The 55,879-nt window shown below is 61.9% G+C and carries 56 protein-coding genes, 3 tRNA genes and 1 pseudogene (1 of these 60 cut by a window edge); 40 read left to right on the top strand and 20 right to left on the bottom strand.

What is annotated here, in order from left to right; genetic code table 11:
• From EII26_RS09060 to rpsI, 12 genes are all read left to right on the top strand, one after another.
• Positions 1-931, top strand: partial view of an MATE family efflux transporter gene (locus EII26_RS09060; protein ID WP_158612233.1) — the 3' portion only. Its footprint begins 437 nt before the window's first position; the window shows 931 of its 1,368 coding nt (coding positions 438-1,368); the start codon falls outside the window, past its left edge; its stop codon occupies positions 929-931.
• Positions 932-1,010: 79 nt separating this feature from the next.
• Entirely contained in the window at positions 1,011-1,553 is a 543-nt protein-coding gene (locus EII26_RS09055) for a chemotaxis protein CheW (protein ID WP_233572686.1), read from the top strand.
• Positions 1,554-1,556: 3 nt separating this feature from the next.
• A complete protein-coding gene (locus EII26_RS09050; RefSeq protein ID WP_124888833.1) occupies positions 1,557-2,390 on the top strand; it encodes a PHP domain-containing protein in 834 nt (277 codons plus the stop codon).
• Between the two features lie 155 nt (positions 2,391-2,545).
• Positions 2,546-3,586 carry a low-specificity L-threonine aldolase gene (ltaE, locus tag EII26_RS09045; RefSeq protein WP_342447309.1) on the top strand — a complete coding sequence of 347 codons (1,041 nt, stop codon included), beginning with the start codon at positions 2,546-2,548 and terminating at the stop codon, positions 3,584-3,586.
• A gap of 30 nt (positions 3,587-3,616) precedes the next feature.
• Positions 3,617-5,278, top strand: coding sequence for an N-acetylmuramoyl-L-alanine amidase family protein (locus tag EII26_RS09040; RefSeq protein WP_158612232.1), 1,662 nt, complete (start codon positions 3,617-3,619; stop codon positions 5,276-5,278).
• A gap of 39 nt (positions 5,279-5,317) precedes the next feature.
• Positions 5,318-6,031 carry a GerMN domain-containing protein gene (locus tag EII26_RS09035; RefSeq protein WP_158612231.1) on the top strand — a complete coding sequence of 238 codons (714 nt, stop codon included), beginning with the start codon at positions 5,318-5,320 and terminating at the stop codon, positions 6,029-6,031.
• 1 nt (position 6,032) lies between these two features.
• Entirely contained in the window at positions 6,033-6,791 is a 759-nt protein-coding gene (gene rph, locus EII26_RS09030; RefSeq protein WP_124888829.1) for a ribonuclease PH, read from the top strand.
• A complete protein-coding gene (locus EII26_RS09025; protein WP_124888828.1) occupies positions 6,781-7,401 on the top strand; it encodes a non-canonical purine NTP pyrophosphatase in 621 nt (206 codons plus the stop codon). The genes rph and EII26_RS09025 overlap by 11 nt, the downstream gene beginning before the upstream one ends.
• A gap of 79 nt (positions 7,402-7,480) precedes the next feature.
• Positions 7,481-7,702 (top strand): preprotein translocase subunit SecG, encoded by a 222-nt coding sequence (gene secG / locus EII26_RS09020; protein WP_124888827.1) that lies wholly within the window; start codon positions 7,481-7,483, stop codon positions 7,700-7,702.
• Positions 7,703-7,725: 23 nt separating this feature from the next.
• On the top strand, positions 7,726-8,754 hold the full coding sequence (locus EII26_RS09015) for a nicotinate phosphoribosyltransferase (protein ID WP_124888826.1): 1,029 nt from the start codon (positions 7,726-7,728) through the stop codon (positions 8,752-8,754).
• A 210-nt stretch (positions 8,755-8,964) separates the two neighbouring features.
• On the top strand, positions 8,965-9,396 hold the full coding sequence (gene rplM, locus EII26_RS09010; protein ID WP_124888825.1) for a 50S ribosomal protein L13: 432 nt from the start codon (positions 8,965-8,967) through the stop codon (positions 9,394-9,396).
• A gap of 24 nt (positions 9,397-9,420) precedes the next feature.
• A complete protein-coding gene (gene rpsI / locus EII26_RS09005) occupies positions 9,421-9,816 on the top strand; it encodes a 30S ribosomal protein S9 (protein ID WP_124888824.1) in 396 nt (131 codons plus the stop codon).
• A 171-nt stretch (positions 9,817-9,987) separates the two neighbouring features.
• Here the strand turns inward: rpsI and EII26_RS09000 are convergent, their stop codons facing one another.
• The 6 genes from EII26_RS09000 to EII26_RS08975 form a co-directional block, all read right to left on the bottom strand.
• Positions 9,988-11,334: a GntP family permease gene (locus EII26_RS09000; protein WP_199735157.1), complete on the bottom strand. Its 1,347-nt coding sequence runs from the start codon at positions 11,332-11,334 to the stop codon at positions 9,988-9,990.
• Positions 11,335-11,726: 392 nt separating this feature from the next.
• A complete protein-coding gene (locus tag EII26_RS08995; RefSeq protein ID WP_124888822.1) occupies positions 11,727-12,476 on the bottom strand; it encodes an IclR family transcriptional regulator in 750 nt (249 codons plus the stop codon).
• Between the two features lie 102 nt (positions 12,477-12,578).
• Entirely contained in the window at positions 12,579-13,502 is a 924-nt protein-coding gene (locus EII26_RS08990) for a hydroxymethylglutaryl-CoA lyase (protein WP_124888821.1), read from the bottom strand.
• Positions 13,499-14,392, bottom strand: a complete 894-nt coding sequence (gene aroE, locus EII26_RS08985) for a shikimate dehydrogenase (protein ID WP_158612230.1) — start codon at positions 14,390-14,392, stop codon at positions 13,499-13,501. Before aroE ends, EII26_RS08990 begins: the two co-directional genes overlap by 4 nt.
• 71 nt (positions 14,393-14,463) lie before the next feature.
• Entirely contained in the window at positions 14,464-15,975 is a 1,512-nt protein-coding gene (locus EII26_RS08980) for a tripartite tricarboxylate transporter permease (RefSeq protein WP_124888819.1), read from the bottom strand.
• Positions 15,976-16,021: 46 nt separating this feature from the next.
• Entirely contained in the window at positions 16,022-16,486 is a 465-nt protein-coding gene (locus tag EII26_RS08975; RefSeq protein WP_124888818.1) for a tripartite tricarboxylate transporter TctB family protein, read from the bottom strand.
• Between EII26_RS08975 and EII26_RS13560 the strand changes: the two genes are divergently transcribed.
• The gene (locus EII26_RS13560; protein ID WP_255415955.1) at positions 16,475-16,606 is read left to right on the top strand and encodes a hypothetical protein; all 132 of its coding nucleotides are present in this window, start codon (positions 16,475-16,477) and stop codon (positions 16,604-16,606) included. The genes EII26_RS08975 and EII26_RS13560 overlap by 12 nt on opposite strands.
• Here the strand turns inward: EII26_RS13560 and EII26_RS08970 are convergent.
• The 6 genes from EII26_RS08970 to EII26_RS08945 form a co-directional block, all read right to left on the bottom strand.
• A complete protein-coding gene (locus tag EII26_RS08970; protein ID WP_124888817.1) occupies positions 16,603-17,604 on the bottom strand; it encodes a tripartite tricarboxylate transporter substrate binding protein in 1,002 nt (333 codons plus the stop codon). The genes EII26_RS13560 and EII26_RS08970 overlap by 4 nt on opposite strands.
• A 60-nt stretch (positions 17,605-17,664) precedes the next feature.
• Entirely contained in the window at positions 17,665-18,672 is a 1,008-nt protein-coding gene (locus EII26_RS08965) for a Bug family tripartite tricarboxylate transporter substrate binding protein (protein ID WP_124888816.1), read from the bottom strand.
• A gap of 74 nt (positions 18,673-18,746) precedes the next feature.
• Entirely contained in the window at positions 18,747-20,168 is a 1,422-nt protein-coding gene (locus EII26_RS08960; RefSeq protein ID WP_124888815.1) for an aldehyde dehydrogenase family protein, read from the bottom strand.
• Between the two features lie 146 nt (positions 20,169-20,314).
• The gene (locus EII26_RS08955; protein WP_124888814.1) at positions 20,315-21,136 is read right to left on the bottom strand and encodes a sugar phosphate isomerase/epimerase family protein; all 822 of its coding nucleotides are present in this window, start codon (positions 21,134-21,136) and stop codon (positions 20,315-20,317) included.
• Between the two features lie 31 nt (positions 21,137-21,167).
• Complete coding sequence (aroD, locus tag EII26_RS08950; RefSeq protein WP_124888813.1) at positions 21,168-21,941, bottom strand: type I 3-dehydroquinate dehydratase; 774 nt, start codon at positions 21,939-21,941, stop codon at positions 21,168-21,170.
• Complete coding sequence (locus EII26_RS08945; RefSeq protein WP_124888812.1) at positions 21,938-23,713, bottom strand: thiamine pyrophosphate-binding protein; 1,776 nt, start codon at positions 23,711-23,713, stop codon at positions 21,938-21,940. The genes aroD and EII26_RS08945 overlap by 4 nt, the downstream gene beginning before the upstream one ends.
• A 429-nt stretch (positions 23,714-24,142) precedes the next feature.
• Between EII26_RS08945 and EII26_RS08940 the strand changes: the two genes are divergently transcribed.
• The 6 genes and pseudogenes from EII26_RS08940 (at position 24,143) to EII26_RS08915 (ending at position 27,300) form a co-directional block, all read left to right on the top strand.
• Positions 24,143-24,784, top strand: coding sequence for a nucleoside recognition domain-containing protein (locus EII26_RS08940; protein WP_124888811.1), 642 nt, complete (start codon positions 24,143-24,145; stop codon positions 24,782-24,784).
• 15 nt (positions 24,785-24,799) lie between these two features.
• Positions 24,800-25,333, top strand: coding sequence for a spore maturation protein (locus EII26_RS08935; protein ID WP_124888810.1), 534 nt, complete (start codon positions 24,800-24,802; stop codon positions 25,331-25,333).
• 9 nt (positions 25,334-25,342) lie between these two features.
• Positions 25,343-26,266, top strand: a complete 924-nt coding sequence (locus EII26_RS08930; protein WP_124888809.1) for a S66 peptidase family protein — start codon at positions 25,343-25,345, stop codon at positions 26,264-26,266.
• Positions 26,267-26,293: 27 nt separating this feature from the next.
• Positions 26,294-26,601 (top strand): annotated as a pseudogene (locus tag EII26_RS08925) (IS607 family transposase); the annotation flags it as partial.
• Positions 26,602-26,651: 50 nt separating this feature from the next.
• Positions 26,652-27,113: a hypothetical protein gene (locus tag EII26_RS08920; RefSeq protein WP_124888808.1), complete on the top strand. Its 462-nt coding sequence runs from the start codon at positions 26,652-26,654 to the stop codon at positions 27,111-27,113.
• Complete coding sequence (locus tag EII26_RS08915; protein ID WP_124888807.1) at positions 27,094-27,300, top strand: hypothetical protein; 207 nt, start codon at positions 27,094-27,096, stop codon at positions 27,298-27,300. The genes EII26_RS08920 and EII26_RS08915 overlap by 20 nt, the downstream gene beginning before the upstream one ends.
• Before the next feature lie 291 nt (positions 27,301-27,591).
• Here EII26_RS08915 and EII26_RS08905 read toward each other — a convergent pair whose 3' ends face one another.
• From EII26_RS08905 to EII26_RS08885, 5 genes are all read right to left on the bottom strand, one after another.
• Complete coding sequence (locus EII26_RS08905; protein ID WP_124888840.1) at positions 27,592-27,882, bottom strand: YerC/YecD family TrpR-related protein; 291 nt, start codon at positions 27,880-27,882, stop codon at positions 27,592-27,594.
• A 177-nt stretch (positions 27,883-28,059) separates the two neighbouring features.
• Entirely contained in the window at positions 28,060-28,869 is an 810-nt protein-coding gene (locus EII26_RS08900) for an ABC transporter permease (RefSeq protein ID WP_199735156.1), read from the bottom strand.
• Positions 28,866-29,882, bottom strand: a complete 1,017-nt coding sequence (locus tag EII26_RS08895) for an ABC transporter ATP-binding protein (protein WP_124888806.1) — start codon at positions 29,880-29,882, stop codon at positions 28,866-28,868. Before EII26_RS08895 ends, EII26_RS08900 begins: the two co-directional genes overlap by 4 nt.
• Positions 29,863-30,651, bottom strand: coding sequence for an ABC transporter permease (locus tag EII26_RS08890; protein ID WP_124888805.1), 789 nt, complete (start codon positions 30,649-30,651; stop codon positions 29,863-29,865). Before EII26_RS08890 ends, EII26_RS08895 begins: the two co-directional genes overlap by 20 nt.
• A 76-nt stretch (positions 30,652-30,727) precedes the next feature.
• Positions 30,728-31,648: a helix-turn-helix transcriptional regulator gene (locus tag EII26_RS08885; RefSeq protein WP_124888804.1), complete on the bottom strand. Its 921-nt coding sequence runs from the start codon at positions 31,646-31,648 to the stop codon at positions 30,728-30,730.
• Positions 31,649-31,823: 175 nt separating this feature from the next.
• Here EII26_RS08885 and EII26_RS08880 point away from each other — a divergent pair, with 175 nt between their 5' ends.
• The 8 genes from EII26_RS08880 to EII26_RS08845 all read left to right on the top strand — a co-directional run bounded on the left by EII26_RS08880 (position 31,824) and on the right by EII26_RS08845 (position 38,532).
• Positions 31,824-32,588 carry an IPT/TIG domain-containing protein gene (locus EII26_RS08880; RefSeq protein ID WP_158612229.1) on the top strand — a complete coding sequence of 255 codons (765 nt, stop codon included), beginning with the start codon at positions 31,824-31,826 and terminating at the stop codon, positions 32,586-32,588.
• Positions 32,589-32,708: 120 nt separating this feature from the next.
• Positions 32,709-33,617: a hypothetical protein gene (locus tag EII26_RS08875; protein WP_124888802.1), complete on the top strand. Its 909-nt coding sequence runs from the start codon at positions 32,709-32,711 to the stop codon at positions 33,615-33,617.
• A gap of 437 nt (positions 33,618-34,054) precedes the next feature.
• On the top strand, positions 34,055-34,627 hold the full coding sequence (locus EII26_RS08870; protein ID WP_124888801.1) for a hypothetical protein: 573 nt from the start codon (positions 34,055-34,057) through the stop codon (positions 34,625-34,627).
• A 65-nt stretch (positions 34,628-34,692) separates the two neighbouring features.
• Entirely contained in the window at positions 34,693-35,304 is a 612-nt protein-coding gene (locus tag EII26_RS08865; RefSeq protein WP_124888800.1) for a hypothetical protein, read from the top strand.
• Positions 35,305-35,447: 143 nt separating this feature from the next.
• Positions 35,448-36,221 carry a hypothetical protein gene (locus EII26_RS08860; protein WP_124888799.1) on the top strand — a complete coding sequence of 258 codons (774 nt, stop codon included), beginning with the start codon at positions 35,448-35,450 and terminating at the stop codon, positions 36,219-36,221.
• 440 nt (positions 36,222-36,661) lie between these two features.
• Positions 36,662-37,552 carry a hypothetical protein gene (locus tag EII26_RS08855; RefSeq protein ID WP_124888798.1) on the top strand — a complete coding sequence of 297 codons (891 nt, stop codon included), beginning with the start codon at positions 36,662-36,664 and terminating at the stop codon, positions 37,550-37,552.
• On the top strand, positions 37,549-37,884 hold the full coding sequence (locus tag EII26_RS08850) for a hypothetical protein (RefSeq protein WP_124888797.1): 336 nt from the start codon (positions 37,549-37,551) through the stop codon (positions 37,882-37,884). The genes EII26_RS08855 and EII26_RS08850 overlap by 4 nt, the downstream gene beginning before the upstream one ends.
• 9 nt (positions 37,885-37,893) lie before the next feature.
• Positions 37,894-38,532 (top strand): hypothetical protein, encoded by a 639-nt coding sequence (locus EII26_RS08845; protein ID WP_158612228.1) that lies wholly within the window; start codon positions 37,894-37,896, stop codon positions 38,530-38,532.
• Between the two features lie 202 nt (positions 38,533-38,734).
• Here EII26_RS08845 and EII26_RS08840 read toward each other — a convergent pair whose 3' ends face one another.
• Positions 38,735-39,160 (bottom strand): nuclear transport factor 2 family protein, encoded by a 426-nt coding sequence (locus EII26_RS08840; protein ID WP_124888795.1) that lies wholly within the window; start codon positions 39,158-39,160, stop codon positions 38,735-38,737.
• Entirely contained in the window at positions 39,157-41,640 is a 2,484-nt protein-coding gene (locus EII26_RS08835; protein ID WP_158612227.1) for a mechanosensitive ion channel domain-containing protein, read from the bottom strand. Before EII26_RS08835 ends, EII26_RS08840 begins: the two co-directional genes overlap by 4 nt.
• A 287-nt stretch (positions 41,641-41,927) precedes the next feature.
• On the opposite strand from EII26_RS08835, the gene uvrA reads away from it, so the two are divergent.
• From uvrA to EII26_RS08805, 6 genes are all read left to right on the top strand, one after another.
• Positions 41,928-44,780, top strand: coding sequence for an excinuclease ABC subunit UvrA (gene uvrA / locus EII26_RS08830; protein ID WP_124888793.1), 2,853 nt, complete (start codon positions 41,928-41,930; stop codon positions 44,778-44,780).
• Entirely contained in the window at positions 44,770-45,660 is an 891-nt protein-coding gene (rlmB, locus tag EII26_RS08825) for a 23S rRNA (guanosine(2251)-2'-O)-methyltransferase RlmB (protein ID WP_124888792.1), read from the top strand. Before uvrA ends, rlmB begins: the two co-directional genes overlap by 11 nt.
• A gap of 34 nt (positions 45,661-45,694) precedes the next feature.
• Entirely contained in the window at positions 45,695-46,537 is an 843-nt protein-coding gene (locus EII26_RS08820) for a pyrroline-5-carboxylate reductase family protein (protein WP_255415954.1), read from the top strand.
• Positions 46,538-46,552: 15 nt separating this feature from the next.
• A complete protein-coding gene (gene mnmA, locus EII26_RS08815) occupies positions 46,553-47,599 on the top strand; it encodes a tRNA 2-thiouridine(34) synthase MnmA (RefSeq protein ID WP_124888790.1) in 1,047 nt (348 codons plus the stop codon).
• A gap of 198 nt (positions 47,600-47,797) precedes the next feature.
• Positions 47,798-48,613, top strand: coding sequence for an XdhC family protein (locus EII26_RS08810; RefSeq protein ID WP_124888789.1), 816 nt, complete (start codon positions 47,798-47,800; stop codon positions 48,611-48,613).
• Positions 48,614-48,916: 303 nt separating this feature from the next.
• On the top strand, positions 48,917-49,681 hold the full coding sequence (locus EII26_RS08805; protein ID WP_124888788.1) for a hypothetical protein: 765 nt from the start codon (positions 48,917-48,919) through the stop codon (positions 49,679-49,681).
• 303 nt (positions 49,682-49,984) lie between these two features.
• Here the strand turns inward: EII26_RS08805 and EII26_RS08800 are convergent, their stop codons facing one another.
• Positions 49,985-50,215, bottom strand: coding sequence for a hypothetical protein (locus EII26_RS08800; protein WP_124888787.1), 231 nt, complete (start codon positions 50,213-50,215; stop codon positions 49,985-49,987).
• 398 nt (positions 50,216-50,613) lie between these two features.
• On the opposite strand from EII26_RS08800, the gene EII26_RS08795 reads away from it, so the two are divergent.
• From EII26_RS08795 to EII26_RS08765, 7 genes are all read left to right on the top strand, one after another.
• Positions 50,614-51,930, top strand: a complete 1,317-nt coding sequence (locus EII26_RS08795; protein ID WP_199735155.1) for a CitMHS family transporter — start codon at positions 50,614-50,616, stop codon at positions 51,928-51,930.
• Between the two features lie 27 nt (positions 51,931-51,957).
• Positions 51,958-54,279: a hydratase gene (locus tag EII26_RS08790; protein WP_124888786.1), complete on the top strand. Its 2,322-nt coding sequence runs from the start codon at positions 51,958-51,960 to the stop codon at positions 54,277-54,279.
• A 73-nt stretch (positions 54,280-54,352) separates the two neighbouring features.
• Positions 54,353-55,027 (top strand): GntR family transcriptional regulator, encoded by a 675-nt coding sequence (locus EII26_RS08785; RefSeq protein WP_124888785.1) that lies wholly within the window; start codon positions 54,353-54,355, stop codon positions 55,025-55,027.
• 217 nt (positions 55,028-55,244) lie between these two features.
• Positions 55,245-55,320: transfer RNA gene (locus EII26_RS08780), tRNA-Thr, on the top strand.
• 20 nt (positions 55,321-55,340) lie between these two features.
• A tRNA-Tyr gene (locus EII26_RS08775) sits at positions 55,341-55,426 on the top strand.
• A gap of 7 nt (positions 55,427-55,433) precedes the next feature.
• Positions 55,434-55,509: transfer RNA gene (locus EII26_RS08770), tRNA-Thr, on the top strand.
• A 194-nt stretch (positions 55,510-55,703) separates the two neighbouring features.
• Positions 55,704-55,879, top strand: a 176-nt coding sequence (locus EII26_RS08765) for a GTP-binding protein (RefSeq protein ID WP_233572688.1), incomplete at its 3' end; no start/stop codon positions are given.

The raw sequence follows: 55,879 nt of genomic DNA, 5'->3' as shown, positions 1-55,879 counted from the left end.
CTTCTCCTATTCCATCGTATGCCACAATGCCGCGAGGGGGGAGGGGAACGCCCGGGTCGCCATGGTCACGATGCTGCTCTCAGGCCTGTTGAACGTCTTTCTGGACGCCCTCTTCATCTTTGGCCTGGGGATGGGAGTGGCGGGAGCCGCCTGGGCCACTGCGGCCAGCCAGATCATGGGGGCGCTGTGGCTCACCCGCTATTACGCGGGAGGGAGAAGCGCCCTCACCCCCGGCATGCCCTCGCTGAGGCCGGACCGGCATGTCCTGGCGGAGGTCGTCCGGGTCGGGTTGTCCGCCTTCATGAACCAGATCGGGGTGGCCCTGACGATCGGCTTTTTGAACAACACCTTCGCCCGATACGGGGGGGATGCGGGAATGGCCGCATACGGCATCATTCAACGCACGAACTCCCTGATCGTGATGCCGATCTTCGGGCTGAATCAGGGGATGGTCCCGGTCGTCGGATACAATTGGGGGGCCGGCGAGCTGGGAAGGGTCTGGCAGGCCCTCAAGCTGTCGGCCCTGACCGCCACAGGGGTCTGCTGCCTTGGTGCCGGCATCCTGTTCTTCTTCCCGGACCGCGTATTCGAAATATTCTCGGACGATCCGGAGCTGATTTTCCGAGGGGTGACGGGAGCGCGCTTCATCGCCTTCGGAATCGTTTTTGCGGGCTTTCAAATCCTCTGCTCCGGATTTTACCAGGGGATAGGGCGGGGCATCCCCTCGCTCTGCTTCTCGGTCCTGCGCCAGTTTGTCCTGATCATTCCCCTGGTCTGGGGGCTGTCCCGCCTCTTCGGCCTGAAGGGGGCCTGGTGCGCTTTTCCCATCACGGACACGATCTCGTTCTCCCTGGCCTTTTCGTATTTCTGGTGGAACGGCCGGCACCTCTTGGCCCTTCGTTCGCGACGTGCCCCGGGGAATAGGCTATAATGGAGCCGACAGGGGTCTCCCCCGAGGAGGCCGGGAGAAGACGGATCGCTGAGGCGGCCCGTAAGGAGGCGATCGGAACTTGGCTGGACAGGTGAAGGATGCGGGTGCCGTGGGCGCGCTGCAGAAGGATATCGGGAAGGACATCAACGTCGAATCCCTGGGACAGGAGCATATCAACCTCGTCTTTGCGCTTGGAAACGAGGATTTTGGGGTCGACGTCAACATCGTCCGCGAGATCGTGCGGGTGCCGCCGTTCATCACCCGCGTTCCCAACGCGCCGGGCTACATTCGCGGCGTCATCAACCTGCGGGGTACGATCGTCCCGGTCTTCGACATGCAGCTCAAGATCGGAATGCCCACCACGCCTCTGACCGAAGAGGCCCGTATTGTCGTGCTGTCCGTCAGCGACGTCATGTTCGGGATCGTCGTCAATTCGGTCCGCGAGGTTCGCACGATTTATGACTCCCAATTGGAGACGGCCTCCAAGCTCTCGTCCGCAATGGATAAGCGCTATGTCCTGTGGGTGGCCAAGCCCGCCGATGGACGATTGATCCTGTTGCTGGACGTGTCGTCCCTTTTCGAGCTCGACCTGATGCTCCAGGAGGAGTCCGAGAAGGAATAGCCGTTGATTCGGATCAATCTGCACATCCACAGCACCTGTTCCGATGGAGCGTTCGGCCCGTTGGAATTGGTGCGTTTATTGCGTAGGCACAAGGTCGCCGTCGCCTCCCTGACCGATCACGACACCGCGGAGGGGGTCGTTCCGTTCCTGGCGGGGTGCCGTCGCCAGGGCATACGGGGGGTGGCGGGGGTCGAGCTCTCGTCCGACTCCCCGGAGGGAGAGCTGCATATCCTGGGGTACCGTTTCGACCTTTCGTCCCCCGAATTGAGCGCCCTCATGGAGCGCTCGCGTGTCGCGAGGCGAGAGCGGAATCTGGCGATCTGCGAGCTCCTGAACGGTCTCGGTATTCCCATTGTGATGGAGGAGATCGAGGCCGTGGCGGGGGGCAGGGTTGTGGGGCGTCCTCACATTGCCCAGGTCCTCCGGGAGAGGGGGCATGTCGCCTCCGTCCGCGAGGCTTTCGTGCGTTACCTCGGGCGCGGTGCCGCAGCCTATGTCCCGCGGTCCCTTTCGCCCGTGGAGGAGTGCATCCGGGTCGTTCGGGCCGCGGGGGGGCTTCCCGTCTGGGCGCATCCCTTGGTCTCCCTGCCGGATCCCGACCGTTTCGAGCCCGTGCTGGATCGCTTGAAGGGGATGGGGCTCTGGGGGGTGGAGTGCTGGTTCCAGGGCGCCGACACCGCCCAGGTTTTGCGTTGTCTGACCCAGTCCGGAAGACGCGGTCTTTACGCGACCGGGGGGAGCGACTTTCATGGGCGACCGGGGCATCCGGCCAGGATAGCGGGCTGTCTGGTCGAGGACGATCTCCTGCCGTGGGCGCGCTTTTGCGGCGGGCTCTGAGCGGACGGAAGGAAAACCCTCCGTGGTGGTTCGCTTGATGAACCGGATTCGATGATGAAGCGGCGTTTTTTGATCGGAAGGCCGTCCGGGATGCCCTTTCGTTACGGCTGGGCGCCTTCGTGGCGGGGATGAGGTCTCGTGATTCGGAGCTGGAGGTGCGTTTGTTGTTTCCCATAGATCTGCGAAGCGATACGGTGACGAAGCCCTGCGCGGCGATGAGAAGGGCGATGGCGGAGGCGGAGGTCGGGGACGACGTCTACGGCGACGACCCCACGGTTCTGCGCCTCGAGGAGGAGGCCGCCGGCCTTTTGGGCAAGGAGGCCGCCCTCTACGTCACTTCGGGCACCCAGGGCAATTTGACGGCCATCCTGACGCACTGCGGCCGCGGGGAGGGGGTTGTCCTGGGCCGGGAGACCCACATCCTGAACTTCGAGGGGGGAGGAATGGCCTGTCTTGGCGGGGTCGTGCCCCTTGCGGCCGACGATCCCTCGGGGCTGCCCGGCATCCCCGAGATGGAGGCGGTACTGAGGCCCGCGGATAACGTCCACTTTGTCCGGGCCCGGCTCGTCTGTTTCGAGAACACGAACAACCGGCGCGGGGGGCACGCCTCCACGCCTCAGGAGATCTCGGAGCGCGCGTCCTGGGCCCACAGCCGGGGTTTGAGCGTCCATATCGACGGGGCCCGGCTCTTCAACGCGGCGGTGGCGCTCGGGGTCCGGGCCGCCGACCTGGTTCGCGACGCCGACAGCGTCCAGATCTGTCTTTCCAAGGGCTTGGGGGCCCCGATGGGCAGCCTGCTCTGTGCGTCGCGCGATTTCGTCGCACGCGCGCGCTTCTGGCGCAAGCGGCTGGGCGGCGGGCTGCGTCAGGTTGGGGTCGTGGCCGCTGCGGGGCTGTACGCCCTGAGGAACAATATCGACCGCCTGGCGGAGGATCACGAGAACGCCCGCCGGATCGGGGAGATTCTGGCCGAGGGGGGCCTGGAGGTCTCGGCGGCGAAACGCCCCACCAATATGGTCTATTTCAAGGCCAAGGATGTTTCCTCCGCCGACAGGATTCTGGAGGCATGCCGGTCGAAGGGGGTCCTTTTCAACAAATCCGCGCCGGACACCTTCCGTCTGGTCACCCACCTGGACGTGAGCGCCGAGGCGGCCCGAGAGGCGGCTTCGCTCATCGTGGGGGTGTCCCGAAGCTAGATGCGTCCCCTGAACTGTCCCAGATGTCCCGTGCTGATTTTCGGCCTCTTCCTGCTGCTTTCCGTGCTGGCCGCGGGCCCGGCGTGGGGGAGTGCCACCCTTTATCGGGGCGGAAACGCCCTGGGGTCCGTCCCGACGACGAGCGGGTCGGGGTCGGAACCCTGGGTCTCCCTGGCGGATACGGGAGCGCTTTTGGGGTTTCAGGCCTCGGCGGCGGGGGAGGAGCTTCACCTCGTGCGGGACGACGTGCGGATCCGAGTCGTCCTGAACGCCGTGGCTGCATGGAAGGATCTTAACCTCGTTCCGCTTTATGCGGCGGCCTTCGAGCGCGACGGTCGATGGTGGCTGGACATTCCGTCCGCCCTGACCCTGTTTCAGAGGGTATCCGGCTCGGGCGCGGGGAATCGGCTGCGCTTCGAGGTTGACCTGGATGCGCCCTCCGCGAACACGCCTCCCTCCCCTCAGGAGCCGCCTGCGGCCGCAGAGGCCCCGCCCGCCCGATCCGGGGAGGAGGAGGCAGCGCCGGAGCCCGTAAGGGAAAGGCCCCGGGAGCAGCCTCGGGTTGCGGAAGCGGCTCGTCCTCTGCCGAAGGCGGGGACGCCGCAGCCGGAGAAAAACAAGGGAGAGATTCGGGCCCTGCGGTGGAGCACCTCGCGGGAGCGCGTTCGGGCCGTGATCGACTGCAACGATGGGGCGGAACCGGAGATGAGGATCGAGGGCGGCAGGGTTCGGGTGCTGTTCTCGGGCGCCGTGGAGGCCCCCGAGGGGTTGCCGTCCCCTTATGGCAACGTCACGGCCGAGCTGGTGAGGGGGCCTTCGGGGGTCTCGCTGGTTTTCGATTCCAAGAGCGTTCGGGTGGAACGTTTGGCCCTGGATGCGCCCCGCCGCATCGTCCTGGACTTTTTCTTCGAATCGCCGGCCGATATTCGCGTCCTGCCGGCCCCGGTCCCCGAGCCCTCTCCGGTGCCGCCGCCGGTTCCCGAAAGGAAGGTAACGCGCGCTCCGGCGGGGAGGAAGGGGAAGCGCCTGGCCGTCCTGGATCCCGGGCATGGAGGAAAGGACCCGGGGGCTGTGGCCAACGGCGTGCGCGAGAAGGACATCAACCTGGGGATCGGGCTGGCCCTGGAGGGCGTCCTGAGGGCCAAGGGGTTCGAGGTGGTCATGACCCGCAGGACCGACGTCTACCTGAAGCTCCAGGAGCGGACGGAGATCGCCAATCGGGCCGACGCGGATGTCTTCGTCAGCATCCATGCCAATTCCCTGCCGTCCTTGCGGAACACCGCAGGTTTCGAGATCTATATCATGGCTCTGCCGACGGACAAGGACGCGCTTGCGCTGGCGAAGATCGAGAACCGCGAGTACGTTGAGGAGAAGTCCGGCGGTGCTGCGGCGGTGGACCGCAAGACGGAGCTCCTGCTCCGTATCCTGGGCGACATGCAGCAGAACAACAAGATCAGCGAGAGCACGGAGCTGGCGGAGTCCCTGTTCGGGGCCGGAAAACGGCAGGGGATTCCCATGAGGCGGGTCGCCCAGGCGCCCTTCTTCGTGCTGAGGGGAGCCGCGATGCCGGCGGTGCTTTTGGAGACCGGTTTCGTGACGAACGCCAAGGAGGCGAAGCTGTTGGCTCATCCGGGGTACCAAAGGAGGATCGCCGAGGCCATGGCTGCGGGGATCGTCGACTACCTGAAATGATATTGCCGCGCAAGTGCGCAGGGTGTAGGGGGAATGACCATGGTGCGTCGAGAGGATAATCCTGCCGGCCGTTACAGGGATGAAGAGGACTTCGACTGGAGGTCGCGCCGTCGCGGGCGGGAGGCCCGCAAAGCGGAAAAAAAACGCGCTCCTCTGATGTTGCGCCTCTTGTCCTGGCTTGGGGTGATCCTGTTCTGCTTCGTCGCCGGATATCTAGGGACATCCTGGATGATGGGTTTTCTGAACACGCGTTTCCTGCAGAAGGACAACAGGGTCGAGAACAGGCAGGAGCTCGAGGCTTTCACGGAAAAGGAAAGGTCCAGGCCGGTGCCGGTTTCCTCCGGGCAGAAGCTGGATGTCCAGCAGCTCTCCCTGAAGCTCTATCACCTGAAGAATGGGGGGCTGGCCGAGGAGACCCGCCGATTCGTCTCGCACGCCCAGGAGGACAACATCAGGGACGCCGTCCATGCCGTCCTGGTTCTGAGCGGCATCGAGACGGCCGAGACCGGCGTGCGCGTGCTGCACGTGTTCCGAGGGGCGGACACGGTTTTTCTGGACCTGTCCGGGGCCTTCGCACAGGCTCTGGCCAAGCTCGGGCAGCGGAACAGCCAGTTTTTGATCACGGGCATCGTACGGACGATGCAGGACAATTTTCCGCCCATCGTGAAAGTTCGCTTTTTGATCGATGGCGCGGTCGCCTCGGCCGGGGCGCCTGTCGACCTGACCGTGCCCTGGCAGCTGCCGCGCTCGTAGGATGGACGGCACGGTTCCGGAGCGGAGAACACGGCCGTACGATGCGTTGCGCCCCGTGTCCTTCGAGCGGCATTACACGCGTTATGCGGAGGGCTCCGTGCTGGCCGTACTCGGCGAGACCCGGGTCCTCTGCACTGCCACCGTCGAGGACAGGGTGCCCCTCTTCCTGCGCGGCACGGATCAGGGCTGGATTACCGCGGAGTACGCGATGTTGCCCCGTTCCACGGATCGCCGGACTCAGCGCGCCTCCCGGTCCGGGATCAGCGGGCGCAGCGCGGAGATCCAGCGCCTGATCGGCCGGGCTCTTCGGATCTCCGTGGATCTGCATCGTCTGGGGCCGCGTACCGTCACCATAGACTGCGATGTCCTCCAGGCCGACGGAGGGACGCGCGTGGCGTCCGTGAACGGCGGGTACGTCGCCCTGGTGGACGCCCTGAGGACCCTTCGGGACGGGGGGGCATTCGGCGCGCTGCCGCTTGTGTCGTGCGTCTCCGCCATCAGTGCGGGGATCGTCGGGGGCGTTGCCTGCCTCGACCTCGACAGCGCGGAGGATCGGGCGGCGAGCGCCGACGTCAACGTCGTTGCCGATCACGCCGATCGTTTCGTCGAAATCCAGGGGACCGGGGAGGAGGCCCCTTTTTCTCGGTCCGAGGCCGACCGCATCTTCGACCTCTGTCTGAAAGGGTGCCGCGAGATCCGAGAGCGCCAGCTCTCGGCCCTGGCGCTCTCGGAGGAGGAGCGGGCCCCCCTTGTTTTTTGAAACGCTGCTCCTGGCCACGGGGAACCGGGGCAAGTACGAGGAGTTCCGGGCGATGCTGCCGGATTCCTTCGTCGGGCGTCTTTTGTTCGCTCCGGAGGTCGGTGCCCTCGTCGTGGACGAGACGGGGGACACCTACGCGGTCAATGCCATGCTGAAGGCTCGGGCCTGGGCTCGGGCGTCGGGTCTGCCGAGCCTGGCGGACGACAGCGGCCTCGAGGTTGCGGCACTGGAATGGGGGCCGGGCGTCCGCTCCGCCCGCATCGTGGAGGGGACGGACGAGGATCGAAATCGCTGGCTTTTGGGCGGGATGGCGGGGCGGAAGGATCGCAGGGCCCGCTTCGTCGCAGCCCTGGCCCTGTCGATCCCCGGGGCATGGACCCTGGTCTGCGAGGGGGACTGCCCGGGCCGGCTCGCGGAGCATCCGTCGGGAGAGGGGGGCTTCGGCTACGATCCGCTCTTTTTGCCGGACGGTTTCGACGTCTCGTTCGCCGCTCTGCCGGCTGCCGTGAAGAACGCCATATCGCACCGTGCCGCCGCCCTCCGGGTTTTGCAGGAGCTTCTGTCCTGTGAAGGAAGTTCGGGGGATTCCCCGCATGCGGTGGATGTATGATAAAATGAATGCTTGACAAATGATCGGGCGTTCGATCCTTCGAGAGCGCTCCGATTTTTTCCGGAGGAGGAGTTTTCAGGTGCGGACTTTGCTTTCTTTGGTGCATATTGTGATTGCCGTGCTGCTGATGATTGTGGTGCTGGCGCAGCATCGCAAACAGGGGGGCTTCTCGGGCGTCTTCGGGGGCGGAACTCAGGCGGATACGGGGCAGTGGCAGCGTTTCACGGGGCTGACGAAGGTTACGGTCGTCCTCGCCTCCGTGTTCATGCTGACCTCCCTCGTCCTTGCCCTGTTGCCCTGACGGAGGCCGGACGCGTTGATGCGATGCTGAATTCCCTGAGGGATGTAACGGATTTCAAGACCGAGAAACGTCGTCTTTTGAGCGCCACGCACGAGGAAATACGCTCGGGGGCGACGACGGATGTCTACTTCGTCAACACCCGGGACGTGCTGGCCTCCACGGGCCGGTTGGATGTTCCCGTCACGGCGGAGATCTTTACGCGTTCCTCCGGTTTGTTTGCGGGGCTCGCCGAGCTGATGGAGCTCCTGAAGGGGCTTCCGGTGGAGGTCGAGGCGCTGCCGGAGGGGGAGCGTTTTGCCCCGAAGGAGACGTTGGTCCGCATTCGAGGTCCCTATGGAGCGTTTGGCGTCTACGAGACGACCCTTCTGGGTTTTCTCTCGAGCTCCACGGCCTGGGCGACGGCGGCGCGCGAGTGCGTCGACGCGGCGGGAGGCAAGCCCGTGCTCTCCTTTGGCGCGCGTCACGTTCATCCCGCCGTGGCCTCCGTCATGGATGCGGTCGCGGTTCAGGTCGGGGGCTGTGCGGGGGCGAGCTCGGTTCTGGGCGCGAAGCTCTGCGGCCTCGAGCCCTCGGGGACCGTACCCCATGCGGCGGTTCTGATCGTGGGGGATACCCTGCAGCTGGCCCGCGCTTACGATGCGGCCCTTCCGGCCGGACTGGGGCGGGTTTTCCTGGTGGACACCTTCAAGGACGAGTGCGAGGAGTCCCTGAGGCTTGCCGAGGCGTTGGGCGACAGATTGGATGCCATACGTCTGGACACGCCCGGAGAGCGGGGCGGCGTTACCCTGGATCTGGTGCGCGAAGTGCGTTTTCGTCTGGATCAGGCGGGATTCGGCCGTGTGAAGATCGTGGTCTCCGGGGGACTCAACCCGAAGCGCATCGCCGACCTCGCGGAGGTCGGCGCGGATGTGTTCGGGGTCGGGAGCTACATCGCCCATGCGGTTCCCATGGACATGACGATGGATCTGAAGGAGATCGACGGCCGGTCCGTGGCGAAACGCGGAAGGTTGCCCGGGGTACTTGCGAACGATCGTCTGGTTCGTATACAATAAAGGTCTGTAAGGCGCAACGCTTGAATCGAGCGGCCGGCTGGAAGGCCGGATCTTCCCGGATGGCCCCCTGCCACAAATCCGAGGTGGATAAAGGGCTTTGTTTTGTCGGCCTGACGATAGAAAGGCGTTGTTCTGCTGTAAATATAGATGAAAAAACGACGGACGCCGTCCTGGAAGGCGGGGCCGGTTCGAGTTTGAGGAGGAAACAAGATGGCAGGCAGCAGTTCCTATCTGGCCAAGCCCGGCCAGGTGGAGAGAAAGTGGTTCATCGTCGATGCGACGGACAGGCCCATCGGTCGTCTGGCGGCGCGTATCGCGCGGGTTCTGACGGGCAAGCATAAGCCGACCTTCACGCCCCACGTGGATACGGGGGATTACGTCATCGTCGTGAACGCGGACAAGGTCAGGCTGACGGGCCGCAAGGGCGCTCAGTCCCACTATCATTACCATACGGGCCATCCCGGCGGGTACCGTTCCATCCCTTGGGAGAGGATGCTCGAGAAGCGTCCGGAGTTTCTGTTCGAGCACGTCGTGAAGGGTATGCTTCCCAAGACCCGTCTGAAGTATGCGAGCAAGCTCAAGGTGTACACGGGCCCCAACCATCCCCACGTCGCTCAGGCGCCGGAAGCGCTTGACATATAAGTTTCGAGGCAGGAGGACAGGCAGATGCAGGAAAATAGCTATTGCTGGGGAACGGGCCGCCGCAAGAACGCCCTGGCCCGCGTGAGGCTTTGCCCGGGCAACGGAGAGCTCAAGATCAACGACCGGACGGTCGAGGAGTACTTCCCGCGCCTGGTTTGGCAGGCGCAGGTTTTGCAGTCCCTGAAGGTGGCGAACCTGGAGGGGAAGGTCGACGTCTTCGTCAATGCCTCGGGAGGCGGGTTGACGGGACAGGCGGGCGCAATCAAGATGGGGATCGCCCGCGCGCTTATTCGGATGAACCCCGATCTGCGCCCCGCTTTGAAGAAGGAGGGGCTTCTGACTCGGGACCCCCGCATGGTCGAGCGCAAGAAGTTCGGTCAGAAGGGCGCCCGGGGCAAGAGGCAGTTCTCCAAGCGCTGATCGGATCGGCGGAAAAGAGCGGTATTCGTACCACACGGCAAGCGGCAAACAAGGGACGAGCCTTCGGGCCCGTCCCTTTTGTCTTGTGCTTCCAATCCTCATTCCATTCCCGACGATGATTTTCGTGCCCGTTTCGCCGGAGGGCCTCCGTTCGCAGGTCCGTGTCTGCGGTCAGAGCAGGAACAGCGAGACGATCCAAACACCGATCACCCCTACGACCCCCTCGATGAACGTGGCGACGGTCTGGGCCTTGTAGGCGTCGCCGACCTCCATATCCGAGAACTGAGTCACGACCCAGAAGTAGGAGTCGTTTGCGTGCGAGACCACCATGGCGCCGCATCCGATGGAAAGGGTCGCGAGCACCGCGCCCATGGGCGCTCCCAGGCCAAGAGAGGAAAGAAGCGGCGCGACGATGCCGGAGGTCGTGATGAGCGCTACGGTGGAGGAGCCCTGAGCGGTCTTCAGGGCTGCGGAGATGATGAAGGGAAGGAAGACCCCGAGCCGGAACTGCGCCAGCTGCTCGCCGATGTACGCACCGACCTTCGTCGCGGCGATGATGGCTCCCAGGCTGCCCCCTGCGGCCGTGATCATGATGATCGAGGCTCCGTCCTTGACGCCCTTGGTGAGCCAGTTGCTCCAGTCCTCGTCTCCTCTGTCTCTGTGGGAGGGGACGAGCGGGATGCAGAGAAGCAGACCGACGAAGAGGGCGATCATGGGGCTGCCTATGAAGGAGGCCGCCGAGTGAAGCGCCGAGCCCTTGCCGACCAGGGCGAGGATGGTGGGATAGTTCACTGCCGAACTCAGGGCGATCAGGAGCAGCGGGACGACGATGGGGGCGAACGCCTGTGTGGGGGAGGGAAGTTTGAGGTGACGGTGGAGCAGCGCTTCCCAGTCGTCGTCGTCCGACGCCCTCACCTCGATACGGCTCCCCACGGTGACGGCGTAGAGATAGCCGGCCAACATGGCGGGGATCGATACGGCGGCGCCCCAGAGGATGACGAGCCCGAGATCCGCTCCCAGATTTCCTGCGGCGGCGATGGGGCCGGGGGTCGGAGGAACCAGGGTGTGCGTGGCGTAAAGCCCTGTGGAGAGCGCGATGGCCATGGTCGCCATCCTGGTTCCACTGCGCTTGGCCAGGGAGCGGTTGAGGGAGGAGAGGATGACGAAGCCCGAGTCGCAGAAGACCGGGATGGAGACGATCCACCCGATGATGCTCATGGCCAGGGCGGGGCGTTTTTCTCCCACGCGTTTCAGGACGGTGTCCGCCATCGTGATCGCGGCCCCGCTCCCCTCCAGCATCGCCCCGATGATCGTGCCGAACAGAATGACGATGCCGATGGAGCGGCACGTGTTTCCAAAACCGGTGGATATGGTGTTGGTCACCTCCAGAAGGGGCATGCCGGAGGCCAGACCCATGAGCAGCGCTACGGTGAAGAGCGATACGAACGGATGAATCCGAAACTTGGAGATCATGAAGACCATGATGACGATCGATACGACAAGAATGACAAGAAGCATAGAGCCCGATACCATGATGCGATCACCTCTGTCTCGATTGTTGTTCCAATTTCAGGTCGCTCGCATACCTCGTCCTTTTCTTCGCTCGCCCGCCTGTTTCTCGAACTTTCGATCTGGGGCGGTTCCTTTGTGTGCTCACTGAAGCGATGAGAGCGGGCTTGGGCGACGATCTCCGTACTGGTTCGTTGTTCGGCGTTGGCGAATGGCTCGGAAAGAGGTTGGGGTTCGGTCGACTCTCATCTCCAAAATTTTAGCACGCATACCTCTCTTCTGCAAAAAGCCGTTTCTGCGGGGACCGTTCCGAGGGGGAAGAACGGCTAAAATGCGGCCCCGGTCCGATAGTGCGGACTGGGGCGGCGGGCGTCGGTTTTTGTTTGAAACGAGGGGGCCGATCAGGCGAAAAGTTTCCGGGAGATCTCGACGCAGAGCTGCTGAATCTCCGGGACGAGGCCGACCGCCTTTTTTTCGGTGAATCTCAGGGCCGGGCCGGCAAGAGAAAAGGCGTAGACGGCATTTCCCTGCCAGTCGAAGATGGGGACGGCGATGGAGAGGATGCCGTCCTCCCGTTCTCCGCGACTGATCGCGTATTCCCGGTTGCGTATGAGCTCGAGGTCCCTGCGGAAGGCGCCCTCGTCGGTAATCGTCCCCCGGGTGATGGGGGTCAGTTTCGCCAATTCTCTTCGGACGACGTCCTCGGAGGCGTAGGCCAACAGCACCTTGCCCGACGCTCCGGCCCACAGCGGAAAACGGTCGCCCACCCGGACGACGCACCGCATGGTCAGAAGGCTCGGAACGTGCTCGTAGCAGATCCGGCATTCCTCCTCGATGCCGTAGAGGGAGACGGCCTCCTTGGTCTTGTCCCGCATCCGCTCCATGTAGGGATGGATCACCTGGTACGGCTTGTAGTGCCCCCGAGCCACGGCGCCCAGAAGATAGATTCTGCTGCCGAGGGAGTAGGTCCGTTGGCCGGTACGGCTCAGGGCCCCCACCCCGACCAGGGTGTTCAGAAAGCGGAGGGTCGTGCTCATGGGCAAACCGATCTTCTCGGCGATCCGGTTCAGCGTCAATTGCGGCTCGTCCAGGGTAAAGACGTTCAGCACTGCGAAGGCGCGTTCGACCGAGCGCACCGTCTCCTCTTTCACCTGCGATCATTGCCTTTCGTCGAGAGAGTCATGTCCGGAAGGTCGGCCCTCCGGCATCAGAGCGAAGTATAGCACACGCGGCCGGATTGCCAGAGGAAGGGGTCAGCGGCAAAACTCCGTCCCGGACAAGCGCAACATGCTGCTGTCCCCGGGGTGCCCCACGTACGACTCCACCCTGCGGGCCAGGGCGACGCTTCCGGCCAGGTCGTAGCCCGTCTCGATCCCCATCGCATGGGCCATGTGCACCACGTCCTCCGTGGCGATGTTGCCGGAGGCCCCCGGGGCGAACGGACACCCCCCAAGGCCGGCGAAGGAGGCGTCGAAATGCGACACTCCAGCCGTCAACGCGGCATAGATGTTGGCCAGGGCCATGCCTCGGGTATTGTGGGTGTGGAGCGTCCATGTGACCTCGCCGTAACGCTCCCGGAGACGGGTCATGTTTTCGTACACCTGGGCGGGGTTGGCCACGCCCGTGGTGTCGGACATGGAGATCTCGCGCACGCCGAGGGCCAGATACGCCTCGACGATGGGGAATATCCTCTCCAGGGGCATGACGCCGATGTCGGAGTATCCGAATGCGGTGGAGATGGCCCCGCTCAGCGCCATGCCGCGTTCCGCACAGAAGGCCGCGCATGAGGCGAAGCTTTGGATGACCTCCTCCGGAGAGGCGTTGCTGTTTTTCCGGGAGTGCTCGTCGCTCGCGGAAACCGTGACCTTCACCTTGCTCAGTCCGGCCGCATGGGCGCGTTCGACGCCTTTCAGGTTCATGGCGAGGGCTCGGTATTCCACCCCTTCCTTTCGAGCGAGCCGCCGCGCGACCTCGTCGGTCTCCGCCATTGCCGGAACGGCCTTGGGATGGACGAAGGATCCGATCTCCACGCTTCGTGCCCCCGCCTCCACGGCGGCCTCGATCAATTCCACCTTCCGTTCGATCGAAAGCAGCGTTTTTTCGTTTTGCAGCCCGTCCCGGGGACCGACCTCGCAGATCGCGATGCGGGAGGGGAGGGCGCCGGAAGCGAAGTTCATCGGGATGTTCCCTCCCGACGCGTCAGGTGCTCCAGGATGGTCCTGGTCATGACCTCGACGTTGGGCTCCCGGTTCGTCCAGCGTCGGAATGCCTCCACGCCCTGCCAGATCGTCATCCAGTAGCCCGCCAGGGTTCGGCTGCCCCGCGCCTCGGCCTCTCGCAGCATCTTGGTGTCGTGGGGCACGTAGACGAGATCGCAGACCATGTGGCGGGGCTCCAGAAGTGCGGTGTCGAAAGGCGTGGCATCCGTTTCGGGGGTCATGCCCACCGACGTCGAATTGATGACGAGCTCGGACTCCCCGAACAATTTGGGCAGGTCGCCCGGCTCCGTGGACTGGATCCTGCACACTCCGGAGCGGTAGGCGTTGAGGTCGCTGGCCAGCTTTCCGATCCTTTCGTGTCCTGAAGCCCTTCCCCAAAGGGTGATGGTGCTGATTCCCGAGGCGCATAGGGCGAAGGCGACGCCGCGGGCGGCTCCGCCGGCTCCGAAGATCAGGCAGTGCTTTCCGGTCGGGTCGTAGCGCCCCTGTTCCTTCAATCCGTGTACGAAGCCGATCCCGTCCGTGTTCGAACCGCAGAGCCTGCCGTTCTTCCAGTAAACGGTATTGACGGCATTGCACAGCTCGGCGAGTTCGTCGAGTTCGTCGAGGTAGGGGATGATTTTTTGCTTCAGGGGCATGGTTATGTTGAGCCCCTTGAATCGCAGGGCTCCCAGCGAGGGGAGCACTTTCGGCAGGCTCTCCTCGTCGACTTCGTAGGGGCTGTACAGAGCGTTCATGCCCAGCGCCCGGAAGTTGGCGTTGTGCATGGCGGGAGAAAGGGATTTCCTAACAGGGGTCCCCAAAAGACCAAAAAATTCCGTGTCCGCCCAGAAAGTCTTTTCCTTCAACACGACGGAGTCCTCCTTTGAGTTTGCGCCCGCATTCATTGCGGGGCCGGAAGTGGGGCGAACGGCCGGGATCAGGATATCTCGACCGTCGCGGATGTCCTTTTGCGCTTGCCCCGCCACCAGGGGGTTTGCGATACGATGAGATAGGCGATGCAGCACGTCAGGAAGAGCGTCAGGGGGTGGGCGACGAAGCTCGTCAGGAAGGGGAGGATTTCGTCCCCCGCACTCTGCATGGCGCGACGATAATTGGAGTCCAGGAGGGGGCCGAGAATGATTCCCAGGACCATGGGCGCCGTGCTGTATCCGTAGGCCCGCATGAAGTAGCCGAGCACTCCGAAGCCGATCATCCAGAATACGTCGGTCAAACTGTTCTGGATGGAGTAGGTCCCGATGATGGAGAGGATGATCACCACCGGCATGACGATGAGTTTCGGGACCTCGATGATCTTGCTGAACATTTTCACGCTCAGCAGTCCGATGACCAGGAGGGCGATGTTGCCGATGAGGAGCAGGGATATGATCGTCCAGAAGATGTCCGGGTTCTCCACCATGAGCATGGGGCCGGGCTTGAGCCCGTGGATGAACAGCGCTCCGATGATGATGGCCGTCACGGCGTCGCCCGGTATGCCCAGGGTCAGCATCGGAATGAAGGCTCCCCCTACGGCTCCCTTGTTCGCGGATTCCGGAGCGATCACTCCCTCGATGGCCCCCTCGCCGAAGGGGTACTCCGGATTTTTGACCGATCGCTTCGCCTGATCGTAGGCCAGGAGGGCGGCGACGTCCCCCCCGGTTCCCGGCAGAGCGCCGATCCAGACGCCCAGAAGCCCCGATCTCAGGGCCAGGGGAAGATGGCTGAAAAAGGTCTTGAGGTCCGGAACGATCTTGTCCAGTTTTTGTTTGGCTGCGGCCTGCGTGCTGTCCCTGAGCTGAAAGAGCACCTCGGAAACGCCGAAAAGGCCGATCATGGCGGTGACGAAACTGATCCCCGCCATGAGGTAGATGTTGCCGAACGTGTAGCGGAGCTCTCCCGTGGAGGGATCCATCCCCACCATGCTGAGAAGCACGCCGACGGCCCCGGCCAGTATGCCCTTGATCGGGTCCCCGCCCCCGATGCTGCCGATCAGGAGCAGTCCCATCAGGGCCAGCAGGAAGTAGTCCCGCGGGGCGAACTTGAGCGCAAAATTAGCGACTACGGGGGCCGCGACCGCCAGGATGGCGATTCCCAGCAGGCCGCCGAAGATGGAGACCGTCGTCACCAGGCCGATGGTGCGTCCGGCCTCGCCTCTCCTGGCCAGGGGATAGCCGTCGAACCCCGTGGCGATGGCTGCGGGCGCTCCCGGGATGTTGAGCAGGATTGCCGTGATCGCGCCTCCGTAGACGCCGCCGACGAAAACCCCGCAGATCAGGGCGAGGGCGTTGTCGAGGCTCCAGGAGAACGTGAAGGAGATCAGCAGGGAAGCGGCCATGGTGACGGATAGGCCCGGAATGGCCCCGACCCAGACGCCGGCCAGGACGCCCAGCCAGACGAGGGCCACCATCTGAATGTTGAAAAACGGTGCGAGGAAGCCGTGCATTTGTTCCATGTGTTTGTCTCCTTACTCTGTCGAGGGGACCTGCCGCCTTGTCGAATCAGGGCAGCATAACCTTGAAGATGTATTTGAATATCCCCACCAAAACGGCGATGGACGATACCGATACGGCGAGGCACAGGAAGAAGCGCTTGCCCCTTTGCAAGTAGAAGAGGGAGCAGAGCAGAAACAAAAACGAGGCCAGAGGAAAGTGGAGGATGGGAAGAAGGATCGAATAGGCCCCCAGCATCGCAAGGATGAACACGACGTCCCAGGTGAAGAGATAGCGCAACAGGGGGCCGGGGCCCGGGAGCGGCTTTCCCTTCTTCAGGCAGCGCCGCAGCTCGGCCAGACCCATGAGGACGATGACGGCCGATGCGAGTTTGGGAGCCACGGAGGGGGAGGAGAGCTCTCCGCTCGTGATGTCCATGGCGAAGTAGTAGCCCAACGCGCCGAATAGGACGCACAGAAGGGCAAAGGCGAGTTCTCCGGGTTTTCTGGAGTTCGTTTCCGAATGATCCTGCATGGTCGGATCTCCTTTCGCGGGATGGCGGCTTTCTCCGTTTCGGGGAGGGGGGTGAAGGCTTCGGCCGTCGAAAAACAGGCCCCCGCCCAGGGCGCGGCGGGGGCCGTACTTGCGGCCTAGGGTTCGGGAATTCCGAACTCGGCGGGGGACCTTTTGGCGGCCCCGGCCCGCTGCATCAGCCACGCGGCGACCGAGCGATTCTTGTCGACGTATGCACGGGCGTCCTGCCCGGTCAATGCGAGCTTGGTGCCCCCGAGGTTTTCGGCGAACTTGTCGAAAACCGGATTCCGGGAGGCCTCGATGAAGGCGTCCTTGAGCTTGTTCACGATATCGTCCGGGGTTCCCTTTTTGATGAAGACGCCGTAGAAGGCCTCCCACGGGAGATAGCGCTCATATTCGGGAAAGAACTCCGTGATGGCGGGGAGGTCGGGAAACTGAGGAAGGCGTTTGTCCGCCAAAACGGCCAATGCGCGGATTTTGTTCCCTTTTATGAGCTCCGCGGCCGACAGAAGCCCTACCGGGACCGCATCGATATGGCCGCCCATCAGGGCCGTCAGCGCTCCGGCCTCCCCGTCGAACTGGACGAAGTTGAAGCGGACGCCTTTATGGATGTCGGTCATCATGCAGCTTGCGACGTAGGGGAACCCTCCGGGCCCCGTGCTGCCCATGGAGAACTTCTTCTCGCCCTGGGCAGCGTCGATGAAATCCTTGTAGGTGGCGTGGGGGGAGGAGGGGGATACGCAGACCACGCCGGTGTTGCCCATGGCGATCAGCAGGGGGATGAACTCGTCGTAGTCGATCTGCGAGAGGTTCATCACCTTGTAAAGTCCCTGATTCTCGGCTCCGAACAAAAGGCTGTATCCGTCGGCGGGTGCGTTGTGGACGTAGGTCGTGGCGATCGCCCCCGAGGCGCCGGTCTTGTTCTGCATGACGATGGAAGCGCCCAGCTCCTTTTCCGCCAGCGAGGCCAGGGCGCGGGAGACGTTGTCCGTGACGCCCCCGGCGCCCCAGACGATGTAGCCGTTGATGTTTCTCTCCGGATACTCCCCGGCGAACGAGGCGGAAGCGGCAGCGAGCGTCAGGGAAACGAGCAGCAGAGAGGTGAGTTTTTTCAGCATTGGAGAATCCCGTCCTTTTTTGTGGAGTGTATTCTCGAACCTTCTTAGAAGATGCGGAAGCTAGGGCTTGGGGATTCCGAACTCCTCGGGGGATGCCTTTGTCACCCCGGCATCCTGAAGGAGCCAGGCGACGTTCGACTGGTTCTTGCGAAGGAACTCCCCGGCCTCCTCCCCCGAGAGGGCGAGGGGGATGCCGTTCAGGCGCTGGATGAAGTCCATGAAGCTGGGGTCCTTTACGGCCGTCATGTAGGCGTCCCGCAGTTTCGTCACGATGTCCTCCGGCGTCCCCTTCTTGACGAACGCGCCGTAGAAGTGCCCGATGGGCAGGTATTGGGCGAACTCGGGATAGATCTCGGTGATCGCCGGGACGTCGGGCAGCTGTTCTACCCTTTTGTCGTAGATGACGGCCAGGGCGCGCAGCTTGCCCGTCTTGATCAGATCCACGGTGCCCGCTCCCATCATGCTGATGGGCATGCCGTCGACGTGTCCGCCCAAAAGGGCGGCGATTCCGGAGCCGTCCCCGTCGAACCCGACCAGGTTGAACTCGACGTTGTGCATGGCCTTCAGGATCGAGGCGATGACGAAGGGGATTCCTCCGGTACCGGTGGAGGCCAGCTTGATCGTCCTGGGACTGGCCTGCGCGGCCTTGACCAGCTCATCCAGGGTCTTGTAGGGGGTGTCGGGATGGACGCAGATGACGTCGACTCCGAAGACCATCAGGCAGAGCGTCTCGAAATCGTTGTAGTCGAACTTGCCGAGCCCCAGGATTTTGTAGAGGGCCGGCCCTTCGGCGTTGTAGAGAATGGAGTAGCCGTCGGCGGGCATATTGGAGACGAGCGTCGTGGCCAGAGAGCCTGCGGCGCCGGGCTTGTTCTGCAGAATGATCTTGGCGCCCAGAAGCTTTTCGACCAGCGGGGTGAGGGCTCGGGAGGCGTTGTCCGTTCCGCCTCCGGCCCCCCAGGCGATGTAGCCGTTGATGTTCTTGTCCGGATAGGCCGCTGAGGCAGGAAGAACCTGCTGCAGCATCAGGAACAGAATGGCCGCTGCCGTTGCGAGCGATCGTTTCATCGAACTCTCCTCCGTTTCTCTGATTTTGCGCATCGTGTGCGCATTTATCGGGATCTCGTCCCGTATTTCCGCCGTCAGGAGGGCCGGGTCCGCGAGGGGTCGAAGAACTCCCCGAAGAGAACGGCCTCGTCCGGCTGATCCCTGAGGATGGGACGGGCGACCCAGGTGCTCTGCATGTAATGCTTCAGGGCGATGTTCTCGGAGACCATGTTGCCGCCCCAGATGCCGCATCCCATGCTGGAGGTCATGGGCATTCCGTTCTCCGCGCTGCCCGCGTTGGCCTTGGACTGAGGCTGCCGGACCATGATGCGGGTGACCGGAGCCCGGAGGGCCAGACGGTGAATGTGTTCGTCGTCGTGGCTGTAGATCCCGCAGGAGTGGCCGCGTCCGCCCACACGATAGATCCGATCCATCATGGCGAGCGCGTTCTCGAACTCCCCCTCGTAGCGGTAGAGGGCCAGCAGCGTGGTCAGTTTCTCGCCGGAGAACTTGTGCTCCTTGCCGATGCCGTCGCCCGTGACCATGATGAATCGGCGATCCTCGGGGATCTCGAACCCGGCGGCCTGGGCCAGTTTCTGGGGCGAGACCGCGACGGTGGCGACGATCCGGTGTCCCTCCTCGTCCCACATGGCGCGCTTGAGTTTTTCGCGTTCCTCGTCGTTGGCCAGGTAACCGCCCTCGTCCTGGAGCGCCTTCACCATCCGGTCGTAGATTTTGCCGTGAATGATCAGATTGCCGTCCGCGGAACATCCCGAGCCGAAATCCGAGGTCTTGCTGATGCGGGTGTTGCGGGCGGCGATCTCGACGTCCGCCGTCTCGTCGAAGATCATCGTCGCGTTGCCGGCCCCCGAGCAGTAGGCGGGTTTTCCCGAGCTGTGCGCGGCCTTGGTCATGGCCGGACCCCCTGTGGCCATGATCAGGTCGCCCATCTTCATGATCTGCTCCACTACGGCCATGTTCGGGTCCTCGATGCACTGAAGGAAGTCCTCCGGCTCCCCAAGGGCCCTGAGCGCATCCCGCATCAGGCGCACGGCCTCGAACGTCGTCTTTTTCGTCCGTGGGTGAGGGGAGAATATGACGACGTCGCGGGCTTTGAGCGCGTAGATTGCCGTGACGATCGGGGTCAGCTCGGGATTGGTCATGGGGATCAAGGAGGCGATCAGCCCCGCGGGCTTGGCGTAGCGTACCAGCCCCTTTTCGGGGTTCATCTCGACGATCCCGACGCTCCTCTGGCGCAGGGCATCGCGCAGCACGCCGAGGATCTTGTGCCGCTTGCCGTAGCGGCCGTTTCTGTCGCCCGCCCCGCTTTCGTCCACCCCCATCCAGCACAGGCGCTGAAAATCCTCGGGGTTGCCCGCAGCCCAGGCCACGGCCCGGCACATACGGTCCACCCTCTCCTGCGAATACCCCTCGATGACGCTCTGGACCCGGCGGGCCCGGGCCACGAGCTCCTCCAGCATCTGAAGCTGTTCGGCTGTTATCTCCTTGGTTGCCATGAACATCACTCCTTAAACTGCCCGTAAACGAAATTGGCGGTGGAATCCGGGACGGCTCCGGAATCCGTCGTCCCGCCTTCCGAAGTCCCCCGGGCGGGCACGTCGGGCGGCGGCAAACGGCAACGGCGTTTGCGGGCTATTTTGAATCAGACGATGCCGTGTTTGGCCATGTACTCTTTCGCCGTTTTCAGACAGCGGCGCGCGTGTTCCGTCGCTCCCCAGTCCGCGACCCGCGCCAGGTGCGGCAGCTCGATGGAGAGGACGACGTGCTCCGGAAGCCTGCGGATGATGTCCGCGACGTCGATCGCCCCTTCCCCGACGTAGTAACGGGCATCCCGTCCCGTATGGATCAAGCCTTCCTTGTCCGCGGGGATCTCCGGAGGGCCGTCACAGATGTGGGCCATGTGGAACAGTTCGCGGGGGCAGTCGTCCAGCTCCTCGGGCCGGACCCGGGAACGGTGGAGGTGCAGCGTGTCCACCATGATTCCGGCGTTGGGGCGCTTGACCGCGTCCAGAACCTCGCGCACGCCTTTAAGCGTGCTGACGCTGGCCCAGGTGACGAACTCGAGGTTCACGGTAAGGCCGTACTGGCCGGCGAGGTCGCACAGCGCGGCGAACTGCTCCGTGTAGAAATCCTTTCTGTCCGTCCAGATGCTGCTGATGACGTTCCTGACGCCCAATTTGGCGGAGGCCTCGAAAGCGCTCTCGTAATTCCTGACGTCGATGCCGTCCCCGATCTTTGCCAGCTCGATGTCGTTGATGAAGAGGCCGGTCTCGTCGAGCGCCTCCCGGGTGAGATCGAAGAGCCTCTTGTTCTTTGCCAGGTCGAAGTCGTTCTCCCCCTTGACCCCCATGCTGATGGTGCGGATGCCCACGCAGTCGTAGCCCAGCGTGCGGGCGTTGTAGATCATTTCCGGGGGCGACCAGGCAAGGACCGTCAGTTGGGCCAGCGAATATTTTCTGGACATCTTTCTCCTCCTCGTGGAATCGGTTTTGTGTCTAACGGTAGAGCAGGTCGAACGAACTGCGCATCTGCAGGACCGGAATCTGCCCCGGTGCCGATGCCGCGCTTCCCACGGCGAAGGTGAGGTCGGCCCCGTAGAGCCCGCCCGCAATGCGGCTGACTTGTCCGAGCTCTCCCATGGACATGGTGATCAGCGGGATGTCCGGAAAATCCCTGCGGACGGCCAGAGTGGCCTCGAAGACCTTCAGCACGTCCTCCTCCGACTGCGGCATCAGGGCGATCTTCGCCACGTCCGCCCCGCAGGCGATCTGGCGTGCGAGCTGGGCATAGATGAAGGGCATCGAGGGCGTCTTTTGAAAATCGTGACAGGAGACGATGAGGGAGACCCCGTTGGGGGCCGACAGGGCCTTCAGCCGGGCCAGTTTCTCGGGGCCGTAGCTGAGCTCCTTGTCCACGAAATCCACCAGCCGTTTCTCGATCGCCCCTTCGTAGAGCGCGTCCTTTGCCCCCTCGGAGACGGCCTTGATGCCGCCCTCCCAGTGTCCGCGGCAGGTGAGGATGACGGGCAGGTCCCCCACGAGTCCGCGTATCTCGGCCAGCAGATCCAGGGAGGAGTCCGTATCATCGATCGTGTCCCATGCGTCCACGCGAAGTTCGATGATATCCGGAGCGACGCGGTTGAGGTTCTCCACCTCGGCCAGAATCCCGGGTCGGTCCTTTCCCACGAGGGGGACGCAGATCAGGGGGACCGGGCCCCCCAGGGTTCTGCCCCGGGCGACGATGGGTTTCGCCGGCAGCGGGCGGGTCATTCCCAGACCCTCCCCGGTTTGGACTCTCCGCGCTTGACGTAGATATCGTTGATGTTCCAGCAACCCGCCGTGATTACGGGGGCGTTCTCCATCCGAACGTCGATGACGCAGGGCTTGTTCGAGGCCAGGGCTTTCTCCAGGGCGGGCCTGAAGGCTTCGGCGCTCTCCACGGTGATGCCCTCGATGCCGTAAGCTCGGGCTATCGCCGCGAAGTCGGGGGAATAGGGCTCCCCGTCGCGTGTAAAAAGAGTTCCGAAGTGGTGTTCGTAGTGCTGGTACTCCAGGCCGGCGATGGTGCCGAAGGCGCAGTTGTTCATGACGACCCAGACGACCGCGATGTCTTTTTCCGCCGCCGTCGCCAGGGGGGAGACGTTGGCACCCATGCCTCCGTCGCCGATCAGCGCCACGACCTTTTTGTCCGGGCGGGCCACCTTGACCCCGAGGGCTGCCGAGGGGCCGTAGCCCATCGTGCAGAGCCCTCCGGGTGCGACGAAGGTTCCCGGCTCGTAGATGGGAAATTGCTGGCCGACGCCGTTCTTGTTCCACCCCACGTCCGCCACGACGTACCCGTCCCGGGGCAACGCCGCCCTGAGGTCCGCCAGGATGCGTTCGGGACGCATGGGAAACTGCCCGGAGGTTTGCGGCCCGGTCAGCGTCGCGCGGTAGTTCCGCTTGGCCTCGGCGATGCTTTTGACGGTCTCGGGGCGCCGGACTCCCTGGGGATAAAGCCCTCTGGCCGCCTCCAGAATGGCCTCCAGAGCCTTTTTGGCGTCGCAGACCGCCCCCGTTTCGGTTTTGAAGTTGCGGCCGATCTCCTCCTGATTGATGTCGATATGGATCAGCTTCGTGGGGGGAATGTCGAAGGTCTCGCCCCGATACCAGGAGCTGCAGTCGGCCTCGGAGAGACGTGTGCCGACCGCGCACAGGACGTCGGCGTTTCTTGCCATGGCGTTGTTGAATTCCGTTCCCCAGAATCCCGTCATGCCCACGGCCAGCGGATGGTCGTCGGGGATGGCGCCCTTGCCCATGAGCGTGTAGAGGACGGGGATGTCGAGGTGTTCCGCCAGCGCCTTCAGGGCTGCCGAGGCTCCGGCCGATATGACGCCTCCTCCGGGGTAGAGAACGGGAGCCCTTGCATCGCCCAACATGCGGGCGATCCGCTCCGCCGTTGCCGGATCCATGCCGGGCCTGGGAAGTTCGGGAATGTTGTCGTAGCGGCGCTCGAAGAACTTCACGTCGAGCTCCATCGAAAGGATGTCCATGGGGATGGATACGAGGACGGGGCCGGGTCGCCCCGTGACGGCAAGGCGGAAGGCCTTGTCCAGGATGTCGGGGAGCAGTTCGGGCCGATCGACGCGCCAGGCGCGTTTCACGAAGGGACGGTAGATCTCGAACTGCGACGCGTCCGCGTGGAGGTTGACCTCCTGGTGCGGGTGACGGCCGTAATAGCTGCTCGGGACGTCGCCTGCGATGACGACCATCGGGATGGAGTTCAGGCCCGCCTCCGCGACTCCGGTCGTGGCGTTGGTGAGTCCGGGGCCCAGATGGGTCATGAGGACGCCCGGAACTCCATTTCCCTTGCCCCGCGCGTAGCCGTCCGCGGCGTGGGCGGCGATCTGCTCATGCCGCACGGAGATGTATTCGATGCGTGAACTGTCCTTGAAGGCGTCGAGCAATGCGATCACCGTGTGCCCACAGAGCCCGAACACCTTTTCCACCCCGCGGGTCTCCAGAAAGCGAACCAACTGAAAAGCGACCAAATCCGTCTTCATCTCATACCTCCCGAGCGATTGGGTTGCAGTCGGGCCCCTTTGCGGACGACGACATCCTGAAAGCGATCTTCCGCGCCGGAGGGGACCGAGGCCGTTCGTCGTATTTTTCTAATCCGTCGCAAAAAGAAAACTGCCAAGGTCCTCGAAACGTTTTTGTCCGGGAACTGACGGCCTCAAAATTCCACTTAGCGGAATTAAAATAACAATAACAGAATGATATATTGTTTAATGGGATTTATATCGCATGCGCATGCGTTTGTCAAGCTTTGAATACAGAATTTTTGTGCATCTGTCTGTCCGGATCGCCTGCGGAGTTTTGTCCGGAGGTCGGAGAAATTGTGGGCTATCGTCCAAGTCGATGATAGAATAGCGGGAGAATTTTCCGGAATCCCGTAGGGAGGATTCATCACCTTTAAGGAGGCAGGCAGAGTGATCAATATCATCTGGTTCGGATTGTTGTTCATCGGCATTGTGGTGGGAATGGCCACAGGCAACGTCCAGGCCGTCACCGATGCGGCGATCAAGAGCTCCAAAACGGCGGTGGAGCTGTCCATGGGGTTGATCGGCGTCATGGCCCTGTGGCTCGGCATGATGAAGGTTGCGGAGGCCTCGGGCCTGGTCCGCAAGCTGGCCCTTGCGCTGAAGCCGTTGATGGTCCGGCTCTTCCCGGACGTCCCCGCCGATCACCCCGCCATGGGCTCCATCCTCATGAATCTGGCCGCAAACGTCTTCGGCCTGGGCAATGCCGCAACGCCTCTGGGCATCAAGGCGATGCAGGACCTCCAGACCCTCAACACCACGGAGGACACGGCGACGGACTCCATGTGCATGTTCCTCGCGATCAACACCTCTTCGGTGACGCTGATACCCGCGACGACCATCGCCTACCGGGTGGCTGCCGGCTCCACCAACGCCGTCGAGATCATCGGCCCCGCCATCTTCGCGACCTTCGTCTCGACGACGGTGGCCGTGATCTCCACCAAGATCATGTGCCGCATGCGCCGCTACCGTTCGACGAAGCCGGACAAGGCCTTTGCCGAAGCCTTCGGACCCGGGGCCGCGGCGGAATAGGGAGGGGGAGAGAGCATGTTCGTCGATTCCATCAATGCGATTTCGCTGTACGCCATTCCGGTGATGATCCTGGTGATCTGCACTTATGGAGTTTTGAAGAAAGTGAAGGTCTACGAGGTCTTCACCGAGGGGGCCAAGGAGGGGTTCTACACGGGGGTCCGCATCATCCCCTTCCTCGTGGCGATGCTCGTCGCGATCGGCGTGTTTCGCGCCTCCGGCGCCATGGGCTACCTCGCTCAGATGCTCGCCCCTCTTACCGAGCTGATCGGGATGCCGGCGGAGGTCCTTCCCATGGCCATCATGCGCCCGCTGTCGGGCGGCGGCGCCAGCGGCATCATGAACGAGCTGTTCAAAGTTCACGGTCCGGACTCCCTGATCGGACGCATGGCCTCGGTCATGTCGGGCGCGACGGACACGACCTTCTATGTCCTGGCCGTCTACTTCGGGGCCGTCAGCATCCGAAGGACGCGCCACGCTCTGCCCTGCGGCCTTCTGGCCGACCTCGCCGGGATGTTGGCCGCCGTCTTCATCACCAATCTGATCTTCTGAGTCGAAGGCATGAACTATCCCGAAAGACTGCGGGAGGGCGACACCGTCGCCCTCCTCGCGCCCTCCTCGCCGATATCCCCGGAGGACGCCGAGGCGTGCCGGCGCCACTTCGAAGATCGCGGATACAGGGTTCGCATGAGCGGCCTCGTCTCGACGCCGCTCCACGGTTATGAGGCGGGAGCCCCTGAGGACCGCGCGCGCGAGCTCAACGCGGCCTTCTCGGACCCCGAGGTGCGGGCGATCTTCTGCGTCAGGGGCGGAAACTCCGCGTGCCGCGTCCTGGAGCGGGTCGACCTGGAGGCGGTCCGCGCCAACCCCAAGATCTTCGTGGGGTACAGCGACATCACGCCTTTCCATGTGCTGTTCAACCAGAGGGCGGAGCTGATCACCTTCCACGGCCCCATGGTGAAGTCGAACATGATCCGCGGCTTCGACGCGTTCTCCCGTACGAGCCTGGACGCGGCGCTGTCGATGGAGCCCGGCGGGGTTCTGGAGTTCCGAAACCCCGAGGGAAGCGCCACGGAGCCCCTCTGCGGGGGGGCGGCGGAGGGGCTCCTCGTCGGGGGCAACCTGGCCCTGCTGACCTCGCTTCTGGGCACGCCCTACGCGGCGGACACCCGGGGGAGGATCCTCTTGATCGAGGACGTGGGCGAGACCGTGCCCCGCGTGGCCCGGATGCTCCATCATCTGCGGCTCGCCGGAAAGTTCGAGGACGCCGCGGGCGTCCTGATCGGGGACTTCACGGACTGCACCAATGCGGCGGAACCGGACTATGGCGTCAACGCCCTGATGCGCGACTTTTTTGCCGGAATCGGCAAGCCCGTGCTGGCGGGGATCCGCACCGGGCACGGTTTTCCCATGGCGACGCTTCCTCTGGGGATGCGCTGCCGCGTCGATGCCGGGGGAGGGAGCGTCCGGTTTTTCAGGGACTGATCGGACGAGGGGGTTCGGCAAAAAACGGACTGTCGCAAACCCTTGGCGTATGCTCGTGTTTCCAGCCACGATCAAAAAGAGGACTTGGAACGTCAAAAACAGGTCCTGGAACTGTATTGCGCACATCAAGGCTGGATGTTTGAGGTCATCTCAGACCTCGGCAGCGGCACGAACCACCACAAAAAGGTCTGAAGCGCCTTCTGAACGAAGTTCTTGATGGCTGCGTCGCGCGCTTGGTTGTGACCCACAAAGATCGTCTTTTGCGCTTCGGAGCGGAGCTTGTGTTTGCCATCTGCGAAGCGAGAAACGTCGAGGTCGTTATCCTGAACAGCGGTTAAGTCCCTTTATATGGGAGATGATTGGTATCAGGAAGCTACGCTTGTACTTGGAGACGACGGTGTTCAATTATTACTTTGATGTCGACAGAGAAGGACATTGCGACACGGTAAAGTTGTTTGAAGCTATTGGAACGGGACTGCATGAGGGGTATGCTTCAGAGTATGTGATGGCGGAGTTGAAAAGGGCGCCAGAGCCTCAACGGAGTGATATGCTGACTCTTGTCGAGAAATACGGCATAAGAGTTATAGCTCCCGGTCTTGATGCTGTGCACTTGGCAGAGCGTTACATAAAGAACGGGATTATCCCCAACGCTTATCGCTTCGATGGGGTGCATATCGCAGCCGCATCAATTTACAGGCTTGATTGCGTGGTTTCCTATAATTTCAAGCACATCAATCGTGCCAAAACTAAGATTTTAACTGCCGCAGTCAACCATGAAGAAGGGTATAATAGTGTCGTAATTTGTACAGCTAAGGAGGTGCTGGATGATGAGCAAGAAGATGTTTGAGACATTTGAGGACGAGCTGGATGCGATACGCTTACGCCTCTATGAGGAAGTCAAAGATATGACGCCTGAGGAAGAGATTGCTTATCTAAAGGCACAAGTTGAGCCTTTATATCAGGAATTTGGTATACGTACAAGTGATCTCAAACCGGTGAAGCCAATGAAAAGAAAGGCGGCCGCTCTTGGATAGTCAAGAGGAGCTTAATGTGGAGTAGACGGTGGGTATCCGCGTTTCCACAGGAATACGCCGTGAGTTCCACGGTGTCGGCCTGTGGAGAGGAAGACTCTGACCAAGGGCGCAAGCTTTTGGTGAAACCGGCCTCTATGAAACAGGAAGTTAGCATTGAACATGTATAGACATGTTTGGATAAGTCTAACGGAACGGGACGGGATCGTGTTCCGCCAGCCGGGGCGGAACGGAACGAAACAAAAACGAGCGCGGCGGGGCTTTCGAGCCCTGCCGCGCCGTTCTTGGGAGACGCTAGTTCTCTTTGGTGCGGTCCAGCACGGTCTTGTAGCCGCCCGCCCCGTAGTCCAGAAATTTCTTGACCCGGCTTATGGTCGCCGTGCTCGCCCCGGTCTGCTGGGCTATCTGCGGGTAGGTCCTGGCCTCGCTCAGCAGGCGGGCGACCTCCAGCCGCTGGGACAGGGCCTTGATCTCCCCGATCGTCGCGACATCCTCCAGAAAGTTGTAGACCTCCTGGCGAGTCTCGAGCTTCATAAAGGCGTCGCAGAGCTTATCCGTAAGGGCATCCTTCCAGTTTTCCGCCATGGCGTGCACCCCTTCCGCGTGTCCGTTTTGGAAGATATCATGATAATTTTCCAACAGTATACCGTATTCGCGGACCTTATGGCAAACGTTTTTTCATGGGGTGCGTGCCGGCCCGTATGAGGGGAGTGGAGGGCGGCTCTCCTGTCGGGATCCGCCTTCTGAGGCGGAATTTCATGTTCATCCGCCGTAGGCGGAATACCTCCGCATCCCCCTCTTCCAGAGCAGAGCACAGGCCGCGGACAGAAGGAACACCCATCCGATCGCCTTGAATATGCCTGCGCATGCCGCCTCCGCGGGGATATGCCCCAAGAGGAACATCGTCGGAATGTAGCTCGTGTGTATGAACGGCAGCAGATTCAGGAGATTGAAAAACGAGTCGGGCAGCAGCAGCAGCGGAAATATTGTCCCTGCCGATATGTTCCGGAGGACCCTTATCGAGGTGTAGAGGGAGGAGACCCTGGAGAAATAAAAGCTGTAGAGGCCGATCAGGAAATCGATCAGAAAGTTGATCAGATAGCCTGCCGCCGAAAGTGCGGCGAATACGATGACGTTGGAGCCGGTTGGATGCAGCGCGATATGTTTTTGCAGGAGAACGTAGAGGATCGTCAGGGGGACCGCGTTCAGGACGATGAAGACCACGCGCTGAGGCAGGTCGAGCATCAGCTGGTAAAGAGCGTAGCTGCATGGTTTCAGAAGATGGCGGTTCAGGTCTCCCAGCCGTATGTCGTCCGAGATCCTGAATACCGACACCGTCGTGGTGACGTTGCTCACGATCAGCGTCACGAAGTAATAGGTGACGATGTCCTCCGTCCCCAGCGGCATGTCCTCGCTGCCCTGCGCCGCGGCGATCCACAGCAGCGTATTGACCCCGAACGGCACCAGGGAGAACAGGAAGGAGGATATGAAGTTGACCCGGTATTCCAGCTGGCTGGCCAGGCTTGTCCTGAATATTCTGCAGTACGTCCGCACGGCGGCCCCTCCGCTCATTTCCGGTACAGCTCCCTGATGACGTCGTCCATGCCGACATTCTCGATGTTGATGTCGTTCAGCTCCTCGATGAAGTGGCCGGAGATGCCCTTCAGGATATCCAGGCTGGTCCCGGAGTCCGCGGAAATCCTGATGGCGTTGTCCTCCATTTTTTCGGCCTGAAAGTTCCCCATCCGCCCGAGGGCTTCGATCAGCTCGTCCGCATTGGGAGCCCTCAATTTCAGGATGAAATACTTTCTGCTCAAAAAATCCCTTTTGAAGTTCTCGAAGGTGTCGGCATAGATCTTCTCCCCGTGGTCGATCAGGATCAGAGAGTCGCAGAGGGATACGATGTCGTTGAAATTGTGGCTGGTCAGGATGACGGTGGACCCGTATTTCCTGCAATGGCTCTTGAGAAACTCCCGTATACCGTACTGCGTGATGACGTCCAGCCCTATGGTGGGTTCGTCGAGGAAGATCACGTCGGGGTTGTGGATCAGTGCGGCTATCAGCTCCATCTTCATTCTCTCTCCGAGCGACAGGCGCCTGACCTGCACGCCGAGCTGCCCTTCCACGCCCAGTGTCTCCGCCATCGCGTCCAGGGTATTCCTGTAGTCCTGGTCCTTCACCTCGTAGATCGTCCGGTTCAGCTCGAAGGAATCCAGGGCCGGCAAGTCCCACCACAGCTGGCTTCTATTCCCCATGACCATGGAGATGCGACGCAGATAATCCCTCTTCTTGTCGAAGGGACGGTAGCCCAGCACCTCGATCTGCCCTCTCGTGGGCATGATCAGGCCGGCGAGCATCTTGAGGGTGGTGGTTTTGCCCGCCCCATTCAGGCCGATCAGGCCGGTTATCGTCCCCTTGGCGATCCGGAAGGAGAGATTTTTCACCGCGCTCCTGTACAGCGTCTCGCGGTGAAACAGGTTTTTTATGCTCCCCCTCAACCCCGCGTCCTTTTTGTAGTAGGCATAGTCCTTGCAGAGGTCCCGTGCCGTGATGACGGCCTTTTCGCTAGCTGCCCGCACCGACATATCTTCTGAGCCCCCTGTCGAATACAAAACCCGATAGACGAAAGACGATGAAAGTCGATAGGAAGGAATAGAGCACGCAGTACGGGCTCAGTCCTCTTATGACGAACAGGATCGGAAAATTGAAGCACACCAGCAGAGGGATCACGAAGATGAGGATTTTCTGCACGGCCTGGGGGTATATCGTCATGGGCTTGTTCCCGACGGTAATCAGCTCGGAGCCGATGCCCATGACGATATCCATCCTCACGAACCAGAAGGAGAGGGACATCAGCAGGAACATGATGGAATAGATGGACAGAAAACCGTTGAGCGAGAGCAGAAGGTACGTCGCCGCCCCGGCAGGGGTCGGGGATATTTCAAGCCTCGAGAGGCACCAGGCTATTCCTCCCGCGTTGAGGGCGATGTTTTTGATCTGCGGAATGTCGAATTCGCTGCACGAAATGTTGAACCGCTTGTTGATGGGCTTCAGCAGGACGAAATCCAGGGCGCCCGTGTTGACCATGTCGGGCAGCCTGCGCAGGCCCGGGACGATCAGGAAGGTGAACGTGGAGTCCATCAGCCCCCCCTGGAACGTGAGCATCAGCATCTGGACCTTGTTCCAGCCGTTGATCTCCTTCGTGTGTGCAAACACGACGTTGATGAAGATGACGTACATGGCCGTCCATACGAGTTCGAACGTTCCGCCGGTGACGAAGTTGAATTTGTACTCCATCAGGTTCATCAGGGAGCCCTTCAGATAAGCCTTCATGACCGAGCGATATTTTTTCATGGGGCCGCTTCCTCCTCCGAAAAAATATGGGTCGCCGTTCCGACCTCGCGGACAGCTTATCATTTGGGTGCGACAGCTATATGTCGTAGTTGGACAGGAACTTGCGTGCCGTTTCCTTCAGCTCCTCCCGATACGCCTCCGGGCCGACGACCGTCACCCTGTCCCCGAAGCTGAGCAGCAGCGCTTTCCACAGCCGTTCTTTTGCGGGAACCCGGATGAATATCCTGCCCGTATCCTCCGTCAGCCTCTCCATCGGGCAGTCGGGGAAGTACTCCTCCATCAGGGGCGCGTCCCCCGCCGGAAACCGGACCTCTATGTCGATGCAGGTCCTGTAGTACGCCTGCTCCGACTCCTTCATGCGCTGCTCGACATCCCCGTGATCGATCCGCGATCTTCGTTCCGAAACCTCGAGATTGCGTATCCTCGCCACCTTGAACGTCCGGTATTCCCCGCATTCCTCGGACCAGGCGAACAGGTACCACGCGTACCACTTGTAGTGGATGGCCAGCGGCTCGACGTGGGGGCGGGATTCCCTGCCGGCTGCGTTCCGGTAGTCGAACGCAATGCAACGCCTGTCGGAGATGGCCGACTCCAGCGCGGCGTTCAGGCCCTGGACCCTTTGGTTTTCTTTCGTGACGCTGAAATCCCAGAAGACCTTCCGGCCCCCCTCCCTTTCGATGATGGCGTTGTATTTCTCGATCAGGGAATTGAGGGTATCGTTGGAGTAGGAGGTTGCGAGGCTTTCCAGCGCCCGCACGATCATCTGCTGTTCGCCGCTCCGGATGTCGATGTTCTTCATCTTGAACTCCGGCAGGATGGAATAGCCCCCGAACCTGCCGTTGACGGAATATACTGGAATTCCTGCTGCGGATATGCCGATCATGTCCCTCTGGATGGTCCTGACCGAGACGTGGAACCGCTCCGCCAGACGGGAGGCGGAGACGTTGTCGTGATTCAGCAGATGGATGATGATGCCGAGCAGGCGGTCCGTTTTCATGGTCTCGCCTCCGATCCGGTATGGGTAAGATTTTCCGGCGCCGATTTCTGCCTCCCCGATATTATCCCTCTTCCCGCCGTTTCGGGAACGGATTTTCTTGAACAGTTTGACCCATAGAGCAATTATCGCTAAAATTGAGGCTAGAGCAACTCATCATTTTGGCCTCGGCTTCCGCGTGGGGGAGCAGACGGGCAACTACCTCGATTTTCAGTATACCTCGCGGGATCTCACGGGCACTGCCCTGCAGACCCTGCCCAAGGCCGTCTCCTTTTCGGAGAATGTCCATGTTCAGTCCATAGCGCCTGAGGAAGGGACAAACCGGGCTGTTTTGCACATCCGTGGAATGGGTTTCCACTCGAGGCCGGAAAACAATCAGGTGCGTATTGGCGGAATCGAGGCTGAGGTTTTCCTGCCGTCTAACCCTCGATCCCTCTGGGCTCAGCTTCCCCCGCAGTTGGAGGAGGGCAAGCATCTGGTGCAGGTACGGGTCAGCGGCGACGACGGCAGGACCTGGACGAGCTGGACCGACGACCCGGTCTGGTACACGGTGACCAAGAAGCTGGGAGGGGCGGTCAAGGTCATGGTGTGGGACAGCGGCAACTGGAAGGACGACGCCTTCCGCCTCTTTCTGGATGGGGTGGACAAGGGGACCCTGTACGCCTCGCCGGGCTCGTACGTTAAAACGTGGGACGGCCTTCTGCTGACGCCGGGGCCGCATACGGCAATGTTGCTGGGGGTCAATGCGCCCGATGGCGTAGGGACGTATAGCATCCGCATCACGGGTGATGTCGATGCCCCCGTGAAGGATGATGGGATCGACCTTACGCCGGGAGTGAGGAAGTTCTATCGTTTTAACGTCAAAGGGGAGTCAAGCGCCAAACGGGGCGTTCTGGGCACGGTCTTGGAGCCCGACGTTTCTAAGGTGCTTTATTTCGAGTAGCGCAGGGTGTTGCGGATCCCCCGGCCTTTCCGGGGGATTCGCGCATCGGGGAGGCGAGGTGCCGATGGAAGCGCGTGTGGGGGATCGAACGGCAGCGATTGAGGGCAGGAGGACGTGGGGATGACGCCGCTGCGTTTCGTGCTCGGGCTCCTCTGGCTGGCTGGGTCGTCGGCCTGGATGCTGCCCCTGCCCTGCGTGCACCTTTGGCGGGCGTGGGGGTACCGGAGCGTTCGGGTCGGAGCCCGGAACGGCACCTTTGCCGCGGTGGGGGCGGTGAGGCAGCTTTGCTTCATCGTGTCGGGCATTGTTGCGGGGCTGTCGGCGTTCTGGTGGGAGCACCTGTATCTCTGCCTCGAGACGGCCTTGACCCTTTTGCTTCTGGGTGTGTGGCTGATCTTTTTCGAGGCGCCCATAGACGGCCTGTTCGATGCGGACGACGAGGAGGTTCTGAGCAATGAGGAGATGCTGTCGCTGTGGTACGGCGGCTTGAACGCAATTTACGCTCGGGCCCGAAGCCGATGGGGTGTGGATTACAGCTTTTCCCGGACGCGTGCCTGGTTTTGGGACGACCCCGAGCTTCGGGCCGCAGGTTATTACTTCAAGGCCCAGTTTGCCGCTTTTCTGTTGGCGACGTTGCTGCTGCTGATGGCGGCGGGGAGAATTTCCGGCACCAGAGAACTTAAGATGATTTATTTGCCAGGTAATTACAAGATACTGTCTGACGAATACGTATTGAGAAATATGCCCGGTTTATGGGTCCGGATTCCCATGGCGCTCTTTACCTGCGTCGTATTTCTCCCCTTTGCCTGGGCCATCCGCCGGGAGTGGATGGCGCGTTACCGGGAGCTGGTTCGCGCCCTGAGAGAGGGCAGGGACCCGGACCTTTCCGACCGGGCACGCATGGCCGAGATGCGCCGGGCGGTTCTGGGCTGGGCTCGGGAGAAAAGTCTCGTCCATTACGACCGAAATGCCGGCGCATGGAGGCTGGGCTCTGGGGCACAATCGGAAGGGGGGCGCCTGATCGGATGACCCCCGATGATTCCTATTCTTCCATCTTTCCCTTATGGCTGGGTTCCCTGTGGCTCGTCGTGTCTTTCGTCTGGCTGCTTCTGCCTCTTTGTCCGCACCTGTGGCGCTCGGGGCAGTTTTGGAGGCAGCGCGGCGAATCGCCCCTCGATGGATATGCCCGAGAGGGAGTACTCTGCCGCATATCGCTTCTTTTTGTCTTGGTCTTTTTGGGGTTGACACCTGTTTGGAAGAATTATTTCGTGTTTGTTTTTGCTGGAGTGGGCATTGTTGCGGTTGTCCTTCCTTTGTTCCGGGACATATTCGAACGATTGAGAGGGCCGTCCTTGGTCGGTCGTGGAAGCAGCGAGAGCTCCCCGGAGCCGGAGCGAGAGCGTGTGTTTCCCCGGGATGGGGTAGCTGCAAGCGTTGGGCCGTGCAGTGAGGAGGCCGAGGGTGCTTTGACCGACGAGGTGATGCTGTCGCTGTGGTACGGCGGATTGAACGGGGTCTATGCGCGGAAGTTCCGCGGAGCGGGTCGGTGGATTGGAACGCCTTTGAACCATACGCCTCCGGAATACCTGCGGGCCTGGGCCTCGGACAATCCCTACCTGCGGGCGCTCGCCTACTATATCAAGGCTGTACTTTGCCTGCTGTCCATAATAGTCGTGTTTCTTCTCTTTACAAGCAGTGACATTATGGTTTTTGCTGATTTTTGGGAAGAAAACATTACGGGTTATGATTGGAGTGACTTGGTTTGGCGTTTTGTGTCATGTCTTGCCGTTATGGGGCCTTTTTTTCTTTATTGTTTCTGCTTCCCCGGCAGGGAGTGGAGGAAACACTATCGAACTCTGTCGCGAGCTCTTAAGGAGGGTCGGGATCCGGACCTTTCCGACCGGGCGCGTATGGAGGAGCTGCGCCGTACGATCCTGGGCTGGGCGTGGAACAGCGGCTACGTCCGGTACGACCGAGAGGTGGGTTGGCGTCTGAACGCTCCCTCGAAAGGGTCGAAGGGCGGGCGACTGGTCGGATGACGGCCCATGCCGTCAACGTCCCCCGGCCTTTCCGGGGGATCCGCGCATCGGGGAGGGGGGTGCCGATGGATAATGTCGAGGTCAAAAGCCTGGGGCCGTGCAGTGAGGAGGCCGAGGCGGCTCTGACCGACGAGGAGATGCTGTCGCTGTGGTACGGCGGACTGAACAGGATTTACGTGCAGAAATTCCGTGAAGAGGGACGATGGGTTTTCGAATTTATACCTGATATCCCAAGGGAATGTTTCAGGGCCTGGACTTGGGACAACCCCCACATGCGTGCCTCCGCCTATTATTGCAAAGCCGTATTCGGCCTGCTTGCAACGGCGTCCATGGGCATTATTTTCGGCTGTTCTTGCATCGGAAGTTTTCTGGACCGTATGAAGCATACCTCCATGTTGGAGAATCTGGGGCTGCTGCTTCGTAGCCTTGCCATCTCCTGGGGGCTCATCGTCATCCCGCTTTTGGTGTTGTCGCATAAGAGGAGATACAGGGTATGGATATCCCATTACCGCGTTTTAGCCGCCGCCCTGAAAGGGGGGAGAGACGCCGATCTTGCCGATCGTGTGCGTATGGAGGAGATGCGCCGGACGGTCCTGGGCTGGGCATGGAACAGCGGCTACGTTCGGTATGCCGATCGATGGCGACTGAAGATCCGGGGAGGGCGAGGAGCGAGATGACCTTGAGTTTGGCTTGGGGAGTCCTATGGCTCATTATCGCGATTTTTTTTGCATTTTTCATTCCATGCGTTCATCTGTGGCGTTCCTTCGGCTTCATCCCTCCTCGTGCGGGCATGCAGGAGGGGGCTTTTGCCATTTGGGGAGTGCTGAAGACGTTTTGTCTGATGGGCTTCGTCATTGCGTTGGGGCCGATCGGGTTCCATGCCGAAGCTCGCCCGCAGTATGCGGAACTCTGCCTGAATGTGGCCGGCATTTTTCTTTTGCTGTGGGCTCTGATGCTCTACTTCGAAGCCCCCATCCGCGGCCTGTTCGATGCGGACGACGAGGAGGTGATGAGCGACGAGGAGATGCTTGCTCTGTGGTACGGCGGCCTGAACGAAAAGTATTTCTTGAAGAAAATGGAATCGTACCGGTCGCAACACCGCAGGGCTGTCTCGGAGAAGGCGTCGGGAATCAATTTTTCACACACATGGGCCTGGGCCTGGGACAATCCCTGCCTGCGTGTTGTGGCCTATTATTTCAAGGGGCAGAGCACCCTCTATGCAATGTCGTTCCTGCTGCTTCAGGTAGTGGGGTTCACGTATCAAAAGGTCCAGGCGATACGAGGTCCCTCGTGTGCCCTCGCTCAGGATGCAGCGGTCCTTTCCTTTCTCTGCGTCCGTATCCCCATGACGATTCTGATCGGTTTCGTGTTCTTTCTCTTTGCCAATGCCATCCGCAGGGAGTGGATGCCACACTACCGTGCATTGGCTTGCGCGCTGAAAGAGGGGCGTGACCCGGACCTGTCCGATCGTGTGCGGTTGGCCGAGATGCGACGGGCGGTCCTGGGATGGGGAGTGAGCAGCGGCTATGTTCGTTACGACCGGGAGTGGGGCGTCTGGCGGCTGAACGCGCAGAAGGGGCGGATGATAGGATGACGAGCCGATGTTTGGTGCTGAGCCTGCTGTGGGTCATCGTTACGTTGGTCTGGATGTTTCCCGTTCCCTGCGCATGGCTGTGGCGTGCCTTCCGAAGTCCGTGGCAAGGTCCGCGGTTTTGTGAATATTATGCCCGATGGCTGATCATCAAATGCTTTGTGTTTATCTGTAGCGGTCTATCGCTGGGGATAGGGGTTATCTGGTGGGACTATTACCTCCGGTTCATAGTGGTGACGCTCGTTATGCATCTTTTATTTCTTGTCTGCGGTTCAGGTTTTTATAAGGATTTCGACGAGCGGCGGCGCAGAGCCTCATAAAGGCCCGTAGCCGTCAACGCCCCCCGGCCTTTCCGGGGGATTCGCGCATCGGGGAGGGGAGGTGCCGATGGAAGCGCGTGTGGGGGATCGAACGGCAGCAATTGCAGGCAGGAGGACGTTGGGATGACGCCGCTGCGTTTCTCTCTGGGGAGCTTATGGCTGACGATAGGTTTGGGGATATTTCTGTATCCTGTAGGCTATCTGTGGCAAGCACGGAATTACCTGCCCAGACGTGCCGGGGCTCACTTCGGCAGGTTTGCCGTCCTGTGCGATTTGAGGGCGCTGTGCTGGGGCGGAGCAACCATCGCCGTGGGGCTGGGCGGAGTTTGGCGGGAGTTCGCGCCCCGCTGTACGGGATTGGCCTTGACGCTCTTTCTTCTGGGGTTGTGGCTGGTCCGTTTCGAGGCCCCCATAGACGGCCTTTACGATGCGGATGACGATGAAGTTCTGGATAATGAGGAAATGCTCTCCTTGTGGTACGGAGGATTGAACACGAAATATATACGGCATCTCGAGGATCTGTACCATTCGAATTTTTTCAGCAGAGGGAGGCTGGAGGTTCTCTTTCCCCGTACACGGGCTTGGGCCTGGGATTCCCCTCGCCTGCGCGCTTTCGCCTATTACATCAAAGGACAGAACGTCATGTTCCTGGGGATGTTGTTGATGATGGGGGTTGTCGGCAACATGCTCGGACGTCTTGACGGAACTCGCGAACTCGATGTCCCCTTTCAAGAGGCAGCCGTGCCCAATCTGTATGTGCACATCCCTATGACGATTTTCGTCGGCATTGTTTTTTTCACCTTTGCCTGGCCCATCCGCCGGGAGTGGATGGCGCACTACCGGGAGCTGGTTTGCGCTTTGAGAGAAGGCAGAGACCCGGACCTGTCCGACCGTGCACGGCTGGCGGAGATGCGCCGGACCATTCTGGGCTGGGGACAGGAGAAGGGTTACGTTCGCTATGACCGTGAGGAACGATGCTGGAAGCCGAATGAGGGAGCGGTGAGTCCCGAATGACGACGCTGCGGTTCGTACTGGGGCTTCTGTGGTTGGTGGCGGTGTCCGGTTGGTTGTTCTTCGTTCCCTGGGTGCGCTTGCGGCGGCTGGGGCGTATTGGGGAACGGAAAAGATCCTCCGTTGACGAATATGCCCGGTGGGATGTCGTCTTCCAGATACAGCAGAACTGCGGCGGGATTCTGCTGGGATTGTTTTTTATCTGGGGGAGCAGAATGGAATCATATTCGTTGTCGATGATAGCAATGTACATTATTGTGATAGCGGCATCGAGCATAATAAATACCATACGATTTTACATGTCGAAAAATTGCCGCGAAGGTAAAAAAGCATGAGGAAAAATGATGAGAACAGGGACTCGACGAGGAAGTCTGGGGTCATGTGACGAGGAGGCCAAGGCGGCGCTGACCGAGGAGGTTATGCTGTCCCTGTGGTATGGCGGGCTGAATAAAGTCTATGTCCGGAAATTTCGTGGTGAGGGGCGATGGTTCTTCTGTCCCGCCCATAATACATCCACCCCCAGGGAATTTTTGCGTATCTGGGCTTCCGACAATCCTTACCTGCGTGTCTTTGCCTATTACTGCAAAGCGGTATGGGGGATCTTGGCTGTCGCGTCCATGGCCCTGTTCCTCGGCAATTGGAGTCTGGGCAGTTTTGTGGACGATCTCGAACGCGCTTCCGTGGCGGATAGCCTGGGACCGTTTTTTTACGTGTCCATCGTTCTCGTTGTTCTCCTGGGCATCCCGCTCCTCATGCTGTCGCTCGAGATTTATGGCGAATGGATGCCCCAATGTCGAGCACTGTCCCGTGCGCTGCGTGAGGGATTGGACCCGGACCTTTCCGACCGGGCGCGTATGGGGGAGCTGCGCCGTGCGATCCTGGGCTGGGCGTGGAACAGCGGCTACGTCCGGTACGACCGAGAGGCGGGGTGGCGTCTGAACGCCCCCTCGAAAGGGTCGAAAGGCGGGCGGCTGGTCGGATGACGGCCCATGCCGTCAACGCCCCCCCGGCCTTTCCGGGGAACGTCGACGGCATGAGGACAGACGGGGAGCCGCGATTTACGTTGTGGTCGACAACGGCATAAGAGATGCCTTCAAGCTGTCCCATTCCCGTCGTGGGGCGGCCTCGTTTGCAGGGACTGGGCGACGGGCAAGGGAAGGGCTCCGTTCCGGGCACAGCCGGGCGTCAAAACCACAGCGTCCTTTCGTCCCTGAAATGCGGCTCCGCTCCGTTCCGGTAGGGATCGTAGCGGTTTTCGTTGCAGCCGAATTCTTTCAGAAGCCGGATTTTGCCGTCCCGCCATTCGATCAGCGACATGCCGTCGAATGCCTGAATCTGTCCGTCGTTCATGGCATTTTTGAAATACCACTCGACGATGGTTTGGTCCCCTTTGTGAAAGAACTGCCGGATGTCCCACCGAAGGACGCTCCCGCGGGTGTTCCACTCCTCAAACCACTGCCGGATCCTGGCCGCGCCCCGGTATTCGGGCCCCCAGCTTTCGATGTAGACGGCGTCGTCGGCAAAGATATCGGGGATCCCCAGGTCGCTTTTTTTCAGCCACATGTCGAACCACAGCCGGACGATCTTTTCCCGGCCTTCCTTCCCGCTCATGTCGTGCCCTGCCGCGAAACGCCCGTATTTTTGGGGGAAGCGGCATTTTTATCCTGCGGGGCCGCCTTCTCCCTTCCGGGCAAAGGGCTTTCCTCGTGCGCTTCCGGCTCGGGGCAGAGGCGGACGTCCAGGTGGGGGTAGGGTATGCTGATGCCCTCGCTGCGGAACAGGGAATGGATGTGATGGCGCATGTCGCTGGCGACCTTCGGGGAGGAGGCAACGCCGAGGTCCACCCAGAAATAGAGCATGAAGTCCAGGCCGCTCTCGCCGAACTCCTTGAACAGGACGAAGGGCGCGGGGTCCTTCAGCACCTTGGAGTGGTCCTTCAGGACCTTCAGAAGCAGCTCCTCCACGCGGCGGGAGTCGGAGCCGTAGGACACGCTGACCTTCAGGGTGTCGCGCTTCTTCTTGTCCGAGCCCGTCCAGTTCATCACCCGGTTCTCCAGCAGGTAGCGGTTGGGCAGGATCACGTCGACGTTCTCCCAGGTCTTGACCCGTGTGGAGCGGGACCCGATCTCCTCGACGGTTCCCGCGATCCCGTCGACCTCGATGGTGTCCGCGATCTGGAACGGGCGGCTGAACATGATGATGAAGCCGCTGATCAGGTTGTTGAACAGGGTCTGGGCGCCGAAACCGATGGCCAGGACCAGGGCACCGCCCAGGAAGGCGAAGGCCGTCAGGGGGATGCCGACGATCTGGAGCGCGATCAGGACGAACGAGAACCACAGGATGTAGAAGATGATGCGCTGCGTGGCGTTGGCCGCCGTGACGCTCGACGAGAAGCGCCGGATCATCCGGCGCTGGATCCAGCGGCTGCCCCATGCGCTCAGGAAAAAGCTGGATATGAACACCAGAAGGGCCGTGACCAGCTTGCTGACCGTGACGGAGTAGTCCTCGCCCTTCCACAGCTCCGTGTGCCAGAAGCTCAGGAACGTCTTCTTGCTGAAGTCCCCGACCTTCTCGGCCAGGCGCAGCGTGTCGATCCGGGCGCCGGCCTCCTCGTAAAGGGTGCGCTCCAGCAGAATCTGGTTGGGCAGAAGGAAGGTGTAGCGATTGAGAACGTTCGTGATCGTGTTCTGCTGGGCCTGGAGCATCTGGTTCAGGTTCTGCTTCGTCTTCCCCGTCGCCTCGCTCGCCTGGGCACGGGTCGTCGCGATGCGCTGGTAGAAATCGTTCTGCAGGGCCCGGATGCTCTCGAGGTGGGTCTGGAGCCCCGTGATCCTGTCCTGGGCGTCGTTTCTGTATTGCCATATCTCCTCACCCGACGCCTTGTTGTTGAAGAGCTGATAGCGGGCCCTCCAGATTTTTTGTGCGTTGATGAGAAGCTCGATCTCGTCCTGGAGCAGGCTGGTGTAGAACTCCCAGTAATTCAGGTTCGCCAAGCGCTCCATATAACGGGAGCTCGAGGGGGTCAGGGTGGCGAGGTCGACGCTGTCGGAGGTGATGGCCGCCCGCGCCTGGTTGAGGGAGGCCGAGGCCTCGTCGAATTTTTCCTTGGCTGCGTTCAGCTGCTGCTTCAGCTCGTCTATCCGCTTTTGCAGGGCCTCCACGTTCTGGTTCAGGGTCTGCTCGGAGAAGGTCAGGGAGGCCTGGATCCTTTCCATCCTGGTCTGGCCCTGAAGGATCCTGTCGATGATCTCGTCGCAGCGCATTTTCGCCTCTCGGGCCTGAAGCCACGCCGAGGCGATCTTCAGCCTTGCGCTCTCGAGCTCCAGAGCCTTGATGCGCGGCTTTCGGGCGTCGTCGCCCCCGTTGGTGCCCTCGCTCTGCGGGGCCGCATCCTTTTTGAGGCGGTCCAGGTTGGCCAGCGCGATGTCCAGCTTGTTGAGGGTGGAGCGGAGGTAGAACACCTGCACGTCCAGGTCCTGCTTCAGCTTATGGACGCTTTGCTTCAGGGCGTCGTAAGCGTTGATGTCTGCGGAGGCGAGGTTCTGCGGCTCGGTGTCCCCGGAGACCGTCACGGTCGCGATCCCCGATTGCTGGCGGGCCGAAAGGGCCTTGAGGTTCGTGTTGTATGTGGTGTAGAACGCGGTCAGATCGGAGAGCAGGTAGAAATAGTGCTCCCGCTCCTCCTCCAGATAGCCCCACTGCGCCACGTCCTCCGAGGCCGAGGCCGTCAGGGCCGAGAGCTGCCCGAGACGAAGCTCCACGTCGGCGCTGCCCAGGGGAAAATCCTTCAGTGCGGCCTCGACGGCCCCTCGGGGGGCGGCGATGTCCTCGCTGATCCGCCGCTGAAGGAAGGTGATGCCGTTCGTGGAGTTTCCCGCGGCGCTCCCCTCGAGGGCAAACGCGGAGTGGGACGAGGGGACGATCGGCACGAGGCACAGAAGAAGGCATACGAACGCAAGCAGCCAACCGGCCGGGATGCGTTCCGCAAACGGCCGCGTTCGTGTCCTCGGGAAAACGGGGGCGGCTCCGCCGGGGGAACCGTGTTTCGTCTGAGAAGGGCTTTTGCCGTGGGGGGCGCTGGGAATATGCATGCTTTTCCGTCCTCGCTCTTGCTGGCGGTCTCCCGTCGGGGTTCGATGGGGCCTCTCAATTTTAGCGCTTGCTCGAGGGGAGCGCCATCCTCGGAATTCGGGAGGATGAAAAAATCCGGGTCTCTCCGTTCCTTGTGCGGAGCCCGCCGGCCTCGGGAGGACGACGGGACCGTCTCGTGATAGAATGCAACGAGCGCGCCGGCGAGAGGCGCGCTCGTTGCTGTTTTGCTTGAAAAATCGGACCGGGGTCCGTTTCATTCCTGAATTTCATGCGAGGAGATCTTTCATTGGACGATTATATCCGCATCAAAGGGGCGCGGGAGCACAACCTCAAGGACGTGAGCGTCGACATCCCGCGCGGCAAGCTGGTGGTGATCACCGGGCCGTCGGGATCCGGCAAGTCGTCGCTGGCGTTCGACACGCTCTACGCCGAGGGGCAGAGGCGCTACGTGGAGTCCCTCTCGGCCTACGCGCGGCAGTTCCTGGGGGTGCAGAAGAAGCCGGATGTGGACGACATCTCCGGCCTGTCCCCGGCCATATCCATCGAGCAGAAGGGGACGGGGCACAACCCGCGCTCCATCGTGGGGACCGTAACGGAGATCTACGACTATCTGCGCCTGCTCTACGGCCGCGTCGGGGTCCCGTACTGCCCGCAGTGCGGCAAGCCGGTCATCCGCTACTCCATCGACGAGATCCTGGCGCTGATCTTTCAGAACGACACGGACTCCCGCGTGGAGATCCTGGCGCCGCTCGTCCGCGGCAAGAAGGGCGAGTTCCGCAATCTGTTCAGCCAGACGCGCGAGAAGGGCTACACCCGCGTCCGCGTGGACGGTTCCGTCCTGTGGCTGGAGGAGGACATCGAGCTCGACAAAAAGAAGCGGCACGACATCGAGGTCGTCGTCGACCGCCTCAAGGTGACGGAGGACCGTCGTTCGCGCATCGCGGAGTCCGTCGAGGCCTCCCTGAAGCTCTCGGGAGGGTACGTCCTGATCGTCCCGGAGGGCAGGAAGGAGTACATGCTGACGGAGAACTACGCCTGTGCGGACTGCGACGTCGCCATGCCGGAGATCGAGCCGCGCCTCTTCTCCTTCAACAGTCCGTTCGGCGCCTGTCCCGACTGTGCGGGGCTGGGGAGCCACGAGCATTTTTCCGAGGAGCTGGCGGTGGACCCGGACCGTTCCTTGGCGGAGGGGGCCCTCCTGCCCTGGAAGACGAAGCCGTACTTCCTGAGCAAGATCGCGCTCTTCGCCAAGAAGTACGGCTGGGATCTGACCCCGAAGTATGGGGATCTGCCCCGTGCGGTGCGGGACTTCATCCTTCACGGCAACGACGACCGGGTGCCGATGGTCTTCGAGGAGAAGGGCGTGGAGCGCACCTACATGGGGCGGTACGAGGGGCTTCTGGACTGGCTGGAGACGCGCTGGCGGGACACGGAGTCCGAGGCGGTGCAGGAGGAGCTGGCGGTCTATCGGGTGGAGGACGTCTGCAAGAGCTGCAACGGCCTGCGGCTCAGGCCGGAGGCCCTGCACGTCAAGGTGGGCGGCTACGGGATCGGCGAACTGCTGGTCATGCCGGTCGACCGGCTGGCCGGGGTGGTCAAGTCGCTCGAGCTGGGGGGGGCGGACACCCACATCGTCGAGCAGGTGATGCTGGAGATCAACAAACGGCTGGACTTTCTGGTGGACGTGGGGGTGGGCTACCTGTCGCTCCTGAGGCGCGCGGACACGCTCTCGGGGGGCGAGAGCCAGCGCATCCGCCTGGCGACCCAGATCGGGTCGAAGCTCAGCGGGGTGCTCTACGTGTTGGACGAGCCGACGATCGGCCTGCACTCGCGGGACACGGAGCGCCTCGTCCGCACGCTCGACTCCATCCGCGGGCTCGGCAACACGGTGGTGGTGGTCGAGCACGACCGGGAGACCATGAAGGCCGCGGACGCCCTCATCGAGATGGGGCCGGCCGCGGGCGAGCTGGGGGGGGAGATCGTCCACTGCGGCAGCTATGCCGAGGTGCTGGAGAGCGGGGGGCTGACCGGCCCCTACCTCCGGGGCGAGGCGACCGGCATCGTCCGGCCCGGGGCGCGGACGCGCAGAAAGCCCTCGGGCTGGCTGACCGTCAAGGGGGCCGAGCACCACAACCTCAAGGGCATCGACGTCAAGATTCCCAAGGGGGTCTTCACCTGCCTCAGCGGCGTCTCCGGCTCCGGCAAGAGCAGTTTCCTCTACGACGTCCTTTACAAGGGAATGCGCCGGCAGTTGGACCGGGACTTCCGGGAGCGGCCCGGCAAGTTCAAGTCCATCGTGGGGGCGGACGCGTTCGACAACATCGTCCTGGTCGACCAGAGCCCCATCGGGCGCACGCCGCGCTCCAACCCCGCCACCTACACGGGCGTGTTCTCCCTCATCCGGGAGTTCTTCGCGGGGCTGCCGGAGGCGAACATCCGCGGCTACAAACCGGGGCGCTTCAGCTTCAACGTCAAGGGCGGGCGCTGCGAGGCGTGCGGCGGAGCGGGGTCCGTAAAGGTCTCCATGCTCTTTCTGCCGGACATCTACGTGGACTGCGAGGTCTGCGGCGGGTCGCGCTACAACCGCGAGACGCTGGAGGTCCGCTTCAAGGGGAAGTCCATCGCCGACGTGCTGGCCATGACGGTGAACGAGGCCGTGGCGTTCTTCGCGGACATCCCGCGGATCGCGGGCAAGTTGCGGCTGATCCAGGACGCGGGGCTGGGCTACATCCGTCTGGGGCAGTCGGCCCTGACCCTTTCGGGGGGCGAGGCCCAGAGGGTCAAGCTCTCCAAGGAGCTGGCGAAGCGCTTCGGCGGCCGCACGCTCTACCTTCTGGACGAGCCGACGACGGGGCTCTTCTACACCGACGTCCGCAAGCTGCTGGAGATCGTCCATCGCATCGTCGACCAGGGCAGCACGGTCGTGTTCATCGAGCACAACCTCGACGTCCTGCTTTCGGCAGACTACATCGTCGACCTCGGCCCGGAGGGGGGCGACGGCGGCGGGCGCGTGGTGGCCCAGGGCACGCCGGAGAAGGTGGCGGCCCAGGACGGGGGCTATACCGCCCGGTTCCTTCGGGAGTACATGGACGAGATCGAGTCCAACAAGAGCAAAGGAGAGTTGAGGCATGCCGGGTAAATTCGATGGAAAAACGGGCGGGGGCAGAAGGCGGGACTTCGGCGGCCGAGGCGGTGCCGGTGCCGGCATGCCGCGATCCGCTCGCCCTGCGGGGACGAAGCCCTGGAGGAAGGAGCCAGCGGAGCGTCCGGTGCCGCCGGACGACGTCTGCTGGGGCCGCCAGCCGGTCCTGGATCTGGTCAGGGGGAACCCCTCCCGCTGTACCCGACTGCTGATCGCGAACAACGTGCGCCCCCCGTTTCTGGACGAGCTCGTGGACGCGGCGCGGGCCGGGCGGGTGGTGTATCAGATGGTCGCTCCCGAGGCGTTGGACAAGCTCTGTCCGGACGTGCGCCATCAGGGCGTGGCCTGTCGGGTGACCGAGACGGCGCCCGTGGAGCTCGTCCCCTTTCTGAAGGGATTGCCGAAGGACAGCCCGGGCCTGATCGTCGTCCTGGACCACGTCGAGGACCCGCACAACCTGGGGGCCGTCGTGCGGTCCGCGGAGGCGGCCGGGGCGGCCGCGGTGGTCTACGCCCGGCGGCGTTCGGCCCTGCCCGGCGGGACGGTGGTGAAGACCAGTGCGGGGGCGGCGCTTCGCCTGCCGATGATTCCGGTGGTCAACATCGCCCGGACCCTGGAGCAGCTTCAGGCGTCCGATTTCTGGGTCGTCGGACTGGAGGGATCGGCACGGCAGACCCTCTGGGACGACGAGCTTCCCGCCCGCATGGCTCTGGTCGTCGGCGCGGAGGGCGAGGGGCTCTCCCGTCTCGTGGCCGAGAAGTGCGACCAGCTGCTGCGCATCCCCATCCAGGGCGGCGTGGGCTCCCTGAACGCGAGCGTGGCCGCGGCCCTGGGGATGTTCGAGTGGTGCAGAAAACGGCGTTCTCCGTCCCGATAGCGCTGCGGAGTCTCATGTCCGCTCCGCCGGAGCGGTGGGAAAAGAAGGAGGAGTTTGCGTCATGGCCTTAAAGGATTTGCGTATGGGTATCGTCGGGGCCGGGGCCCTGGGAGGGGCGGTCGCCCGCGGGCTGGCCAAGGCCGGTTGCCGCGTCATGGCCGCCGATCCCTATCCCGAGCGTCTGGCCCATGTCCGGGCGGACGGGGTCGACCTGATCTCGGACAACGTGCGGGTCGCCTCGGAGTGCGGGATGGTGATGTTCGCCCTGAAGCCCCACCTGACCCTGGGGGTGGTGCGGGAGCTGGCGTCCCTTCTGAAGGGAAAGCTCTGCGTATCGCTGGCCGCGGCCGTTCCCCTGGAGCTCCTGGCTCAAGCCGCCCCGGAGGCCCGCTGGGCCCGTGCGATGACGAGCATCTGCGCGGCGATGAACGTCGCCTTTACGGGCATCGCCCCCTCGGACTCCGCCACGGAGTCGGACAGGGCGCTGCTCCTGGAGACCTTCTCCCTCGTGGGGCCGGCCGATTTCGCCGAGGAGAGGAGTCTGGACGCGCTCACGGCCCTCACGGGGGCGGGCCCGGCGTTCTTCCTCTCGTTGCTGGAGGCGGCGGCGATGGGGGGCATTCAGGCGGGGCTTCCCAAGGACCTGGCCTACAAGGCGTCGGCCGCCGCGGTCCTGGGGGCGGCCCGCCTGGCGATGGACTCCGGGAAGGCGCCGGCGGCCCTGCGGGACGACGTCTGCACCCCGGGCGGCATGACCATCGAGGGGATCGCCGAGCTCGAGCGGTCCGGCGCGCGCGGCACGATGATGCGGGCCGTCCTTTCCACCGCCGAGAAGGGGCGGGTTCTGACCGAGAAGGTCGTGCAGAGTCTGAAGTAGGAGCGGCCTCCTTCGATGGGCGACATGGCTGGGGGCCGAACGATCGTCCTGCTGATGAGCGGCGGCGTGGACAGCACCGTCGCGGCCCTCCTGCTCCGTCGGGAGGGCTGGACGGTCTGGGGGCTGACCCTTCGCATTCCGGGGCGCGGCCAGCCGGTCGAGACGGGGGAGTCCGCGGCCCGCATTGCCGAGGCGCTGGGCATTCCGCATCGCATCGTGGAGGCCGGGGACTCCTTTCGCCGGGAGGTCGTCGATCCCTTTCTTCGCGCCTATCGGGAGGGGCGGACGCCCAATCCCTGTGCGGACTGCAACCGTTCCATCAAGTTCGGCCTGCTGATGGACGCCGCCTCCAGGTGGGCGGAGGACGACTCCGTTCCCGTCGCCACCGGGCACTACGCCCGCATCCTGGCGTCCGCGTCCGGACCGCTTCTGGCGCGGGCCGCGGACCGGGAGCGGGACCAGAGCTATTTCCTCTGCGATATCGACCGGGCGCGCCTGAAGCGCGTCCGTTTTCCTCTGGGGGAGCTGACGAAGCCCCAGGTCCGGGAGATCGCGCGCGGGGCGGGGCTGCCCGTTGCCGAGCGGCCCGACAGCATGGAAGTCTGCTTTCTTGCGGGGGCGGACTACCGGGAGTGGGTCGGGGACGCCGGGCCGGGGCCGATTCGGGACGAAGAGGGGCGGCTGCTGGGGCGCCACTCGGGGCTGTCCCGGTATACGCCGGGGCAGAGGCAGGGTTTGGGCATCGCCGCGCCGCACCCGCTTTACGTCCTGAGGCTAGACGTTCCCCATAACGCCCTCGTCGTGGGGCCGAGGGAGGCCGCGTTTCGGACGGTCGTGCATGCGGCGAGGCCCAACCTGCTGGCCCCGGAGCTTCTCGAGGAGCGGGACGGACTCGCGGGGAAGACGCGCTCCCGCTCGCCCCTTGCTCCCTGCCGGATCCTGAGCCTGGGCGGTGCGGAGCTCTCGGTCTCGTTCGAGCAGCCGCAGTTCGCCCCGGCGCCGGGGCAGCGCCTGGCGCTTTACAGGGGGGAGGTCCTGGCGGCCTCTGGCGTGATCGTCTGATCTCAATTTCTCCGTGTATTGACTTGTCTTGCGTTGTCTTGCGCGTTGTTCCGTCGCGAAGCGGTTCCTTTCGCAAATCGTACGGATGCCTGCGGCCGGCTGTCGTTGAGGACATCCGGCCGCTCCTTTGTTATACTTTTCGGGAGCTTCCAAGAATATTGGGACGGCTTGTGCAAATAATTGGAGGGGTGCCTGAAAATGGACTATCCGATGCTTCGGCGTCTGACGGAATTGGTGGAGGCGGGAGGGGAGGCGGTGCTCTGCACCGTGGTGGACGAACAGGGCTCCACGCCCCGTGGACGCGGTGCGGCGATGCTGGTGCTTCCGGACGGGAGCACGGAGGGGACGATAGGGGGCGGCGTCACCGAGCACCACGTGATCGAACGGGCCCTTGCGATGATGCGCGAGGGGCTGGCTGCGGAACTCTACCGTGAGAGCCTTTCGGTCACGGAGGCCGCGCTGGAGGGGGCTGCCTGCGGGGGGGATGTCGCGATATTTCTGGAGCGCTACGGACGGTCGCCGGAGGTGGTGATCTTCGGAGCGGGGCACGTGGGGCGGGCCTTGGCGCGCTTGGCGCACGACACGGGGATGCCGGTTCTCACCTGGGACGAGCGCGCGGATTTTGCCAACGAGGAGAGCATCCCCTGGGGCAGGACCCTGGCCTGTCCGCTGGAGGAGGTCTTCTCCCGGGGACTGGTCCTGCACTCGGCCAGCTACGTCGTGATCGTTACGCGGGGGCACACGCTGGATGCCGATGTGGTGAAGCTGCTGGAGGGGAGGCAGTGCGCCTATATCGGCATGATCGGTTCGCGGCGCAAGATCGCCTTCGTGCGCGAGCGGCTGATCCAGGATGGGGTGGCGCCCGATCAGATCGACCGCATCCACCAGCCCATCGGCCTGCCGATCCGGGCCGAGACGCCGGAGGAGATCGCGGTCTCCATCCTGGCGGAGATCATAGCGGTCCGCCGCGGCGGAGATCTGGAGACCCTGCGGTCGGTGCTCTCTAATAACTAATTACACTGAAAATTATGAATTAAAAATTTTATAAGAATATCAAAAGCATTCTAGTTTGGGAAACGAAGAAGCCCGGAAGCCCGTTGATGATTGGAGCAGCGGCTCCGCCGAGCGATGCTTCTTGAAATGTGCGGTAGTGCTTCGGGGGCATTATTGCATCCGGGCTTCGTTGGGCAGGGCAGTTTCGCCCCATAAATTTCCATATCCTAAAGGCGTATGGAGATTGTGTATGAAGCCTTTCGACGCATCGATCTGGAAAGCGAAGGTTTGGGAGTGAGAAAAACGAGAAGGGAGAGTTGAGGTGTGGAACAAAAGAGACGGGATGAAGCTCTCGCAGTTTTAAAGGAATTCTTGGCTATGCCGCTCTACTCCGCGGAGAATGTTTTTGAAAAATTTTTAGCACTCAAGGGAGCTGGGTTGTACCGAGGAAATGGTGACCAGGAGAGATTCGTCTACGTCCCTGGCGGGCGCGAGGATCGCGTCGTTCTGGTTGCCCATGCCGATACCGTTTGGTATGGGCAAGAGGGACTGTGGCAAACACCTGTTTTTGACGAGGAGGAAAGGGCCTTTTACGGAGAAAATAGGAGCGCTGGTATCGGTGCAGATGATCGTGCGGGTTGTGCGCTGCTCTGGCTGCTTCGCGACAGTGGGCACAGCCTCCTGATCTGCGATGGGGAGGAGGACGACTCAGTAGGGGCCCACTATTTGATGAGGGAATATCCCGATATTGCTGCGGAGCTCAATGCATCCCGCTTTATGATCCAGTTGGATCGGCACGGAAATTCGGACTGCAAGTACTACGACCTGCCTGTTGGCGATGATTTTCGGGATTACGTCAAACGCAAAACGGGCTTCGATGAGCCGGATCGGTCTTACAGTACCGACATCCGTTGCCTCTGTACCGAAGCTTGCGGGGTGAACCTGAGCGTTGGGTACTATAACGAGCATTGTTCCTCGGAGGTGCTGGCTTTGGAGGACTGGCTCAAGATTCTGGGCATACTGGATGGTTGGCTTGCAGAGGAGATGCCTCCTTTTCGGCTTACTGAAAAGTCGATATGCCGAAGTTAGGAGGAGTACAAGTTTGCGGAGCTTGCCTGTTCCGTGTCTAAGTATTGAGGATGTCAATAGCTTTTTGCCGCACCCGACGGGTGCAAAACTAAAGTTCGCTTAAACTATGCAATAACATACTCCGTTCTCGATAAGCGCACCACAACCTGTGGTTTTGGGTTCAGGGAAAATGTCACCTTCGGTTCCCTATAAGGTGAGCGTTTTTCCTGAAGGAGCGCTTCCAGGGGTGGCGGGGACGCGCCTCCGGGGTCAGGGCAAAGATCTGGCCTGTGCAAAGGTCCTTCAATCCCTGTCCGAAGTTGCTCAAGGAGCGTTCTTCGCCCTCCTTTCTCTCCTCCTCGGATGTGGGAAAGATCGTGTGTCCAAGAAGCGGGGCATGCTATGTCTGCCACTATAAATCTCCATGGGCGGGCCATACCGGTTCAGCCCCATATCCAGAGCGGAGACGTAGCCTGCGGTGCTCTCGTTCTTCGTGAACCCGGCGTCGACGGCGAGGCCTGTTGTGTCATTTTTTCCATTGACCAACAGCTCCATAACCTTTATGCGTTTGCTTTCTTTTTGTGACAATGTCACTCGCTCCTGCTCCATACCGATATTATCCAAAAAGACCTATCATGCGGGGGGGGGAGGAGCTTTTCACTGACTCTTATAGGGGTGGACCGAAGGTTTGATGAAGCCCCTGAGCTCGAAGACGCAAATCGAAAATTCGCTTTCTCGCTTATATCTTAGCCACAACTATCACTGAACAACGACAAATTAGACGATCAGCCTTGACATAAGTAATATCGCTGATTATATTGTATGCAATATAATCCTACAAAAATTCCTGCCGTGTTTTTGCTGAATGCCCGGTCGTTTCGTGCTTTTGCGCTCTCTTGAGTTTCAACCCCCGTGAGGGGCTATTCCAAACGAATTGAAAGGAAGGGAATGCCATGCTGTTGCCGTTGGTGGGTTATCTCATGATCTTCGTCATCGTCGCCTTGCTGCTGAAGGGAAAGATGACGCCCATTGTCGTACTCGTCGTCGTCCCGTTCCTGGCGGCCCTGCTCCTGGGATACAACCCCGTGGAGATTGCCGGCTTCATCAAAAAGGGTGTCTCGACAACGATGAATACGGCAATTCTGCTCTTCTTCTCCGTCATCTTCTTCGGGGTCATGTCGGATGTCGGGGTCTTCGACATCGTCGTGGACTTTCTGGTCAAAAAGGCCGGGATGAACGTCGTTGCCATTACGACCGTGACGGCCATCGTGGCCATCATCGCCCATCTGGACGGAGCCACGGCAACCACGGTGTTGATCACCATTCCTGCGATGTATCCGATATTCAGGCGGCTTGGGATCCGTCCGGTCGTTCTGCTCTGCATCACCGCGGCGGGCATGGGGGTCATGAACCTCGTCCCGTGGGGCGGACCGACGGCCAGGGTGGCTACGGTCCTCAAAATGGATGCGACCGCGATCTGGCATATGCTGATCCCGATTCAGATCGTGGGGGCGGTCCTGACCGTCACCCTCGGGGCCGTGCTGGGAGTGATCGAGAAAAGGCGGCTGGCGGCCGTCGGTGCGCCGTCGCTGCTCGAGGCGCGGGAGCCCGGCGAGGACCCGTTGGAGAAAAAAGAGGGGCTCGAGCTGCGAAGGCCCGGGCTGCTTCTCTGGAATGTGGGGCTTACGCTTCTGGTGATCGGAGTGCTCGTCGCCAATCTGATGACGGCCTACGTGGTCTTCCTTCTGGGGCTCTGCGTGGCTCTGATGCTCAATTACCGGACCCTCAAGGAGCAGGACGGGCGCATCAAGGCGCATGCCCCCTCGGCCTTTGTGATAGGTGCGACGATGATCTCCGCCGGGGCCATGGTCGGCATACTCAACGAGACCGGCATGATGGAGGCCATGGCTCGGACCCTTTTGGGAATCATTCCTCCCGCTCTCGGCGGATACATCCACATGATCTTCGGGGTGTTTGCGCTTCCCCTCGGGATGATGATCGGCACCGACGCCTATTTTTACGGCATTTTTCCGCTGGTCGCGGAGGTTGCCGCCCAGTACGGCGTGACGCCCCTCAACACCGGGTTGACGATGATCATCGGAAAGAACGTCGGCCTGATGATCAGCCCCCTGGTCCCGGCGACGTATCTTGCCATCGGGCTTGTGGATGTGGAGCTGAAGGAGCACATTCGATTCAGCTTCAAGTGGCTCATCTCCATCTCCCTCCTGATGCTGTGTGCCGGGGTGCTTTTGGGGATCATTCGGCTCTGATGCCGTTTGCAGGACAGGGGGGCTCCTATGATCGGATTGCATAAGGACGGCGGCTTTTTGGTTCGGGGGGAGCTATTGCTCGATGCGGCGGAGGCCTGCAACGCGAAATCGGTCGACGGGCGGCTGGCTTCGCTGGGGTTGCCCGCCCTGGGCAGGGATTCCACGAACCTCGGGGATAAAGCGAAGGCCCGGAACGGAGGGATTGCGAGGCGGATCATCGCCGACCACAACAAGGACGGGGATGCGCGCAATCTGCGCCTGAGGTTCGATGCGCTGACCTCCCACGACATCACCTACGTCGGCATCATCCAGACGGCATTGGCGAGCGGTCTCGGGGAGTTTCCGGTTCCCTACGTGCTCACCAATTGCCACAACAGTCTTTGTGCGGTTGGCGGGACGATCAACGAGGACGATCATGCCTTTGGGCTCTCGGCGGCGCGGAGGTTCGGCGGGGAGTTCGTGCCCGCCCACATGGCCGTGATCCATCAGTACATGCGCGAGATGTACGCCGGGTGCGGGCGGATGATCCTGGGATCGGACAGCCACACCCGCTACGGGGCGCTCGGGACCCTGGCGGTGGGGGAGGGCGGTCCGGAGCTGGTGAAGCAGATTCTGGGAAGGACCTACGACATGCCCGCCCCGGATGTGGTGGGCATCTTCCTGACCGGGAGGCCGAGGCCCGGAGTCGGGCCTCAGGATGTTGCCTTGGCGATCATCGGCGCGGTCTTCTCCGAGGGGTTCGTCAAGAATGCCGTCATGGAGTTCGTGGGGCCCGGCGTGGCGGAGCTCTCCGTGGATTTTCGCATGGGAATCGATGTCATGACTACGGAGACCGCATGCTGGAGTTCGGTATGGCGCACGGACGACAGGGTTCGGAGCTACCTGGAGCGGCATGGAAGGGGCGAGGCGTACCGGCAGTTGGACCCCGAGCCGGTGACCTGGTACGACAGGATCGTAACGGTGGCGCTGGACAAGGTGGAGCCCATGATCGCGATGCCGTTCCACCCCAGCAACGTTTACACCGTGGCGGAGCTGAACGCCAATGCGGAGGAGATCCTGCACAGGGTGGAGCGGGACGCCGTGCAACTGCTCGGCTTTCCCGTTTCGAGCCCGCTCGGAAAAAAGGCCGAGGGCGGACGCCTTCGGGTGGATCAGGGGGTCATCGCCGGCTGCTCGGGGGGGACGTTCGAAAACGTCGTCGCCGCAGCACAGATTCTGGAGGGGAAAAACGTCGGGAATGGAGAGTTCGCGCTCTCCGTCTACCCGGCGAGCCAGCCGGTGGGGCTGGAGCTGGTGCGGAACGGGAGTATTGAAAAGCTGATGCTCGCGGGAGCGACGGTACGGACCGCCTTCTGCGGCCCCTGTTTCGGAGCGGGAGACACCCCCGCCAATGACGGGCTCAGCATCCGGCATACGACCCGCAACTTTCCGAACCGGGAGGGATCCAAGCCGGGCGAGGGGCAGATCTCCTTCGTCGCCCTGATGGACGCGCGCTCGATCGCCGCGACAGCGGCGAACGGAGGGGTGCTCACCCCGGCAACGGAGATGGCGGACCGGCTGTGCGAGGTGCCCTATCGCTTCGACGGATCGCCTTACGACGCACGTGTCTATCGCGGCTTCGGTCGTCCTCTGCCCGAGGAGCCGTTGGTTTATGGCCCCAACATCAAGCCCTGGCCGGCAATTCCGCCGATGCCGGAGAATCGTCTGCTGCTCGTGGCCTCGGTCATCACGGATCCGGTCACGACGACGGACGAACTCATTCCCTCGGGAGAGACGTCCTCCCTGCGCTCGAATCCCTTGAGGCTGGCGGAGTACGCGCTCTCCCGTAAGGATCCGCGCTACGTGGGGCGCGCCAAGGAGGCTCAGGCCCTCGAGCATGGGCGCCGAAGCGGTATGCCTTCTCCCGTACTCTCCGATCTTTTGGGGGCCTCCGGATGCGACGCGGACGCAACGGGGGTGGGGAGCGTGATTTTTGCCGTCAAGCCGGGAGACGGTTCGGCCCGAGAACAGGCCGCCTCCTCGCAGAAGATGCTGGGCGGCGAGGCCAACGTCGCGCTGGATTACGCGACCAAGAGGTACCGGAGCAATCTCGTCAATTGGGGAATGCTCCCCCTTATCGCGGGGGCCGGAACGGAAGATGTGTTTCGGGTGGGGGACTGGCTTTGCCTCCACGGGATACGAACGGCGGTCCGCGAGGGCAGGGAGGATATCGCCGCGTTTCTCCTGCGTCCGGATGAGACGGGGAAGCTGAACAGGATCGACGTCAAATTGAAGCTGCCCGGCCTGGACGCGGAGGAGCGCGAAATACTGCTGGCGGGATGCCTTATGAACCGCTATGCTGCGGTGTGATCCGGCGGGAGTTTGAAGCCGTGCGGTACGCTGGTCGCCGCGCCCGACGTATTGATCCGGAGGAGTTTATGATTTGAGCGATTTGCCCGAGAACCTGTTGCATTTGATCAAAAGCGACCTTCCCCCGACAAAAAAATGCTTTTCGTTTCTGAGAAAGGCAATCATGGCGGGGTACCTCAAAAAGGGCCAGCATATCGTCGAACGGGAGCTGGTGGAGCTGTTGGGGATCAGCCGCTCTCCCATACGCGAGGCCATACGGCAGCTGGAGAGCGAGAGGCTGCTCGCTCATTACCCCAACAAGGGATGCGTCGTTGTGGGGCTGAGTGTCCGGGATATCCGGGAGATGTACGAGCTGCGGGAAGTGCTGGAATGCTTCCTGGTCCGCAGAATCGTTGCGGAGGGGGACCGCGTCGGTCTCGAGGCGCTTCGTCGAAGGACGATCTCGGAGTACGAGGTTCGGAACAAACGGTGCTCGGGTGACGATGTGTCGTTCAATTTTCATCTGAGCCTGCTGGGCTTGGTGGAGCACCGTTGGCTCAAGCGATTCCTGGGGCAGCTGGAGGACTATATCGATCAATTTCACGTCCTGTCCTACCTGCGCAAGGGGCGGGAGGAAAGGGCCTTCGAAGAGCATATCGCTCTGCTGGATGCGATGATCGGCGGCGATCCCGATGGGGCCGAGCGGCTGGTCCGCGAGCACATCGAAGCATCCCTGAAAGCGCTCATGGCGGCGTCCTCCCTTTTCTGAAGCCGTTCCATCTCTATATGAGTCTATACGAGGCAGAGCGGGAACGTATCTTTTCAGGGCTGCTCTTCGTAACGGTGCCCGTCAGCGTTTTGTCCGCCGCATTTTTCTGCCTGGCGATGACCCAGGTTTTGTGAGAAAGGCCTTGATGCCTCTTGACAGAATACACGAGTCTCTGTAGAATGCCTGACTGTACTGTGGTGGGGCTGAGGCTCGGTTTGCCGGTGTAGCTCAGTTGGTAGAGCAGCTGACTTGTAATCAGCAGGTCGTCCGTTCAAGTCGGATCGCCGGCTCCAGTCGCAACACAGCGTAAAGTGGTGGAATGGCCGAGTGGTCAATGGCAACAGACTGTAAATCTGTCGGCGAGAGCCTACGTTGGTTCAAATCCAACTTCCACCACCATTTTTGTGCCGACTTAGCTCAGTAGGTAGAGCACATCCATGGTAAGGATGGGGTCTCCGGTTCGAGTCCGGAAGTCGGCTCCACCGAGATATCGGGTCCGGAAGCGCTCTGTCTTTCCGGACTTTTTTGTGTTCTCGATAGTTTTTTGTCCGGAATGCGCAAAGAGCCTTTTTTTGTTAAAATAGGCAATCAGTTGGGGGCATCGCTGTCATCGAAGCGCAGCTTCTGAAACCGAACCCCCTGAACGAAACATCTTTCAATTTGGGAGGAATCGGAGATGGCGAAGGAGAAGTTCGAGCGGAGCAAGACGCACCTGAACATCGGAACGATCGGTCACATCGACCACGGCAAGACATCGCTGACGGCGGCGATCACGAAGTGTCTTTCGACTCAGAAGTGGGCGGATTTCACGGCGTACGACATGATCGACAAGGCCCCGGAGGAGCGTGAGCG

Source organism: Fretibacterium sp. OH1220_COT-178 (assembly GCF_003860125.1).
GTDB lineage: Bacteria > Synergistota > Synergistia > Synergistales > Aminobacteriaceae > CAJPSE01.
This window is presented reverse-complemented; position numbering and strand designations above follow the sequence as displayed.

What these genes read in the sequence shown, in the direction of transcription:
- EII26_RS09035 (WP_158612231.1), top strand. Translation starts at nt 5,318, where the DNA reads ATGGTGCGTCGAGAGGATAATCCTGCCGGCCGTTACAGGGATGAAGAG.
- rph (WP_124888829.1), top strand. Translation starts at nt 6,033, where the DNA reads ATGGACGGCACGGTTCCGGAGCGGAGAACACGGCCGTACGATGCGTTG.
- EII26_RS09015 (WP_124888826.1), top strand. Translation starts at nt 7,726, where the DNA reads ATGCTGAATTCCCTGAGGGATGTAACGGATTTCAAGACCGAGAAACGT.
- rplM (WP_124888825.1), top strand. Translation starts at nt 8,965, where the DNA reads ATGGCAGGCAGCAGTTCCTATCTGGCCAAGCCCGGCCAGGTGGAGAGA.
- rpsI (WP_124888824.1), top strand. Translation starts at nt 9,421, where the DNA reads ATGCAGGAAAATAGCTATTGCTGGGGAACGGGCCGCCGCAAGAACGCC.
- EII26_RS09000 (WP_199735157.1), bottom strand. Translation starts at nt 11,334, where the DNA reads ATGCTTCTTGTCATTCTTGTCGTATCGATCGTCATCATGGTCTTCATG.
- EII26_RS08990 (WP_124888821.1), bottom strand. Translation starts at nt 13,502, where the DNA reads ATGAACTTCGCTTCCGGCGCCCTCCCCTCCCGCATCGCGATCTGCGAG.
- EII26_RS08980 (WP_124888819.1), bottom strand. Translation starts at nt 15,975, where the DNA reads ATGGAACAAATGCACGGCTTCCTCGCACCGTTTTTCAACATTCAGATG.
- EII26_RS13560 (WP_255415955.1), top strand. Translation starts at nt 16,475, where the DNA reads ATGATCCTGCATGGTCGGATCTCCTTTCGCGGGATGGCGGCTTTCTCC.
- EII26_RS08975 (WP_124888818.1), bottom strand. Translation starts at nt 16,486, where the DNA reads ATGCAGGATCATTCGGAAACGAACTCCAGAAAACCCGGAGAACTCGCC.
- EII26_RS08970 (WP_124888817.1), bottom strand. Translation starts at nt 17,604, where the DNA reads ATGCTGAAAAAACTCACCTCTCTGCTGCTCGTTTCCCTGACGCTCGCT.
- EII26_RS08965 (WP_124888816.1), bottom strand. Translation starts at nt 18,672, where the DNA reads ATGAAACGATCGCTCGCAACGGCAGCGGCCATTCTGTTCCTGATGCTG.
- EII26_RS08960 (WP_124888815.1), bottom strand. Translation starts at nt 20,168, where the DNA reads ATGGCAACCAAGGAGATAACAGCCGAACAGCTTCAGATGCTGGAGGAG.
- EII26_RS08955 (WP_124888814.1), bottom strand. Translation starts at nt 21,136, where the DNA reads ATGTCCAGAAAATATTCGCTGGCCCAACTGACGGTCCTTGCCTGGTCG.
- aroD (WP_124888813.1), bottom strand. Translation starts at nt 21,941, where the DNA reads ATGACCCGCCCGCTGCCGGCGAAACCCATCGTCGCCCGGGGCAGAACC.
- EII26_RS08945 (WP_124888812.1), bottom strand. Translation starts at nt 23,713, where the DNA reads ATGAAGACGGATTTGGTCGCTTTTCAGTTGGTTCGCTTTCTGGAGACC.
- EII26_RS08935 (WP_124888810.1), top strand. Translation starts at nt 24,800, where the DNA reads ATGTTCGTCGATTCCATCAATGCGATTTCGCTGTACGCCATTCCGGTG.
- EII26_RS08930 (WP_124888809.1), top strand. Translation starts at nt 25,343, where the DNA reads ATGAACTATCCCGAAAGACTGCGGGAGGGCGACACCGTCGCCCTCCTC.
- EII26_RS08915 (WP_124888807.1), top strand. Translation starts at nt 27,094, where the DNA reads ATGAGCAAGAAGATGTTTGAGACATTTGAGGACGAGCTGGATGCGATA.
- EII26_RS08905 (WP_124888840.1), bottom strand. Translation starts at nt 27,882, where the DNA reads ATGGCGGAAAACTGGAAGGATGCCCTTACGGATAAGCTCTGCGACGCC.
- EII26_RS08900 (WP_199735156.1), bottom strand. Translation starts at nt 28,869, where the DNA reads ATGAGCGGAGGGGCCGCCGTGCGGACGTACTGCAGAATATTCAGGACA.
- EII26_RS08895 (WP_124888806.1), bottom strand. Translation starts at nt 29,882, where the DNA reads ATGTCGGTGCGGGCAGCTAGCGAAAAGGCCGTCATCACGGCACGGGAC.
- EII26_RS08890 (WP_124888805.1), bottom strand. Translation starts at nt 30,651, where the DNA reads ATGAAAAAATATCGCTCGGTCATGAAGGCTTATCTGAAGGGCTCCCTG.
- EII26_RS08885 (WP_124888804.1), bottom strand. Translation starts at nt 31,648, where the DNA reads ATGAAAACGGACCGCCTGCTCGGCATCATCATCCATCTGCTGAATCAC.
- EII26_RS08875 (WP_124888802.1), top strand. Translation starts at nt 32,709, where the DNA reads ATGACGCCGCTGCGTTTCGTGCTCGGGCTCCTCTGGCTGGCTGGGTCG.
- EII26_RS08865 (WP_124888800.1), top strand. Translation starts at nt 34,693, where the DNA reads ATGGATAATGTCGAGGTCAAAAGCCTGGGGCCGTGCAGTGAGGAGGCC.
- EII26_RS08855 (WP_124888798.1), top strand. Translation starts at nt 36,662, where the DNA reads ATGACGCCGCTGCGTTTCTCTCTGGGGAGCTTATGGCTGACGATAGGT.
- EII26_RS08850 (WP_124888797.1), top strand. Translation starts at nt 37,549, where the DNA reads ATGACGACGCTGCGGTTCGTACTGGGGCTTCTGTGGTTGGTGGCGGTG.
- EII26_RS08845 (WP_158612228.1), top strand. Translation starts at nt 37,894, where the DNA reads ATGAGAACAGGGACTCGACGAGGAAGTCTGGGGTCATGTGACGAGGAG.
- EII26_RS08840 (WP_124888795.1), bottom strand. Translation starts at nt 39,160, where the DNA reads ATGAGCGGGAAGGAAGGCCGGGAAAAGATCGTCCGGCTGTGGTTCGAC.
- EII26_RS08835 (WP_158612227.1), bottom strand. Translation starts at nt 41,640, where the DNA reads ATGCATATTCCCAGCGCCCCCCACGGCAAAAGCCCTTCTCAGACGAAA.
- rlmB (WP_124888792.1), top strand. Translation starts at nt 44,770, where the DNA reads ATGCCGGGTAAATTCGATGGAAAAACGGGCGGGGGCAGAAGGCGGGAC.
- mnmA (WP_124888790.1), top strand. Translation starts at nt 46,553, where the DNA reads ATGGGCGACATGGCTGGGGGCCGAACGATCGTCCTGCTGATGAGCGGC.
- EII26_RS08810 (WP_124888789.1), top strand. Translation starts at nt 47,798, where the DNA reads ATGGACTATCCGATGCTTCGGCGTCTGACGGAATTGGTGGAGGCGGGA.
- EII26_RS08800 (WP_124888787.1), bottom strand. Translation starts at nt 50,215, where the DNA reads ATGGAGCTGTTGGTCAATGGAAAAAATGACACAACAGGCCTCGCCGTC.
- EII26_RS08795 (WP_199735155.1), top strand. Translation starts at nt 50,614, where the DNA reads ATGCTGTTGCCGTTGGTGGGTTATCTCATGATCTTCGTCATCGTCGCC.
- EII26_RS08790 (WP_124888786.1), top strand. Translation starts at nt 51,958, where the DNA reads ATGATCGGATTGCATAAGGACGGCGGCTTTTTGGTTCGGGGGGAGCTA.